The following is a 51,549-nucleotide window of genomic DNA, read 5'->3' on the forward strand; positions in this document are numbered from 1 at the left end:
CGAGGGCGAGCGTCTCGGCGAGTTCAAATCGGGGAGGCGGCATATTCTGAACCCGCGAGCGACAGCGAGCGAGCGGCGACCGCGCCCTGACGCGACGTCGCGACCCGACTATCGCCTCCCTCGGGGCGGCGACCGGTTGCCCCGGGGCGACGATCGGCTGCCGCGGGACGGGAAGCGCGCTAGCGCTTCGATCGCCGCGTCTTCGGTACAGTAGAACGCCACGAAGCTGATCGCGAACTTCTCGTCGTTCGCGGTTTCGACCGTGAGGCTCCCGTCGATCCCCTCGAAAGACTGGACTTCCAGCTCGCGGCCGCTCTTGACCAACGCGTAGAGGTCGCAGTACGCCGTGTCGAAGGAGGCGGCCATCGGCTCGAACGGCTCACCCGGCTTGCTCACGAAGGAACCGGGGGTGTACGCGACGGTGTCGGCAGCGGCTCCCTCCGGGACGAAGTCGTACGCGAGGCACTCGCCAGTGTCGGGATCGGTCTCGACGCAAGCGAACTCGTACTTCGCGAGCTGGCCGGCGGCGGAGCAGTCGACGCACTCCTCACAGACCTCGCTGATGACCGCGTCAAGCTCCGAGCCGAGGTTCGACGCGTCCTGAACCGAGACGAAGTCGTCGGCACTGCTGGCGATCTCGTCTCGGAGATAGTCATCGAAGCCGGCGACGTTCTCGCCGATACCGACCGCAATGACCCGGCGACCGGCGTCTTTGATCGCGGTCGCGATACTGGTGGTCTCGTCGATCTCACCCTGTTCACCGGCGGTCCCGTTCTCGCTGCCTGTCGATCCGCCGGTGTACGCGAACGTCCCGTACGGGAACGTCGTGTCGTCGTCGGGCGGCGCCGCGCCGTCGCCGACGACGCCGCTCTCGTAGTTCGGTCCGCCGTCCGTGATCAGGATGATGATCTCCGTTCCGCCGCGGCCCTCCTGTTCAAGAATCGCATTCGAGAAATCCAGTGCGCCGGGCATGTGCGTCGCGTTCTCCTGTTGCGGGACGCTCGCGGGGATGCCGGCTCGAATCGCCGAGACGTTGCTCGCGGTCGCGAAGTCGAGGAGGTTCCCCGGGCCGTACTCGAACGCGGACGGCGCGTCGCCGAACGTGACGAGACCCAACTGGACGTCTTCCGGTACGACGGCGAGGAAGCTGTCCACACCGCTCTGGATGTCTCCCCACGTGCCGGCGGACCGTATCGAGCCCGAGTAGTCGAGTGCGACGACGACGTCGACGTCGCCCCCGCACGTCTCGATCAACTGCTCGTCGGCCGCGGCGACGCGGGTGAAGAACGGCAGACCGGCTCCGGCGACTGCGAGCGCGCCGGCAGCACCGGTCGTGCGGAGGACGCTGCGCCGTGAGAGGGGAATAGTTCGGTTCGCTCTATCTGTGTTGGTTGTTGTCATGATATGTGGATCTACTGTACAAGCCGGATGCGTTCGTAGCGCGGAGACCGGTCGACGACGCGTTTCGCGGTCTATCCAGGTCCCCCTCCGAGGCCGGAAGACCAGTAGTCACAGCCTTCTACGCGTGGTAAGGGGATAGGTATGGTCCGACGGTCGGATCCGAGCACGGAGACGTCGGACACTCGTGGAACTGTCGTACCCGGCTCCGGTAGGGCGGAGATACCGCTCGGCGACGCGACCCGGTCTCAGTCGGTCGCCGGCCCGAGCGGCGCCGCGCACTCGCGACAGAAGGTGAACTCCCCGTCGTTCTCCGCGCCGCACTGCGGGCAGGTCGACGGGGCCGTCTCGTCGGCGTCCGGGTCCGGCGGCTCCCGGTCGTAGACGGGGTCCTCGGTGTACCGCTCGATCTCGCCCTCGCGACGCCTACGGCTGCGCTCGCGGCCCTCTCTGAAGATCGCGACGAGGGCCCGAACCCCGACTCCCAGCGCGACGAGCAGCAGCGCACCGGTCGCGACGAGGTAGATCGTGCCGACGTCGAGCATGGAGCGACTACGGGCCGGAGAGGTAGATACTGTGGGGTGGCAACACGGCTCCCGGCGGACGGACCGCGGCTCCCGGCGGACGGACAACAGTCACTCGTCGCCGACGAAGACGGTCGCGAGCCGGTCGCCGCAGTCCGGGCAGTTCAGCGTCTGCCACGCGTCGGGGTCGAGGTCGCCGAACGGTTCCGAGCGGCGGGCGTCCGCGACGGCGACGCTCGCGCCGCACGTCTCGCAGTCGTGGGTGTCCTCGGGGGCGGGCATCGCCCGAGAGTACGGGCGCGTCGCCGAAACCGACTTCGCCGCGCGGCGCCACCCACTTGTCATGAGCCGGTTCGCGGCGGTCGCGTTCGACCTCGACGACACGCTGTGCCGCCACGACGGCGACGTGGACGCCCTCTACCGACGAGCGTTCGAGCGGGCGGGCGTCGAACCGTTCGGCGAACCGGACGAGCTGTGGGCGGTACTCGACGGGCCGCCGGACCCGGACGACCGAGTCGGCTACCTCGGGACGGGGTTCGCGCGGCTGGCGGCCCAACACGACAGGGACGTCGACCCGCTCGCCCTCGCGGCGGCGTTCGAAGCGGTCGCGGACGGCTCGCAGGTGGCGTACCTCCCGGCCGCGACCGACGCGCTGGCGGCCGCCGCCGCGGTAGGGCCGGTCGGCGTCCTCACGAACGGGCCCGAACACCGGCAACGGGCGAAAGTCGAGGCGCTCGGCCTCGGTGACCGCGTCGACGCGGTCGTGTACGCCGGCGACCTGCCCCGCCGAAAGCCTCACGCGGAGCCGTTCGAACGGATGGCCGTCGCGCTGTCGGTCGAGCCGAGCGAGATGCTGTACGTCGGGAACTCGCTGGGACACGACGTCGCCGGCGCGCACAACGCGGGGCTCCGGTCGGCGTGGCTGCGGGCCGACCCCGACGACGCGCCGGCCCCGTACCGCCCGGACTACGTCTGCGACTCGCTTGCCGAGGTCGCGGCGCTGCTTTCGGACGGGACGGGTTCCGAGACGGACGAGCCAGATGCGGGGACGAATGGGGACAGGGGCGACGCGGTCGATCCCGGAATCGACGCTGGCGGCAAGGAGCCAGTGAGCGATGCGGTCCGCGCCCGGGCCCTCGCAGCGACGCGCCCGGGGGCGATCCCGGTTCGCGTCGAGCGACTGAATCGGGGCAACCGGAAGCGGACGGAGGTGGTGCGGTTCGAGACCGCCGACCCGGTCGTCGTCCAGTACGCCGAGGCGCTGGAGGCGACCGGTACCGAGGCGGCCCTACTGGCGGCGATCGACGCGCGGACGGAGGTCCCCGTGCCCCGGCCGCTCGGCGAGGGCGTCGTCGACGGGACCGGGTGGATGGTCACGCCGCTGATCGAGGGGCGTGACCTCCACGCGGCGTTCGTGGACCTCAGTCCCCGAGAGCGGCGGGGCGTCGCGGGCGCGTTCGGACGGTATCTCGCGGCACTCCACGAGGCGTTCCGGTTCGCCGACTGCGGACGGGTGACGGCCGACAGAGAAACGGGCGACGAGGCGACCGACGCCGTTGCGGCCGAATGGCGCGGGGCGTCGCTGTCCGTCCGCGACCCGACCGCGACGGCGGCTTGGGTGCGGGAGTTCGGCGAACGACACGCGGCGCGGCTTCCGGCCGAGTTCGACGACCTCCGGGAGCGGCTCCGTGAGGCGCTCCGCGGGCCGATCGAGACTGACGGCGAGCCGCGGCTGTTCCCGTGGGACTTCCGCCCGGGAAACGCCCTCGTCGCGGACGGGGCGGTGGCGGCCGTCCTCGACTGGGAGGCGCCGCTGGCCGCGCCGCGAGGCGTGTCAGTGGCCAAGGCGGAACACCTAGTCGTCGACTGGTACGTGCCGAGAGACGAGACCGAACCGCTCCGGCGGGCGTTCCGCGGCGGCTACGAGTCGGTCGCCCCGCTGCCCCCCGTCCCGCGGGCACACCGCGCGGCCGCCGTCGCGAGCGCGGTCGTCGACAGCGTGGGGGTGGTGACGAACCCGCGCTACCCGCCGGTCGACCGCGACGCGGCCGTGGCGTTTCACCGCGAGGCGCTGCGTCGGGCGCTCGACGAGGGGGCCGAGTGAGAGGCGCGCGGAGCGGACCGGCGGTCAGTACAGCGCGGTCGCGGTGAGGATGCCCGCGGTCTGCCCGGCGCCGACGAGCGCGATTCCCGCGACGGTTCCGGTCGAAGAGCCCGAGAGCGCGGCGACGAGGGCGCCCGCGACCGAGCACGCGGCGGCGACGTGATGGAGGATCGAGCGCGGGACCGCCGGGTCGCGCAGGCCCGTGTAGACGAACGCCGGCGCGGGCAGCAGCATCCAACCGTAGCAGGCGACGCCGAGGAGCGCGTCGGCCGGGACCGCGGCAGCGAGCGTCGGCGCGGCCCCGTCGCGCGCGAGGAATCCGGCGACGCCCGCGAGCGTGACCGGCGTGCCCGCGAGGATGGCCAGCTTCCACGCGCGGAGGACGCCCGTCGCCATGTCGCGCCACGAGGCGACGACGAAGGCGACGAGCAGGACGCTCATAACGACGTGCGCGACGAACAGCGCGTGCGCGGAGACGACGCCGAGGACCGCCCCCGCGGCGACGCCCCACGCCGCCGGGACCAGCAGCGCGGGACCGTTCTCGCGGAGCGTCAGGCCGGGGCCGTCCGCTCGGTGCGCGTGAGACACACGCGCGGCTTTCGCGGCCGGAAACATAAACGTCGGCGTCGGAGGGCCGTCGGAGAACTCGACGGATTGGCAGATCGAGAGCCGCGAATCCGTCGCGCGGTCAACGTCTGGCCACGAAACTGAGGATATTCGAGAACGAACGTCCACTGAGCGTCGTGGTAACTCTACACTCGCAATCCTTATCCCCCGCCGGAGACTTCCTATGAACGCAATGGCGACCGGAAAGGTTGATTTCTTCAACGACACTGGCGGCTACGGATTTATTGAGACTGACGACGCGGACGACGACGTGTTCTTCCACATGGAAGACGTCGGCGGCCCGGACCTCGAAGAGGGTCAGGAGCTCGAGTTCGACATCGAGTCCTCCGAGAAGGGCCCCCGCGCGACCAACGTCGTTCGGCAGTAAGCCGATCCGAAAGGTGGGTCGGTCCGGCTGACGCCGAACGCGACTCTGACACACGGTACCAAACGTTTTCGTCCGCGTCGCGGGCTCACGCTCGCCGCGGCCGTATTTTATTCCCGGCGAGCGCGTCGCTCGGCGCGTGCGCGTCGTTTGGGAGATTCAAAAGGGACGCGAGCGTCGCGGCCGCGCTCAGATGTGCTGGCCGAAGAGCCCGCGGCCCTTCGTCACCTCGACGTCGCCCTCGACTTTCGTCTGACACGCGAGGCGGACGTCGTGGCTCGGGTGGTGCGGCGGGAACCAGAGGCGGGCGCGCTCCTTTTTGCCCGGCTCGCTGACCTCGCCCTCGACTTGGACCGCACAGGAGCCGCACGACCCGGCGCCGCGGCAGTTGAGCTGTTCCATCTTGCCGTTGTAGACGGAGAGACCGGCCTCTTTGAGCACGTCGCGCAGGTTGGCGCCCTTCTCGCACTCGATTTCCTCGCCCTTGTAGGATACGGTAGGCATGTAGAGGCACGGTACGCGACCGATCCACAAAGAGTCTGTGTCCGCGCGGCGCGGCGAGCAAAACCGAGGGCGGCGGCCCGGTCGCCCCGCGAAACGGTCGTGTGCCGAGCGTCGGACGCCGACGGGGCGTTTTTTACCCTCGGCACCGCAGGGTGGCACAATGGGACTCAGGTGTCTGCTCGGACACGACTTCGGCGAACCCGAACTCCAGCGCGAACGCGAGGAGGAGGGCGACGAGGTCGTCACGACCGTCAAGGAGGTGAAGACCTGCGCTCGCTGCGGCGAGACGCAGATCGTCAGCGAAAACACCGAGGTGACGACGATGGAGCAACTCGCCGACGAGGCAGCCGCGAACGCGGCCGGCGGAAGTGACACGGGCGCGGCCGCGACGCCCGAGGGCGGCCCCGCTCCGGGCGCCGCCGAGGGGGGCGCCGGCCCCGGCGCGGCGGCGGGACGCGCCGAGGCCGGTGACGGCGCGAGCGCGGACGAGGGGGTGACCCTCGACGAGGAGCCCGGAGCCGGGAGCGACGACGCGGTGATCATCGACGACGGGCCCGCGGGCGACGCGGAGCCCGAAACCGCCGACACCGGACCCTCCGCGGACGAGATCGGCACGTCGCCGGACGCTGCGGATCGCCCGGAGGCCGCGAACGCGTCGGACGCGGCGGACCGACCGGACCCGACGGCCGAGGACGCGGAGCTGTTGGACGCGGACGAGGAGTCGGCGTCCGCGTCGTCGCCCGCGGGCGACGCGGCGCCGGAGTCCGCACCGAGCGACGAGGCGGACGCGGAGGGCGACGACGGCGTGATCCTCGACGAGGAGGCGGCGGACGCCGACGAGAGGGAGCGGGGCGCGTGGCCGTCGGTCGATGAATCGGACGACGACGCGGACGGCCCGACCGCCTGGCCCGACCACGGCGGGGAAGACGAGGGGTTCAGCGCGGAGGTCGGCGAGGGCGGCGACGCCGGCGTCGAGTTCGGCGGCGGACTCACCCCCGAAGCCGCGGAACAGCGGGAGGAGGGAGCGGAGACGGAGTACGTCGAGGCCCCCGACGACGCCGAGGCCGTCGCGTTCGACGCCGACGGCGAGAGCGGAACGGGGATCACCCGGGGCGAGAGCCCCGAACTGGAGACGATAGGGGACGACGAGCCGACGGAGTACTACTGTCCCGAGTGCGGGATGGTTCGGGCCGCGGACGGGAGTTCGATGCGCGCGGGAGACATCTGTCCGGAGTGCAAGCGCGGCTACGTCGACGAGCGACCGCAGTAGGCGGGGCGGACAGGAAACGGACCGCGTCGACGGCCGAACGCGCCGAGCGACCGTGACGAAACTGGTTTACGCCGGCCTGTCGAACGGTCGCGGCATGAAGGAGTACAAGATGCGCCGCGGCGAGCATCTGGACGACCGCATGCCGGACCTGAAAGGCTCCATCGAGGAGTACTTCGGCGAAGTCACGGGCACCGAGGAGTGGCAGGGCCACGAGCTGTACGTCGTCGCGGACCCCGATAACCCGGTGTTCGACCGGATCGTCGCGGGCGCCGCCGAGTACGGGAGCAAGAAGGACAAGCTGGCGGTCCACTTCGAGGAGCGACCTGCCGAGGACGTCATCGCCGAGGGGAACGCCGACGCCGCCGCGGACGCCGTCGACGCGAAAAACGAGTTCCTCCTGGAGGCGACCGGTCGCGACGCGAAGTCCCGCCGCGACTCGCTGAAGCGCGAGGTCGAGGACGACGCGCCCGACTACTGATCGAATCCCCTCGCCGTTGGAGCCGCCTTGTTATCGTCGACAGCCGTTGGGAGCGCCGGTAGCGCCTCGCTCGTGGTATCGGAAGCGCCCCGTTCGTCGTACTCGTAGCGCCCCGCTCGTGGTATCGGAAGCGTCCCGTTCGCCCGACCGAGTCCGGTCGGGACGGGGGCCTCGCGGCTGCGAGAGTGTCAGGATCGATCGGTTAAATATTTATTCGGATTTGAGTTAATACTTCGCTGCCCTTAAGCCGGTGGGGGACCAAAGGGGTGTATGAGCATCAAAACAGTCGTACTGGCGGTCGGCACGGAAGACGAGAAACGCACCGAGCGGCTCGCGGAGGAGATCATCGCGCTCGCGGGGCCGGCGGACGCCGAGGTCGTGTTGACCCACGTGTTCGGCGAGGAGGAGTTCGACGAGACCCGCGCGAAACTCGGCTTCGACCTGGACGGCGAGAACTCGACGCCCGACGCGGTCGCGGAGCGACACCGGACCACCCGGGAGCTCTCGGAGATCCTCTCCGCGGCCGGCGTGCGGCACTCGATCCGCGGCGCGGTCGGCGACCTCGCGGACGAGGTGGTTCAGACCGCCGAGGGACTCGAAGCCGACCGCGTCGTCGTCGGCGGGCGGCGCCGCTCGCCGACCGGGAAGGCCGTCTTCGGCAGCGCGGCGCAGGAGGTCATGCTCTCGGCGCCGTGCCCGGTGACGTTCGTCCGCGAGACGGCGTCGTAACGCGATTTCGGTGAAACGACTCGGTTTTTTATCCCCGCTCGACCGCGCGAAGCGTCCCGCTTAAGTGAGACGGGTCCGCGCTTACACCCGATGTACTACGTGGGCGTCGATCTCGGCGCGACGAACGTCCGAGCGGTCGTCGGCGACGAGACCGCGGCGGTCCTCGGCGCCGCGTCGCGAGGCACCCCGCGGGGACCGAACGGCATCGCCGTCACGGAGGCCGTCCTCGAGGTGGTTCGGGGGGCCTGTGCCGACGCGGGGATCGCACCGAGCGAAGCTATCGCGGCCGGGATCGGCTCTATCGGCCCGCTCGACCTAGCGGAGGGGATCGTTCAGGGGCCCGCGAACCTCCCGGACACCGTCGAGCGCATCCCGCTCGTCGGGCCGGTCGGGCGGCTGCTCGACACCGAGGAGGTGTACCTCCACAACGACACCATCGCGGGCGTCATCGGCGAGCGGTTCCACTCCGAGCGCAACCCCGACGACATGGTGTATCTCACCATCTCCTCGGGGATCGGCGCCGGCGTCGCCGTCGACGGCAACGTCCTCTCGGGATGGGACGGCAACGCCGGCGAGGTCGGCCACATGACCGTCGACCCGCACGGGTTCATGACCTGCGGGTGCGGGCTCGACGGCCACTGGGAGGGGTACTGCTCGGGGAACAACATCCCGAAGTACGCCCGGGAGCTGTACGAGGAGGACCCGATCGAGACGAGCCTCCCGATCGAGGACCCCGACTTCTCCGCGGTCGACGTGTTCGAGGCGGCGGGCGAGGACACCTTCGCCGACCACGTGATAGACCAGGTCGCCCACTGGAACGCCATGGGGATCGCCAACGTCATTCACGCGTATGCGCCGCTCGTCGTGAGCGTCGGCGGCGCGGTCGCGCTCAACAACCCCGACCGCGTCCTCGACCCGATCCGCGAGAAGCTCCCGGAGATGGTGTTCATCAACGTCCCCGAGGTGCGGCTCACCGACCTCGGCGACGACGTCGTGGTGAAAGGGGCCCTCGCGAGCGCGCTGACGGGCGGGACCGGCGACCGCTCGCGCGTCGAGAACGCGCCCTGACGGCTGGAAGCGGAAGCGAGAGCGGTCTCGTCTACTGCTCGAACTCGTCGAGCTCCGGCTTGACGTCCTCGCCCACCGCGTCGCGCGTGTCGAGGAACACGTCGCGGTACCGGCGGATCTTCCGGAGGAGGACGTAGCCGAACGCGCCCTGGAAGACGACGACGAAGCCGAACAGCGCGATGAGTCGAGGGAGGCCGAAAATCCCCGATGCGACGCCCGTCACCGGGCCGACAAGCGTGTTGTACAGCGCGTGGATCGCCGCGGCGAGGACGAGCCCCTTGACGATGATGGGGCCGCGGTTCTCGGGGTTGAACTTCGCGAGCCCGAGGTAGTAGCCGGCGAACGCCGAGTAGACGACGTGGCCCGGGCCCGCGAGCGCCCGGAGTGCGGCGATGCCGTCGCCGGCGCCGAGCGCCGCGACCCCGACCGTCAGCTCCGACATGTCGACGTTCTGGGCGATGTACACGAAGTTCTCGATGACGACGAAGCCGAGGCCCGCGATGGCACCGTAGACGGCGCCGTCGATGACGGCGTCGAAGCGGTCGTCGGTGTACGCGTACAGCCGCACCGCGAGCAGCTTCACCGACTCCTCTATCGGGCCGACGACGACGAAGAAGAAGAGGACGAGCCCGAGGAAGCCGAACGGGCGGAAGTACGGCTGGAGCACGCTGTTTAAGATCGCCGCGAACGTTGCGGTGAGAATCGAAAGCAGGAACGTCGCCACCAGGAGCGACAGCGGCTCGGCGGTCGTGACGTCTGAGACGTACACGTACGCGGCCAGTCCGAGCGCGGGGACCACAGAGAGGCCGAGGAGGACCGCGATGGCCGGGTCGAAGAGGAGCCCCAGCCCGAACGAGCCGACGATCGCGAGGAGGCCGACGAAGGCGACGAAGACGACGCCCGCCTTCGCCGAGCGCGTGAGCAGCCAGTACAGCGCGACCGACAGCCCGTCGAGGGAGGTGCGCTCCTCCCAGGTCGCGACGTCGTAGAGGTCGCGGTCGTCGTCGGCCCGAGATGCGATCGGGTCCTCCTCGGATGGCATGGCTCCCGTTTGCTTCCCGGGTGACTTAATTAGTGGGCGGCATCCAAGTGCCGGACCGCGGTAGGCGGGCGGAAGAGGCGCGGCCGACAGGATTGAAACGGCGGCGCCCGAAGGCGGGGTATGCACTTCGATCCACGGGTCCAGCGCGCCCTCCGGGAGGCCGGGCTAGACGCGGACGCCGTCGCCGACGCCTCGGACCGCGTCGCCGAACTCGTCGCCCGCGACGCCGACCGCCTCCGGGCGTTCTTCGACGCGGACGGCCCCTACTACTCGGACATGGAGATGGCCCACAGCGCGGGCGCGATCCAAGAGCACGCGACCGCCGACGTCGACCTGTTCACCCACGGGAGCGATCTCCGCGGCTACCTCTCGCTCGACGGGTGGGGCGTCCCGGTCGAGGGCGGGCGGATCCTCCGGGAGGACGACAGCGGCGACCCGGTCGTCGTCGAGCTCTCGCTCGGCGACACGGTGAACGACCGGGTGCGGTTCGCGCGCGAGCGCGAGGAGCTGTGACCGTGGCCGGAGTCCGCGTCCGCGGCATCTACGCGACGGCGCTCACCGCGCGCCTGCTCGATGCCGGCCACGAGGTCGTCGACGCCTCGCCGCCGATCCGCCGGCGCTTCGAGGCGGCGTTCGGGACCGAGCCCCCGGACGTGCGCGTCGGGACGAGTCGTGACCGGCAGGGCGTCGGCGCGCACGGCGACCACGACGCGCTCGACGCGGTCCGCGACCTCCTGACCGACGCGGGCCGGGACGCGCTCGCGTGGCCCGACCCGACGCCGCCCGGCACGATCCTCGACGGCGAGGTGACGGAGACGCTCGGCGGCGGCGCGGTGGTAGGGCTCCGAACCGACGACGACACCGCGGAGGGGTACCTCCCGTACGGCGACATCGACGCCCGAGTTGAGACGGGGGACCCGGTCAGGGTCCAGGTGCGCGAGTCGGCGGCGCCGTGGACCGACCGCCGCCCCGAACTCGCCGGGGAGCTGCGCGTGGGCGGCGACCTCGTCGTTCTCGAGCCCGGCTCCGGGACGCGCGTCGACGCCCGGGACGACGAGGCCGCCCGGGAGCTGTCGGGGATGCTCGACCTGCTCGACCTCGACCCGCCCGCGGGGTGGCGCGCGGTGTGGCAGCCCCCCGCGGTCGACGCCGACACGGAGGCGCTGACCGCGGGGCTCGACGCGGCGGTCGACGCCGCGGAGGAGCTGCGCGCGGCGGTCGATCCCGGCGAGGGGCCCGAGGCGGTCGGTGGCGACGCCGACGGAGACGGCGGCGGGCTCGGCGTCCTCGGCGACCGGAGCCGGCTCCGCGACGCGCCGGTCGCCGCGCCGAACGCCGGCGTCTGGGTCTGGTTCGGCCGCGAGAGCCGGTTCGGGCTCGACGACGCACGTCGGACCGCGACCGCGACGATGCCGGGCCACCACCGCGTGAAGGCAGGCGCCGCGGACGCCTCCGCCGGGGTCGACCTCGCGGAGGCGCTCTGTGACCCCTCCCCGGACGCCGAGTTCCCGTTCGCGGTCGTGGCCGACGCGTTCGGCCCGCGGGAGGGCGACGCGCTCCGGATCGACCACGGGAAGCCGGACGGGCGGCTGATCACCCTCGGCGAGGCGACGGTGACGGGGGTCGACCCCGACGGGACCGTCACCGTCGAGCGCGAGATGACCGGCGGGGGGACCTACGACGGGCTCGGCGTCGACCGCGTGGCCGGCGACGTCGCCGAAACGAGCCTGAAGGAGGGGCGCTGGTGGTACCCGACGACGTACCGCGGCCGCGACGGGACCGTCCGCGGGACATACGTCAACGTCTGCACGCCGGTAGAAATTTTCCCCGACGCCGCCCGGTACGTGGACCTCCACGTCGACGTGGTGAAGCGGCCGGACGGAACGGTCGAGCGCGTCGACGACGACGAACTGGACGAGGCGGTCGCGGCGGGTTACATCTCCGAACCGCTGGCGGAGAAGGCGCGGAGCGTCGCGTCGGCGCTGGAAAACGCGCTGTGAGGCCACAGCGCCTCCGGACAGCCCTCCTACGCTAACTTGCCGACTCGATTATTTCGAAATTCAATCACTTCGATTCGTTACAATAACATTATTAATCATCATATAGACAGTGAGGACAGAATGCGTGAAAAACGATCACAGCAAGCGTTAGGCGAGGCGACGCGACGGGGATTCCTCGGGAGCGTGGGGGCGCTGGTGGCGGCGGCCGCCTACTCGCGGGAGGTGTCGGCCGACGACGCCGCGCGGGTCGACAACGGCGCGGACGCCCCGGTCCAGACGGTGGAATCGCCGGACGGGTCAATCGCGGTCACGGTCGACGTCGCCGACGGAGTGCCGACCTACGAGGTCGCGCGCGACGGCGAGACGTACGTCAGCCCGTCGACGCTCGGGTTCGACTTCCGGAACCAGTCGGCGTTCGGCGCGAGCGCCGGCGGCGAGGACGGCCCGGTAACGGTGACCGGCACCGACCGCGAGTCGGCGACCGAGGCGTGGGAGCCGGTGTGGGGCGCCTACGACGCGGTGTCGGCCGACTACAACGCCCTGGACGTCGGCCTCGCGGACGCCGCGGAGAACGGCGAGGGATCCGATGCGGACGGCAAGGACAGGCCCCGGAGCGCGACCCTTCAGGTCCGTGTCTTCGATGACGGGCTCGGGTTCCGGGTCGTCCTCGGAGAGGGGTTCGCGGCCCACTCGGAGAAGGCGGTGATCGCCTCGGAGAATACCGGGGTCGACTTCGCGGACGACTACGCAGCGTGGTGGATCGAGAACGCGGTGACGAACCCGAGGTTCGAACAGGAGTACGCGGAGACGCCGCTGTCGGAGATCCCGGGCGGGACCCGCGAGACGCGGCCGACGAGCACGCAGATCCGGACCGGCGCGCACACGCCCCTGACGGTGGACGCGGGCGACGCGTATCTGAGCGTCCACGAGGCGAACCTCGACGACTACGCGGCCGCGACGCTCGCTCCCCGGAGCGACGGCGGCGGGACCGCGTTCGCGACGGAGCTCACGCCGCTGCCCGACGGGACGAGGGCCTCGCTTGATCTCCCCGCCGCGACGCCGTGGCGGACGATCCAACTCGTCGACCGACCGGGCGAGCTGATCGAGTCGCAGCTGGTCCCGCTGCTCTCCGACCCGCTCGACGAGGCGGCGCTCCCGACGGCCGGGGGCGAGCCGGACGCCGACTGGATCGAGCCCCGGAAGTACGTCGGCATCTGGTGGACGATGATCGCGGGGTCGGCGAACTGGGAGTACAAAAGCGACGACGAAATCGCGGGCGGAGGCGGGAACCCTGCCGCCTACATCCACGGCGCGCGCACCGAGCGGATGAAGCGGTACATGCGATTCGCGAGCGAGAACGGCATCGACAGCGTGCTCGTCGAGGGGTGGAACGAGGGGTGGGACACCTACCCGGGCGACGGCTCCGGGTTCGGGTTCGGCGTCGGCGACTCCTACCCCGACTTCGACGTGCCGGAGGTGACCGGCTTCGGCGCCGGCCTCCCGGAGCCCGTCGAGATGACGATCCACAACGAGACCGCCGGCAACATCCCGAACTACGAGGACGCGATCCTCGACGGGGACGCGTTCGCGGGGTACGAGGCCGAGGGTATCAACTCGATCAAGAACGGGTACGTGGCGGACTCCGGGCTCGGCATCGACGGCGACGGGACGGCGGCGACCCACAACCACCACAACCAGCTCGCGGTGAACCACCACCGGCTCGTGATCCGCGAGGCGGCCGCGAACCGCCAGCTGCTGGAGATCCACGAGGGGATCAAGCCGACCGGCGAGATCCGCACCTATCCGAACGTGGCGAACCGCGAGGTCGTCAAGGCCCAGGAGTACGACGGGTTCGGCCAGCTCGGGTCGAACGTCGGCCGCGACCACCACGTCACGCTGCCGTTCACGCGGAACCTCGCCGGCCCGGTGAGCTACCAGCCGGGCATCTTCGATATCACCTTCAACGACGACCGCGGCGACCAGATCCAGACGACGCGCGCGAAGCAGCTCGCGATGTACCCGACCTACCTCAGCGGCCTCCAGATGGCCGCGGACCGGATAGAGGGGTACGTCGACGAGACGTTCGCGGTGGGCGAGGCGCTCCAGGCCGCCGCCGGCGAGCTCGACGGGCTCGTCACCGACGACTCCTGGCGGGACGCGTTCGGCACCAACTTCGTCGCCGTCGACCCCAACCGCGCGCCGAGCGGGTCGGCGGCGGCGTTCACGGTCGAAGACGTGCCGAGCGCCGGCACCTACGACCTCCACCTCCGATACGCGAGCGACGCCGAGGAGAACGCACAGCGGGTGAAAGACGCCGGGACCCCCCGAGCGACTCTGCGCGTCAACGACGAGGCCGAGACGATCGAGCCCGACTTCACCGACTACTGGGACGACTGGCGGGTGTTCACGACCGAGGTCGAGCTCGACGCGGGCGACAACGAGGTCGCGATCGAGCTCGACTACGCGCAGGGCGAGAGCGGCTTCACCGGCGACGTGGGCGGGTTCAACCTCAACACCGTCGCCGTCACCGAGTCCGGCGAGCCGTCGCCGGTCCCGGCCGAGTACGAGGGGTACACGCCGGAGAGCGAGAACTTCGACGCCGAGCCGGAGTTCGGGTTCATCGAGTCGGTCCCGGCCGCCGGCTGGGACGAGACGCGCGTCATCGGCGCCGCGATCGGCGACTACCTCGCGATCGCCCGCCGGCACGGCGACGAGTGGTACGTCGGGGTCATGACCGACGGCGACGGCCGCGCGGTCGACGTCCCGCTCGACTTCCTCGCGCCCGGCAACTCGGGCGGGGAAGGGAACGGCGGGGGCAACGGTAACTCGGGCAACGGCAACGGCCGAAACGGGCCGAAGTACGTCGCGGAGATCTACTCGGACGCGGTCGGCGCAGGCGTCGACGCCGACCCGACCGGCGTCCGCATCGACGAGGCGGTCGTCACGCCGAGCGCGACGCTGCTCGCGTCGCTCGCGCCGAGCGGCGGGACCGCCGTCAGACTGCGCCCGGCGCGTGGCCGCGAGATCAATCGCTTGCCGGAGTACGAGCGGCCGGAACAGGAGTTCTCGGTGACGATCGACGACCGGGCGGACCTCGGCGAACCGTTTATCTCGGCGACCGGTTCCAACGACGCCGGCTTCGTCGGCGGGACGACGGTCGAGATCTTCGTGGACGGCGAGTTCGCAGCGGTCGACAACGTTCGGCTCCCGCCGAACGCGACGGACGAGACCGTCGACCTCGCCTTCCGGGTCACTCGGCGCGATGACTTCGACGTCGTCGTCCGTGAACCCGATACCGGTCGAGAACTCGCCTCGACAACTGTTGCGGGTGTCATCGGGGAATCCGTCGCCGAGTTCGCCGACCCGCGGGGCGATGACGGCGGTCCCGGAGGGTACGTCTACCCGACGGACGGTGCCTTCCAAGAGGCGGCGTTCGACCTGCGTACGTTCACGGTCTTCGAAACGGACGACAGCTGGCGGTTCGCGTTCGAGGTGGAGAACCTGTACGACGGGTTCGACAGCGGGGTGTTCTCGCCACACTACTTCGTGGTCTATCTGCGCGACCCGGAAGCCGACAGCGGGCGCACGACCGAAATCGGCGACCTGAACGTAACCACCGAGTTCGCCGAGCCGTGGCAGTACCGTGTTAGCGCGAGCGGCTTCGGCGGCGAGGTCGTCAACGCGAGCGGGACCAACCTCGGGACGCCAGAGACGTTCGTCGAACTGGAAACGAACCTCGCTACTCTCTCGGTTCCGAAGGAGTCGGTCGGGGGCGCCGACCTCTCCGACTGGGCGGTCCTGCCGGTCGTCGGGTCGGAGGACTTCGGCGCGTTCCGCGACGTCCAAGTCGAGGCCAGTGGGTTCATCTTCGGCGGCGCACGCGACGGCGCGGCCGGCAGCGCACCCCGCGTGATCGATATGATCACACCGGAGGGAACGACCCAGTCCGAGGCGCTCGACTACGGCGCGGACTCGCTCGCGTCGCTGCCGTTCACGCCGTTATAACGGACCAGAGCGTCGGGCGAGAGCCGGAAGCGTCGCAGGGCCCGGCCTTTCGATCGGCCCTTTCTGCCGATCGAGCACGGACCTCACGGATCGTCGGGATTGACATAAAAAACGTCTCGAAACGCTTGATCGTGTGTGTCGTATTAATATTATTAAAAGAGACAGATGTTTTTTGAGGGTTTTAGATCGATATCTCCACAAGTATTATCAGTTCGCTATAATGGCCACCAATGTATGAGAGAGAATAACACGCATGCTCGATCGGGTGGTCGAGAGGAAACCGACGGCCGGACCGACGAGCCGTGAGCGACGCGGCTGGTGCGGACGAGTCGGACGGCGGATCGACGGCCGACACCGGACCGATGCGGCGCAGCGTCGAGGTGGAGTACTGGGTGATCGACGAGGACGGACGGCTGACCGAGCCGGGGGGGCTCGTCGACGCGTCGGCCGGGGTCGAGCGCGAGTTCGTCGAGCCGCTCCTCGAGATCAAGACGACGCCGTGCGAGTCGACGGCGGAGCTCCGCGAGGAGCTGTTCGACCGCATGGGGCGGGTCCTCCGGCGAGCCGACGAGCTCGGCAAGGGCCTCGTGCCGCTGGCGACGCCCCTCTACGACGGCGAGATTCCCGACCTCGGCAGCGAACGGGCGCGAATTCAGGACCGCGTCGTCGGCGATCGGTTCGAGTACGTCCGTCACTGCGCGGGCACCCACGTCCACGTCGAGCAGCTGTCGGGGCGCGAGATCGACCAGCTCAACGTGCTGACGGCGCTCGATCCCGCGATCGCGCTCGTCAACTCCTCGCCGTACTTCGGCCACGAGCCGCTGGCAGCGGGCGCGCGGACGTCGCTGTACCGGTGGATGGCGTACGAGCACCTCCCGCGGCAGGGCAAACTGTGGCCGTACGCCGACGACACCGAGGAGTGGGCGAAGCGGCTGGAGCGCCGCTACGAGGCGTTCGTCACGGAGGGGGTCGTCGCCGGCTGCGACCGGGACGCCGTCGAGGCGTGTTTTACGCCGGAGAGCGCGGCCTGGACTCCTGTCAAGCTCCGAGCGGAGTTCGAGACGGTCGAGTGGCGATCCGCGGACGCCGCGCTCCCGAGTCAGGTCGTCCGGCTCGCCGACGAACTCGTCCGGATAGTCGAGCGGCTCGAGGACGCCGAACTCCGCGTCGGCGGCGAGCCCGCCGGCGTCGAGGACGAGACCGTCGTCCTCCCGACGTTCAAAACGGTGCGCAATCTCGTCGAGGAGGCGGTCCGCGACGGGCTCGCCTCGGACGCGGTCGGTTCGTATCTCGAGCGGATGGGGTTCGACGTGGACGCGTACGAGCCGCTGTCGGCCGAGCTACGGGGGTCGGGAGCACTAACCGAAGCGGAGGCGAGGCAGATGCGGATCGATTACGCGGACCGGCTCGACGGGGACGTGCGCCGTCGCGGACGGGCGCGGAGCGACCAAGCGGTCGGCCGCGATTAGAAGTGGTTCGCGGACTCGGTCTCGTGTTTCAGCTCGCCGCCGCGGCCGCCCTCGACGGTGGAGGCGCCCTGATCGCCGGAGGAGGCGGTCCGAACGGTCACGTTGTCGACCTCGTCGAAGTCCATGATGAGGTCGCGGCGGATGTTGTCGGCGGTGATGTTCGAGATGCCGCAGCCGGAGCAGGTGCCGCCGAGCTCGACGACGACCTCGCCGGTCTCGGGGTCCGCCTCGCGCACGACGCTCGTGCCGCCGTGCATCTGGATGATCGGCATCTGTCCGACCATCCACCGCTCGACCCGGTCCGCGAGGCTCTCGTCGCTCTCGTCGCTCATTGCCCGTCGTACGTCGCCGACGATATGGAAAGTTGCGGTTTAGGATCCGGATCCGGCAGTGAAAGGAACTGTGTCATCGTCGATGAGCCGGAACGGCGCCGCGAGGGCCGTTTACTTTCGCTATCGTCGAGCGACTACCGGTCGCGCTCGTCGCCCCGGTCGGCCGAGTCGCCGGACTGGCTCGGGAGTCGGGTGGGGTCGGCGCCGTCGTCGCCGTTCATCGAGTCGTCGCGTTCGAGCAGGTAGAGGAGGGGACCGAGCGCGGTCAACACGAGGACGCCAGGCAGGGGCGCGTCGGGGACCAGGATCAGGGTGACGAGGCTCGCGCCGCCGGTGAGGACGACGAGCGCGGCCCACGTCGCCGGCGAACCGAGGTCGACGCCGACCCGGGCCGCGTCGCGGTAGACGGCCGCGGCGATCAGCGCGACGGCGACGCCCCCGCCGCCGGCGACGAGCGCCGTGGTGACGGACATACGAGCTGTTGGGGCGAGACGCGAAAAAGGGTGTCGCGAGCGAACGCGGTCGGAGAGAACGGAGAGCGGGAAAGCGTGAACGCGAGAGCGGAGCTACGGCGCCTCGCCGGTCTCGATGCTGAAGGAGTCGCGCGGGTAGGCGACGCAGGTGAGCGTGTAGCCGTCGTCGATCTCGGCCTCCTCGAGCATCTGCTGGTTGTCGTGCTCGACGAAGTCCTCGCTCGGGCCGTCCGCAATTCGGCCGGCACAGGAGACGCACTGGCCCTGTCGGCAGGCGTACGGGAGGTCCCACCCCTCGTCTTCGCCCTGTTCGAGGATGGGCTGGTCGTTCGAGAGCTCGACCGTCTCGCCCTGCTTGACGAACTCGACCTCGAAGTACTCCACCTCGTCCTCCGGGATGTCGCCGGGGCCGGAGCTCACGGTGCCGCCCTCTTCGAGTTCGCCCTCCCCGCCCTCGGCGCCGCCCGCCGGGATGGCGCCGCCGCCGCCACCGCCGCCGACCGCGCGATTGCCCGGCTCCGGGAACTCCGTCTCGGGGACCGCGGACGCGCGGTGTTCGAGCACTTCGTCCGAGATGTCCGTCGTGGGTTCCCACCCCGTCCCCCTCACCGAGGTGACGAGGACCATGAGCAGCGTCGCGACCGCCGCGAGCACGATCGCGGGCGGGTTCACGATCGCCGCGAGCGCGATCGCCAGTGGGTTGAGCATACGAGGTGATATGAAGAGGTAGATTAAGACCGTTTTGATCGGTCCAACGGGACGAGACCGCGGTCGGAGGGCGAAACTGCGGGGGACCGTCCGGAGTCACGCCGGGGAGCGGTCCATTTATCGGCCGAGCGGCCGACTGGACGCCCATGGAAGTGAAATCCCGGCACCACCTCCGGAGCGACGAGATCACGGCGATCCGCGAGGCGGTCGCCGACCACCTCGGGGTCGACATCGACGGGGACACGTTCGAGTTCGTGGAGTTCGTCGACGCCGGCTACGAGCTCGTCTTAGTCGACGGCGACCCCGCCGTCTTCTACGTCGACGACGACGAGCCGTTCCTTACCGTTCGGGGCGCAAACAACTTCGACCCGGAGACGGGCGTGGTCACCGTCGACGCCGGCGCCATCTCCTTTGTCTCCGACGGCGCCGACGTGATGCGCCCCGGTATCGTCGAGGCCGACCCGGAGATCCGCGCGGGCGACCTCGTCGTCATCGCCGAGGAGACCCACGCGAAGGTGCTCGCGGTGGGCCGCGCGCTGGTCGACGGCGACGACATGGTCGGCGACAGCGGAAAGGTGGTCGAGTCGATCCACCACGTCGGCGACGACCTCTACGAGTTCTCGGTGTGAACGCGGCGGTGGCGACAGCGGACGGCTATTTATAAATAAATGAGGCGGTCGGCGCGTGCCTCCGAGTGGCCGCCGGAGGCGGCCGCGAGGAGCACGCGCGAGGGACGCCGCGAACGCCCGAAGGGCGTGAGCGGCGAGGCTGGGGAGGTGTGAGGTGCGGTCCCGCGAGCGACCGGAGGGAGCGAGCGGGAGCACGGAAGTCGCAGCCCGCGCAGCGAACGGTGCGAGGTGCGAGCGGAGCGAGCACCTCGGTAAACGAGCGGCGAAGCCGCGAGTAGTGAGCGAGCAGGAACGTCTTCCGGCGGTCGCTGTGCGGGGCGGGACTCAAAGGGGCAGCCGCGAGGACGCAGTAGGCGATGTAAGTAGCGTGGCGCGACGCGCCACGGAAAGCCGGCGGCGGAGCCGCCGGCGACACCGCAGCGAGCAACGCGAGCAAGGAGCGTGGTTCGAGACGCCAAAGGCGTCTCGTCATCGCCAGAAATCAGAGATTTCTGGCTAGCAGTCAGAATCCGAAGGATTCTGACGACATCACGAAAGGCGCTTCGCGCCTTTCGAACGACAACGAGCGTACCGCGTCCTCGCGGCTGGGGCTTTGGAGCTGTTCGCCGCCGCTCCGCTAACAGCAATTTATAAACGAGCGGCTGGAACTTTGGAAGTGTTCGCTGTCGAGCCGCAGCCAACGATTTATAAACAAACGCCGGAAGCGGCGGTAACGTCCCGATCGACTCCGTCTCGATCGCTCCGCGCCTTTTAATCGGCTCGCCCGCGAGTCCCGACGTAATGACCGCGATCCGGGTGTTAAGCTACAACGTCCGCTACGCCAACCGCGGCGACCACCACGACGCCTGGCACGACCGCCGGGACGCGGTCGGGCGCCTCGTGCGGTTTCACCGGCCCGACGTCGCCGCGTTTCAGGAGCCGCTACCGGACCAGCGCGACGACCTCCGCGAGCGGCTCCCGGCGTACGAGTTCGTCGGCCGCGGCCGCGAAGCGGGCGGCGAGGGCGAGGGCTGTCCCGTCGCCGTCCGGAGCGACCGCTGGGAGGTCGACGCGAGCGACACGTTCTGGCTCTCCGAGACCCCCGACGAGCCCTCGACCGGCTGGGACGCCGCCTACCCCAGAATCGCGACGTGGGCGCGGGTCCGCGCCGTCGAGGGGACCGCGGAGCTGCTCGTCGTCAACACGCACTTCGACCACGTGAGCGCTCGGGCGCGGCGCGGGGCCGCCCGCCTGCTCCGCGAGCGGGTACCGGAGATCGCGGCGGCGAACGAGGGCAACTCCGACGAGACGCTCCCGGTCGTCCTCGTCGGCGACCTCAACTGTACGCCGGGGTCGGACCCGCACCGGATCCTCGTCGACGGCGTGGACGCCAGAGCCGGCGGGAGCGCCGCCGAGAAGCCGACCGACCGCGACGCCCTCTCGCTCCGCGACGCCGCGGCCGACGCCGACCTCCGGCACGGCCCGGAGACGAGCCTCACCGATTTCTCGCGGCTGATCGACGGTCGGCGGATCGATCACGCGCTCGTTTCGCCCGACGTGACCGCCGAGGCGTTCGCGACGCTCGCGGACCGAGACGACCGCGGGCGGTACCCCTCCGACCACCTGCCGATCCTCGCGCGGCTGTCGCTGTAGGGGCCGGCCGTTACTCCGTGTCGGCGCCGTCGGTCTTCGCGTCGGCGTCCTCGGTCTCCGCGTCGGCGTCCTCGGTCTCCGCGTCGGCTGTCGCATCCTCCGCGTTGCCGACCTCGTCGGCGTCTTCCGCCGCGTCCTCGTCCTCTTCGGCGTACTTCTCGAGGATCGTCTCGTAGCCGCGCTTCGCGGTCTCGTACGTCTCGCGGAGGTCGGCGACCGGCGTCTCGCTCGCGTCGACCCGGAGGTCGTTGTAGTAGGGGTCGTCCGCGTCCTCCTCCGTGTTCCGGACGAGCAGCGCGGCGGACTGGACCTCAAGGTCCTCGCGCTTGTCGCCGCCCGCGGCGTGGCCCGCGGCGAGGGCGTCGATCAGCCGCTCGGCGAGCGGCGCGTCGCCGTGCGCGTCGGACTCGTAGGCGGCCGCGGTGTCCTCGATGACGTCTTCGCCCGTCAGGAGGTTACCCGCGACGGTGTAGTTTTGCCCCTCGCGGTGACCGTACCAGTCGTTGCACTCGTCGCCGGAGAAGGCGAAGGTCCCGTCGGCGTCGACGCCGTGGAGCTGGCGCTTCGCGCTCCCCTCGTCGGCGTTCAGGAGAGCTTCTAAGGCGTCGTCGACCGCGAGTCCGTCGCCGAGGTACTCGATCCCCTTCCGCCCCAACTCGACGTTGACGAGCGACTGGGTGGCCACAGCGCCGTCCGACGACGCGAACGGACACAGCGTGCCGACGCCCGGCAGCCGGGTGGTCACCGCCACGCCGAACCGGACCTGGTCGCCGCCGTCCTCGCCGGTGTACCGCTCGCGAACGCAGATGCTGAACGTCACACGCCCACTGGGGCGGCGTCCCGCAAAAGGGTGGGTTCCGGGGGCGAGCTTTCCGGTTCTCGGAGCGACGGACCGCCGCTCAGACGGCGCGGGCGGGAGACGAACCGAGCGGCGCGCGCGAGCGATCCGCGGGGGTCGCGGCGCGGACCCCGTCGTCGATCTCACGGCCCCGTGATAACGTCGGGTGACGGACCGTCGGCAAACAGACCGGATCCGGCGAGGGCGAGGGGGGAGACAGGTTCGTGACGAGTGTCAACGGCCGACATACTTATCCGTGCCAATCTCTCCCACATATATAGCCTCGGATACGGGCGAGGCGAACACCGGCACCGACGCGCATCCCGACGACGCGCCGCTCGCGGCTCGACGAGTTGCCGACACGCGCACGGCGAGCGACGGCTCCGTCCCTCGCGCCGGGTGACGCCGCCCCCGTCTTCCGAGCGAACGTGATACGATGGCAGACCGACACACGCTCGAACGGCTCAGCGAGGAGTACCGGACCGAGGTGCCGGACGATCTGCGAGCGGCGCGCCCGTTCGACTGGTACCTCGACGCGCTGTACGAGGACCCGCGGATCGCGCGGAACGCCCACCAGCGCGTCGCGGACATGTTCGACCACTACGGGACCCGATACGACGAGGAACGCGGCGTCGTCGAGTACGCGCTCGCCGCGGAGGACCCGCTCAACGACGGCGAGAACGTCTTTTACGGCCGCGAGGTCCACGAGTCGATTCACGAGTTCGTCAACAAAGTGAAGTCCGGCGCCCGCGGGCTGGGCCCCGAAAAGCGGATCAAGCTCCTGCTCGGTCCCGTCGGCTCCGGCAAGTCGCACTTCGACTGGCTCGTGCGCCGCTACTTCGAGGCGTACACCCGCGAGGACGCCGGCCGGATGTACACCTTCCGGTGGGTCGACCTCTGCTCGGTGATCGACGACCAAGATCCGGACGACGACGTCGTCCGCTCCCCGATGAGTCAGGACCCGCTCGTCCTCCTCCCGAAAGCGCAGCGGCAGGCGGTGATCGACGACCTCAACGAGCGGCTGGACGCCCCCTACACGCTCCGGAACGACCAGCACCCGGACCCGGCATCGGAGTTCTACCTGAACGAGCTGCTCGCCCACTACGACGACGACCTGGCGCGCGTCCTCGGCGAGCACGTGGAGGTGGTCCGGCTCGTCGCCGACGAGAACCGCCGGGAGTGTATCGAGACGTTCGAGCCGAAAGACAAGAAGAACCAAGACGAAACCGAACTCACCGGCGACGTCAACTACGCGAAACTCGCCGTCTACGGCGAGTCCGACCCGCGCGCGTTCGACTACGCCGGCGCGTTCTGCAACGCGAACCGCGGGCTGTTTTCCGGCGAGGAGCTGTTGAAACTCCAGCGGGAGTTCCTCTACGACTTCCTCCACGCCTCCCAGGAGTCGACGATCAAGCCGAAGAACAACCCGCGGATCGACATCGACCAGGTGATCGTCGGCCGGACGAACATGCCGGAGTACCGCGAGAAGACGGGCGACGAGAAGATGGAGGCGTTCAACGACCGCACCAAGCGGATCGACTACCCCTACGTCTTAGAGTACGAGAGCGAGGCGAAGATCTACGAGAAGATGCTCGACAACGCGGACGTGCCCACCGTCCACGTCGAGCCGCACGCCTTAGAGATGGCCGGGCTGTTCGGCGTCCTCACCCGGCTCGAGGAGCCGACCGACGAGACGGTGACACTCGTCGAGAAGGCGAAGGCGTACAACGGCGAGCTGGAAGACGAGGAGATCGACCGGCGGAAGCTCCGCGAGGACGCCGCCGAGTCCGCCGACGTCGGCGAGGGGATGGACGGGATCTCCGCGCGGTTCGTCGGCGACGAGATCGCCGAGGCGATCATGGACGCCACCCACCGGGACCGCACCCACCTCTCGCCGTTGTCCGTCTTCGACCACTTCGAGGCGAACCTCGGCGGCCACGGCTCGGTCGCGGCCGAGGACCTCGACCGCTACGAGCGCCTCTTAGAGACCGTCCGCGAGGAGTACCGCGAGCGCGCCATCGAAGACGTGCGCCACGCGTTAGCGTACGACGTCGACGAGCTCCGCCGACAGGGCGAGAAGTACATGGACCACGTGATGGCGTACATCGACGACGACACCGTCGACGACGAGCTGACCGGGCGGGAGACGGAGCCCGACGAGACGTTCATGCGCGCGGTCGAAGAGCAGCTCGACATCCCCTCGGACCGGAAAGACGACTTCAGACAGGAGGTGTCGAACTGGGTGTCGCGGCGCGCCCGCGAGGGGCGCGGGTTCGACCCGCAGGAGAACGACCGCCTCCGGCGCGCCTTGGAGCGCAAGCTGTGGGAGGACAAAAAACACAACATCAACTTCTCGGCGCTGGTGTCCGCGACCGACCTCGACGACGAGGACCGGAGCGCCTGGGTTTCGGCGTTGGTCGACCGCGGCTACTCCGAGGACGGCGCCGCCGAGGTGTTGGAGTACGCGGGCGCCGCGGTCGCGCGCTCGGAGATCGCGGACGGCGGGGACTAAAATGAGCGACCGCACCCGATCCGACGGCGAGGGGTTCGTCGCCGCGGCCGACGAGGCGCTCCGGGGGGCGTACGACCCGCCGATGAGCCTCGCGTCCTACGTCGACCGCGTGGTAGAGCGCCCGACAGCGGCGGCCTCCGGCGCTGGGTACGTCCTCACGGCCGTCGAGTCGTACGGCACCCGCGAGGTCCGCGAGCGCGGCGAGACGCTCGACCGGTACCGCTTCTTCGACGACCCGGCGAACGACGGCGAACACGCCGTCCTCGGCAACACCCGCGCGCTCAACGCGTTCGTCGACGACCTGCGCGCGGCCGCGACCGGGCGCGGTAACGACGAGACCATCGTCTGGATCGACGGCCCCACCGCAACGGGGAAATCGGAGTTCAAGCGGTGCCTGATCAACGGCCTCCGGGCGTTCTCGAAGACCGACGCCGGCAGGCGGTACACCGTCGAGTGGAACGTCGCGGGCGCCGGGTCCGGCGTCGGCGGGAGCAGCGGCGCGGGCGCCGCGTCGCTCTCGTACGGCGACGGCGGCGACGCCGGGGAGTGGTACCGCAGCCCAGTGCAGTCGCATCCGCTGTCGGTGTTCCCCGAGGCGGTCCGGGAGTCGGTCGCCGAGGCGGTCGACGGCGACGCGTACCCGATCGCCGCCGACGTGGAACTCGACCCGTTCAGCCGCGAGGCGTACGACCACTTGGAGTCGGCCTACCGCGAGCGCGGGCGCCGCGACCTGTTCTCCGCGATCACCGACCGCGACCACCTCCGGGTGACGAGCTACGTGGTCGACGTCGGGCAGGGGATCGGGGTCCTCCACGCCGAGGACGACGGGACGGCGAAAGAGCGGCTCGTCGGCTCGTGGATGGGCGGCATGCTCCGCGAGCTCGACTCGCGCGGCCGGAAGAACCCGCAGGCGTTCAGCTACGACGGCGTGCTCTCGCAGGGGAACGGCGTCGCCACCGTCGTCGAGGACGCGAGCCAGCACGCGGACCTCCTCCGGCGGCTGCTCAACGTGCCGGACGAGCGGCGCGTGAAGCTGGACAAGGGGATCGGGATGGACGTGGACACCCAGCTGATCGTCATCTCGAACCCCGACCTCGACGCGGAGCTGGACCGACACGCCGAGCGCGGCGACGCCGACCCGCTGAAGGCGCTGAAGCGCCGGCTCTCGAAACACGAGTTCCGGTACCTCACGAACCGCCGGCTGGAGGCGCGGCTGCTCCGCCGAGAGGTCGCCGGGGCGACCGCGGTCGAGGAGGGGGTCGGCGAGGCCGCCGGCCAGACCGGGGTCGGCCGCGGGAGCGCTCCCGACAGCGGCACGGCCGCCGGCAATCGGGGGCCGGGGGCGGCGCCGCTGTCGATCGAAGTCCGGGAGTCCGACGGGAGGGTCGTCGAGCGCGAGGTCGCGCCTCACGCGGTCGGGGCCGCGGCGCTGTACGCGGTCGTCACGCGGCTCGACGGCGACGATCTCCCCGGCGACCTCGACCTGATCGAGACCGCGGAGCTGTACGATACCGGCGAGGTCCGACGCGGCGACGACGCGGTCACCGTCGACGACGTCGACCTCGCGGCGGGGGACGGGCGCAACGGGATCCCGGTCACCTACGCCCGGGACGCCGTCGCCGACCTGCTCGCGACGACCGCCGACCGGAGCCACCCCGACCTCCCCGTCGAACGCGTCGTCACCCCGACGGACGTGCTCGACGCGATGGCCGACGGACTCGCGGACGCGCCGGTCTTCTCGCGGGCGGAGGTCGCGGAGTTCGAGGGGCGGCGCGGGCCGGTCGCCGAACGGATCCGCGAGCGGCAGCGCGGGGACGTGGTCGACGCGATACTCGCCGAGGAGACCGTCCCGACCGAGACGGTCGCGGAGTACGTCGAGCACGTGTACGCGTGGGACGAGGGCGATCCGACGACGCGCGACCGTGAGGGCGAGGCGCCGGACCCGCTCGCGATGAAGGTGTTCGAGACGGAGACGCTCGGTCGGTTCGACGAGGGCGACTACCGCGGGACCGACCCGAACCGGGACGTCGAGCGCTTCCGGCGCGAGCGGGTGATCCGCGGCCTCACGCGGTACGCGTGGCGCAACCGCGGGGACGCGTTCAGCGTCGACGAGGTCGACCTCGGCGAGGTGCCCGAGCTGAAGGCGGTGATCGACGCGAACGACCTGACGGACGTAAAGCGGCGGTTCCCGGACCTCGACCCCGCCGCGTGGCCCGACCCGCCGGCCGACACCGAGACCGCGCGCGTGAAGGCGGCGACGATGACCCGCCTGTGCGAGCGCGGGTACAGCCCCGCCTCCGCGGAGCTGACGAGCCGGGCCGTGATGGAGGACGTGCGCGAGGAGTGGCCCGACGTCGACGGCGGGCGCGCCGACGACGGCGGGGATCCGAGCGGCGGCGACGGCCGGAACGGAGGTGGCGACCCGTGGGACTGACCGAGGACCGCGAGCGGTTCCGCGAGGTCGGCGAGACGCGCCGCGAGGACCTCGCGGAGTTCATCAGTCACGGGGACCTCGGCGGCTCCGATCCGGACCGGATCCGGATCCCGGTGAAGATCGTCGACCTCCCCGCCTTCGAGTACGACCGGCGCGACGCCGGCGGGGTGGGGAAGGGAGGTGACGGGCAGCCGCAGCCCGGCGACCCGGTCGACCCCGAGCCGGGCGACGGCGACGAGGCGGGCGACCCGGGCGAAGAGGGCGGCGACCACGAGTACTACGAGATGGACCCCGAAGAGTTCGCCCGCGAGCTCGACGAGGCGCTCGGCCTCGACCTCGAGCCGAAGGGCAAGCAAGTGGTCGAGGAGGTCGAGGGCGACTTCACCGACACCGCCCGCGCTGGGCCTCGCGGCGCCCTCGACGTCGACGAGTTCTTCAAGCGCGGGCTGAAGCGCCACCTCGCGACCGACTTCGACGAGGCGTACGTCCGCGAGGGGCTGTTCGTCGCCGGCGCCGACGTCGACGACGTCTTCGCGTGGGCGCGCAGCGAGGGGATCCCGGTCTCGCGGGCGTGGATCGCCGACGCCGCCGCGACGCTCGCCGACGAGCGGGGCGAGCCGGTCGCCGCGCTCGACCGGTGGGAGAGCTTCGACGCGCTCGACGAGGGGGTCGACCGCGAGCCGGTCACGCACCGGATCCGGCGCGAGGGGCTCGACAGCGTCCCGTTCCGCCGAGAGGACGAGCGGTTCCGCCACCCGGAGGTGATCGAGAAGCGCGAGCGCAACGTGGTCGTCGTCAACGTCCGCGACGCCTCCGGCTCGATGCGGGAGACGAAACGCGAGCTCGTCGAGCGGGTGTTCACGCCGATGGACTGGTACCTGACCGGGAAGTACGACGCCGCGGAGTTCCGATACGTCGTCCACGACGCGGAGGCGTGGGAGGTCGACCGCGAGGAGTTCTTCGGGATTCAGTCGGGCGGCGGGACCCGGATCTCCAGCGCGTACGACCTCGTCGAGGAGCTGCTCGAAGAGTACCCATACAGCGAGTGGAACCGGTACGTGTTCGCCGCGGGCGACTCGGAGAACGCCGGCAGCGACACCAGGGACAACGTGATCCCGCAGATGGAGTCGATCGACGCGAACCTCCACGCGTACGTCGAGACCCGGCCCGGCGACGGCGCGGCGAACGCCCGCCACGCCGACGAGGTCGAGTCCGCGTTCGCCGACGCCGACGACGTCGCCGTCGCGCGCGTCTCGGAGCCCGACGACGTCACGGACGCCATCTACGAGATCCTCAGCACGGAGGCGTCGGGCGACGGGAACGCGGCTCCCGGCGGCTCCGCGGCCGCCGACGGGGGTGAACGCCGATGAGGGACGATCGCGTCGAGGCGAAACGCGAGGCCGCCGCCCTCGACGAGCCGGCCCGGGCGGCTCGGGAGCTGGCCGAGCGGCTCGGGCTGGCGCCGTACCCGGTGCGGTACTGGGTCGTCGACCACGACGAGATGAACGAGCTGATCGCGTACGGCGGCTTCCAGCGCCGGTACCCCCACTGGCGGTGGGGGATGAACTACGAGCGGCAGGCCAAGTTGGACCGCCACGGGCTCGGGAAGGCGTTCGAGATCGTCAACAACGACGACCCGGCCCACGCGTTCCTCCAGGAATCGAACTCGGCGGCCGACCAGAAGGCCGTCATCACTCACGTCGAGGCGCACGCCGACTTCTTCGCGAACAACGAGTGGTTCGGGCTGTACGCCGACCGAGGCGAGGGCGGGCCGAACGCCGCGGCGCGACTGGAGCGCAACGCCGACCGGATCGCGGCGATCGCGAAGCGGGCGGACGTCGACCGCGACGAGGTGGAGCGACTGATCGACGCCGTGAGCGCGCTCGAAGACACGATCGACCAGCACAGCCCGGTCGACGCCGCCCGGTCGGTCGCGGAGCCGGGCGTCGCCGCGGACGTGAGCGACGACGACGCGGACCCGCTCGCGGCGATCGAAGCCCGGATCGACGACCTCGACCTCTCCGAGGCGGTGCGCCGCGACGTGTTCGACGACGAGTGGCTCGAAGCCAGGGGCGAGGGCGTCGAGCCGGAGTCGCCGCGCCCGGACGTGCTGGCGTTCCTCCGCGACCACGGGAAGCGGTACGACCCGGAGAGCGGGAAGGCGGTCGACCGCGAGCCGTGGGAGACGACCGTCATCGACGCGATCCGCGAGGAGGCGTACTACTTCGCGGGACAGAAGCAGACGAAGGTGCTCAACGAGGGATGGGCAACGTATTGGGAATCTATCATGATGGGCGGCGAGGGGTTCGCCGGCCCCGACGAGTTCCTCACATACGCCGACCACATGTCGCGGGTGCTCGGCTCGCCCGGCCTCAACCCCTACAAGCTCGGCTTCGAGCTGTGGACGCACGTGGAGCTGCGGGCGGCCCGCCGCGACGTGATCGACAAGCTGCTCCGCGTCGAGGGCGTGACGCCGGAGAACTTCCACTCGCGGGTCGACCTCGACGAGGTCGCAGACCTGCTCGAACCCCACCCGGCGATAGCGGGCGCCGGCCCGGCGACGCTCGACGAGCTGGCGGACCTGGCCGCCGACGGCGACCCCCGCGTCGACGCCGAGGCGGTCGACCGGGCGCTGTCCGCGCGGGACGGGGCCGAGGACGGCCCCGATATCGAGCGACACCCGTGGAGGCTGCTCACGCGCGCGGGGCTCGCCGAGCGGCACTACGTCCTCTCGCGGCCGGAGCACCGCGGCGCGCTCCGGAACGTCTCTCGGGAGGCGCTCGCGGAGCAGGCGCGGTACCTGTTCGACGTCGATCGGTACGAGACGGTCGCGGCGGCGGTGGCGGACGTCGACCGCGCGGCCGGGTGGGACCGCATGTTCGAGGTGCGCGAGAGCCACAACGACGTGACGTTCGTCGACGCGTTCCTCACCGACGAGTTCGTCCGCGAGGGGAACTACTTCACCTACGAGTACAGCCGAGCAGCCGAGGAACACCGCGTCGCCAGCGTCGACGCCGACGACGTGCGCAGGAAGTTGCTCCTCCGGTTCACGAACTTCGGGAAGCCGACGATCGTCGTGTTGGACGGGAACTTCCGGAACCGGGGCGAGCTACTCTTGGGCCACCGATACAACGGTGTCGCGCTCGACGAGGAGCGCGCGACGGCGACGCTGAAGCGCGTCTTCGAGCTGTGGGGACGCCCGGTGAACTTGGCGACGATCCGCGTCGAGTACGACGACGGCACCGTCCGGCGCGCCAGGCGACGAGGCGAGGAGCCGGAAGGAACCGAGGTCGGCGTCCGCTTCCAGTACGACGGCGGCGAGGTCACCGAACACGACCTCGACGAGTCCATCGAGGAGCGCATCGCCGCCGACGAGGTGGATTACGACACGAAGCCCGACGACTGGCTGGCGTGAGCCGGCCCTCAGGCGAGGGCGGCGACCAGCTCCGACACCGCCTCGACCTCGTCGTCGTTGATCCCGTGGCCCATCCCCGGGTAGATCCGTTCGTCGACGTCGGCGCCGAGCGCCTCTAACACCGCGGTCGTCTCGTGGACCCGCTCCTCGGGGATGTGCGGGTCGACGTCGCTACAGCCGACGAACGCCGGCGTGCCGGCGAGGGGACCCCCGTCGGCGTCGGTCGACCCCTCCACGCCGCCCGCGGTCGCGTCCGCGAGGTAGTCGTCGACGTCGACGGCCTCGCCGATCAGCCCGCCGCTGAAGACCGCGACCCCGCCGTAGCGGGTCGGATTCCGGGCGACGAACTCGCTCGCGAGGCAGGCGCCCTGCGAGAAGCCGCCGACGAGGACGCGGTCACGGTCGATCTCCGCGTCGACCGCGCGGTCGACGGCCGCCCCGACCGCCCGGAGCCCGGAGGTCCGACCCGGTTCGTTCTCCGCGACCGGGGCGAGAAAGGAGTTCGGATACCAGGTGTTGCCGGCGGCCGCGGGCGCTAAGATCGCGACGTCGCGGTCGCCGGCGAGCTGCTCGCCGAGGTCGACGACGCTCCGGGCGTTCGCGCCGCGACCGTGAACGAGCACCAGCGCTGCGTCGGCATCGGCAAGCGGCGTCCCGGCGGTGACAAGCGGCTCGTCGCCGTGGGGGTCATCGCCCGCGTGCGGGTCCGGAGATCGTCCGGCCATCTCAGACCCCGACGCCGGCGTCGGCGTCCGGCAGGTCGTGTTTGTTCACCGGGAGGCCGAGCTCTTCTAAGGCCCCCTCCATGTGCCGGTCCTGCGCGAAGTCCGCGCCGTCCTCCTCGCGGAGACGCTGGGCGGTCGCGAGCACCTCTCCCTTCCGGCCGTCGGGGATCTCGTACTTGTCGGCCGACAGCTCGATGACGAGCCCGTTGTTGTCCTGCGTGTAAATCGAGTGGAAGATGCCGCGGTCGAACACGTTGTACCCCTTTCCCGCTTCCTCGAGCGCCGCCATGATCTCCTCGTACTCGTCGGGCTCGACGCTGAAACACAGGTGGTGGACCGCACCCGTGTTGACGCGCTGGCCGCGCGCAGACGCCCGCTCGTCGCTCACGAACACCGTGAGGATCCGGCCGTCGCCGGTGTCGAAGAAGAGGTGCGTCTGCGAGGGGTCGTCGAGGTTCGGCTGCCGCAACACGAGCGGCATCCCGAGCAGGTCACGGTAGAAGGCGAGCGTGTCCGCCTCGTTGCTGCCCCAAACCGTGATGTGGTCGGTGCCGCTGGTGTGGAACGGTGCGTCCGGGAGCTCCGACGTGACCGGAGCCGGGTTCTCGTCTGTCATACCGATCCGAAGGCGACCAAGCCGTATAAAAACGAGAGGGACGGGACGGTGACCGGCTGACGCCGGTGTTATCGGGTCGAGTCCGCTCGACCGAGTCAGCCGCCGTACTCCGCGCGGAACCGCTCGACGAGCCAGCGGGTCGCGCGCTTTCGGTCGCCGTCGGGCACGTAGACGAACGGGATCGGGCTGTCGAACGCGCGGTCGCCGTACAACCCCCAGTCGCCCGCCGACCGCGTTGTCCCGCCGTACGCGATCGGGATGTCGGCCAGCTCCGAGGGCTCGTACTCCGGGACGTACGACCGCTCGATCCACACGTCGTGAACCGGGACGCCCAGTTCCGCGGCGAGCTCCCGTTCGAGCCGGGCGTCGCCGGAGACGAGCCACTCGCCGAACGCCTCGCGGTCGACGTCGATCCGGTCCGCGTAGGCGATCCGGTGTTTCCAGCAGGTCGTCGGGAACCGCCGCGATCGATACCGGTCGTACAGCGTCGCGAACGTGGTGTCCGGTCGGTCCCGGGCGAGCCGACGCAGCCGCTCCGCGACCGTGTTGTCGCCGATCTCCTCGTCGACGACGCCGTCTATCGTCACCGGCGGGTCGCCGGTGAGGGCGGCAGCTCGCTCGGTGAGGTCGCGAAGCAGCGCGTTCGCGAACACCGACTTGTGGTGTTGGGTTACCCACATATACAGCGCGATCCGGCCTTCGAGGTAGTTCCCGAGCGTCGAGAGCGCCTTCTCGGAGAGCGCGAGCCCCTCGTCGGGATGGGCGGTGTAGGCCTCAACCATGCGGTCGGTGTCGAAGCTCAACACGTTCGCCCCCGTCATCCAGTTGTCCCGGGAGATGTAATCGAGGCGGTCGACGTCGACCGGCGAGTGGAGCAGCTGCGCGCCGAGTCCGTACTGCCACGGCCCGCCGCGCTCGTACACCAGACTGTACCCCAAGACGTACGCGCACACCTCCTCCGGGTCGACCGACAGCGCCCGGAGCGCGTCCCCGAACGAGTCGAGGATCAGCAGACAGCTCAGGAGCTCGTGTGGGCTCGCCTCGCGAATGGGCGCGTCGTCGATCCCCGCCTCGCGGAGCGACGCGACGAAGCCGCGATCGGCGAGCCGGTCCCGGAGCTCGGCCGCGTCGAGATGTCGCTCGCAGACGTGCGAAAACGGGGGATGGCCGACGTCGTGAAGCAGACACGCACACTCCAGGGTCGACTGGATCTCGTCTACGACGGCCGGCGACGTCTGCCGGGTGAAGTACGGCTCCTGCCGGAGGTTCTCGAAGACCCGCCGCCCGAGGTGGTAGACGCCGAGGCTGTGTTCGAACCGCGTGTGGTTGGCCGCGGGATAGACCAGATGGGTCGCCGAGAGCTGTTTGACATGTCGGAGCCGCTGAAACGCCGACGTGTCGATCACGCTATCGACGACCGCGTCGTCGAGCTCGATGTACCCGTGAACGGGGTCTTTGATCTGTGTCGTCATCTGCGGATCCCCGTCACCGCTGCCAGACGGGCGGTGCGACGCCGAGCGCGCGAACAACGAACGGATACGCGAAGGCGATGACCAAGACAAGCCCCAGCGACGCCGCGAGTCCGAGCCCACCGACGACACGATCGACGGCCGCCAGCGCGACGAACATCGCGACGAACATCACCGCCCAGTGCGGAGCGAGTTGCCGCACCTTCTCCGTTGCCGAAGTCATGTTCCCGGTAGCGGTTCCCACCGGTAGTGGCTGTCGGTAGAAATCGGGCATCAAGGAGAAGCCGAACGCTGCCGGTGGGCCGATCGACGATCAGTACCGCGACGGGATGAACGCCATGCCGGCGAGCATGATCGACGACAGGACCGAGAGGATGAGCACGCGCGAGAGTCCGCTGTTGTACTGGTTAAACCGTTCTACCTCGGTGGCCTGCGCCTCGTACGCCTCGATGTCGGTCGACATCCGAAGCGTCGACGTGTCGGGGAAGTGTGCGACGTACTCCGTATCGCCGATCGTCACCGTCGACTGCTGGGCGATCTCGACGGTCTCCGTGTCGGTGGTCTCCCACGCGAGCACGGCGCCGTCCGCCGTCACGTCGTCGACCGTGACGGTCTGTCCGTCGTACTCAAGCGTCTCGCCTGTCGCGTGCGTCCGCTCCTCGGGCGCGGGGAAGTACTCGCCGACGGGCACTAGCGTCCGCTCGCCGTTCTCGTCGGTCACCGCGACGTACTCGCCGTCCTCCAGCGTGACCGTCTCGTTTTCGGCGTCGTCGTCGGCCTCGAGGATCGCCCCTCGGTCGAGCACCTCGACGAGCGTGAACTCGGTGGCGTTCTCACCAGGAATCTCGACGCGCCACTCGCGGTCGTCGACCGAAACCGTCGACTCGTTCGCCCACGTTTCGGAGGTCTCCGTGGTGAACTCGCGTTCGAGCGTGCCCGAGATGATCATCTGCCCCTCGTCGTTCTCGCTTTCCGAGATGTCGGCCACGACGTACGTCTCGCCGCCGATGTCGATCGACTCGTTCTGGGAGGCGTCTATCTCCGGGTTTTCGAGCGCTATCTCCGGACTATCGGCCGTCGCGGTCAGCGCGCCCGCCACGCCCGCGATGGCGAGGAACAGCGCGACGAACACGGCCACAGCGCGTCGTTGCATAGTTCACGCATTGGTCACCCGGTGTTTAACGGTTACTAAGCGGGGCAGTCTGCGGGCCCAGTGACAGGCCGCTCTCGGGAGAAAGAACGGAAAGCCAAGAGACAGCTTAGGGGTGTCAACTTTAGCTCGTGAATTCACCGAGTCGCCATTCGAATCTTCGGGAAACGAACCCCCAAGATAGCTGACGATGAGGTGCCGGACTCACTCGCGTGGGTTCCAACAGACACAAGCAACTCCTACGATCCCTCACCCACCCGGACGGGTTCGAGGCGGAGTTCACGGACAAGCCCCATCACCAGAAGTCACAGACTTCTGGTTAGCAGCCAGAACTCTTCGAGTTCTGGCGACACCCTCTACGAGCGAAGTCGGTAGACTGAGCGAAGTAGGGTGGGGTTGTTGACGCCGTTTGTTCTATCCTTCGACGTGCCCGCGTCGACGAGCGAGGGCTGGGTAGAGGCGTCGACGGATGCCCCTGAGTCGACGCGGGTGGACGACCGGTTCGTGTGATCGGGGTGAATCTTAACATACCAACCTCGTGAGCGTGTCAGTCGCCCTCGATCGCTGCCGACCGCGTGTCACCTGTGGCTCGCGTTGATCTCTCCGATCACGGTTGGTTCCGGCTGCGCTCGACCGCGGCAAGCGCGAGCATTACGAGTGCGACGAGCGCGACTAGCGGCCCAAATCCAGGGACCGCAACATTGTCTGCCTCGATCGTCGCTGGACTATCCTCCGTCGTGGGCTCGGGTTCACCGTGTGGTTCCTTGGTGGGCGATTCGTCGGTCATCTCGGTCGCCGATTCACTCTGCGACGCTTCCAATTCGGTTTCGGCCTCCAACTGTGCGGTAGCCAGCACGAACGTCGAAAACCCGGGTGTCTCTGCAGCGACGGTGACCGTGTCGTTCGTCTCCGCTGTGACACTGACTGTGATCGGGTCGTGGACCGTGCCAGCTGTATCGACGCGGTAGACGACGATGTCTCCGGGAACTATCTCGCTCGCCTCCAAGCCGGTCGCGTTGAGCGTAAACGCCAGCGTTGCGTTCGTCTCGGTCGACTCCCTCGGCGGGGTGATCGAAACGGCGCCGACAACGGTAGCCGACGACTCGATCGTGGGCCGGTCAGGCGCTTCGACGACCGTGACCTGAACCAGCCCATCGACAGGTTCAGCGAAGTCGATCGCGATTTCGTTCAGGGCCGTGTGATCGAGTGTCTGCGTGTGGACCGTCTCCGCGAGAAGGGAGGTGGCACTGCCACTCCCGCTGCCCCCTCCGCCGCCGCTGGAGCCGCCTCCGTCATTGGAGCCGCCTTCGTCGGTGGAGTCACCTCCGTCGGTGGAACCGCCCCCATCGGTGGAGCTACCTTCGTCGTTGGAGTCGTTCTCGCCGCTGGAGCCGCCTCCGTCATTTGAGTCGTCTCCGTCGGTGGAACCGCCCCCGTCGGTGGAGCTACTCGCATCGCTGGAGTTGCTCCCGTCGTCGGAGTCGCTCTCACCGCTGGAGTCGCCTCCGTCATTGGAGTCACCTCCGTCGGTGGAACCGCCCTCGTCGGTGGATCCACTCACATCGCTGGAGTTGCTCCCGTCGTTGGAGTCGTTCTCACCGCCACCGCTTTCGGGATCCGACTCAGTCGCGCTCGCGGCCGCGCTGGTCTCACGCGTCGGAACGAGGATCTGTGGGTCCAACGGAAGCGCCGCGAGCACAGGATACCCGTCACCGCTCGACCCCGCCGTCGAGTCGTCGACGGTCGACCAGACCGTGTCGTTGAGCCCAGACATCGACTCGAGTGCGTCGCCTCCGATCATCGCTTCGGTCGAGAGGGCGGTCCCACCAGCCGACGACGACTGTGTCGTTCGGTTCGCGTCCCAGTACGTGGTCGGGGTGTCCACGGTGGCGCCATCGCTGACACCGACGAGTCCTCCAGCCCTCCCTGCGGTCGATCGTACCTCGCCTGCAGCGTACGACTGGGTAACGTTCACCCCCGCGCTCGCGTTGCTGACGAGCCCGCCGGAGACACCCTCGCTAGCGTCGTTGGCGGTGACCGATCCTGTGGCGTACGACTGGGTTACAAACGCGTTCGAGCCACTACTGTGCCCGATCAACCCGCCGACCCGATCGCTTCCGGTGACGTTGCCTGTCGCGTAGGCGGTGGTGACGGTTCCGTCGTCGATCACCCCGACTAAGCCACCGACCCACGCCGTTCCTGAGACAGTGCCTGTCGAACGGGACTCCGTGATGTCCGCACCGTTGAGCGTGCCGACGAGACCGCCGACGCTGTCCCCAGTCGCGTTCACGACCCCGGTCGCCGTCCCATTCGAAATGTCGCCGCTCTTGACGTCGCCGCTCTTGACGGAGCCGACCAATCCGCCGACTTTTTGATCCCCATTCACCCTTCCCGTTGCACGTGCGTTCGTTATCTTGTCGGTATTTCGACCGACTAGGCCGCCTATCTCGGTAGGCCCAGTGACCGCTCCTGTGGCAATTGCGCGGTCGATTGTTCCGCTGTTCCATCCAACCAGTCCACCCGCACGTGTACCTCCTAAGTAGTCACCCGTCGCAGTCACGGTAACGTTCGTAGTTAGGTTCGTCAACTCACCAATATTGTAGCCGACGCTCCCGCCAACGTCTCGAATCGCGTTGACCCTCCCAGTTGCCGTGATGTTCGACACATGACTTCCATAGTTCGCTTTCCCGGCGAGGCCGCCAACATCTTGGCTTCCTGTGATGTTGACGGCAGCCAGGGTCAGATCGGTTGCCGATCCCTCAACACTAAGATCGTTCTCTCCGAGGGCTCCGAAGAGCCCGACGTAGCTCTCTGTCGGTCGGTCGATAGTCAGGTTCGAGATGACGTGACCCGCGCCGTCAAACGAGCCGGTGAACGGAGCACTCTTGTCGCCAATCGGTTCGAAGCCATTAGCGCCCGTCACCACTGTCTCATATCCTCGCGTCGACTGACTGAGATCCGCCGCAAGTGTGAAATTTGCCCCGAGATTCTCCCGTGTCGCACTGAGGTGGTTCCACGTTTCGATCTTGTACGGAGTCGTTTCAGTGCCGTTCCCACCGGCATACAGCGGTTCATTCGGTGCTGGCGTCTGCGGATTCACAATGAGTGTCGGATAAAACCGGACGCTGTCGGTATTCGAGGTTGTCGCCCACACGCTGTCGCTGAGCGCGTCCATGTTGCCATCGTCGAATGCGTCATCGCCGGTCATCTGGACTGTAGTGAGTGAGATTCCACCGTCTGAGGCCGACTGGTTCGTCGTCTCGACGTTCCAGTAGCTGTCGTTGACGGCTCCCGGTGAGTCGGACGTAATACCACCAGACCCGCTCCCGGTAGCGCGGACGAGACCTGTCGCGAACGACCGGTTGACCTGTCCAGTGTCGGCGATGTAGCCAACGAGCCCGCCGACGGGCTCATCGCCACGGATCGCTGCCGTCGGTGCCGCATAGGTGTCCTCGACGGTACCTTCCAGGCGTCCGATGAGCCCCCCGACGTCCTCGACTCCGGTGACGCCTCCGATTGCGTACGAGGTATTGACCGCCCCCTTGTTCAATCCAACCAGTCCACCGACTTTCTCCTCACCGGAGACTGTCCCGGTCGCATTCGAGCGAGTTATCATAGAGTATTGGCCGGTACTCCCAACGAGCCCACCGACTTGGGATTCGGTTGCCTCGATATCACCCGAAGCGGTCGATCGCTCGACGGCACCATACAGGAGTCCGACGAGGCCGCCAGCAATGTACTCGCGTGCTAAGACGTTTCCTGACGCACTCGAGGAATTGATTACAGAGTCTTGGTCAACGGACCCGACGAGGCCGCCAGCAACGTACTTGGATGCTGAGACGTTTCCTGACGCACTCGAGCGATTTATCATACCGGAGGAGCCGGTCTCCCCAACGAGTCCACCGACGTCCTCACTCCCCGAGACAGCTCCCGACGCGGTCGACGCTGTGACCGTGCCTTTCAGGCCTCCGACGAGGCCGCCGACGCTGCCGTCCGCGCTGACAACTCCCGACGCATTCGAGGAATTGATTACAGAGTCTTGGTCAGCGAACCCGACGAGCCCGCCGACGTGCTGATCGCCACGGATCGCTGCCGTCGGTGCCGCATAGGTGTCCTCGACGGTACCTTCCAGGCGTCCGATGAGCCCCCCAACGAACTGGCCTCCGGTGACGCCTCCGATTGCGTACGAGGTATTGACCGTTCCAGAGGTTATTCCAACGAGTCCACCGACGGACGAACTCCCCGAGACAGCTCCCGATGCGGTCGACGCTGTGACCGTGCCGGCGTTGCGTCCAACCAACCCGCCAACTTTACGATTTCCTGTGATATTCGCGTCGTCGATCACCACTTTTTCGACAGTTGCAGCGTGGTCGAGTCTGCTGAACAGCCCGACGTAATTCTCTGCCGGTCGGTCGATAGTCAGGTTCGAGATGACGTGATCCGCGCCGTCAAACGAGCCGGTGAACGGAGCACTCTTGTCGCCAATCGGTTCGAAGCCATTAGCGCCTGTCACCACTGTCTCATATCCTCGCGTCGATCGGTTGAGGTCCCTCACGAGTGTAAAGTTCGCTCCGAGATTCTCCCGTGTCGCACTGAGGTGGGTCCACGTTTCGATCTCGTACGGAGTCGTTTCAGTGCCGTTCCCACCGGCATACAGCGGTTCATTCGGTGCTGGTTCATTCGGTGCTGGCGTCTGCGGGTTCACAATGAGTGTCGGATAAAACCGGGCGCTGTCGGTATTCGAGGTTGTCGCCCACACGCTGTCGCTGAGCGCGTCCATGTTGCCATCGTCGAGTGCGTCATTGCCGGTCATCTGGACCGTAGTGAGTGGGATTCCACCGCCTGAGGACGACTGGTCACCGCCTGAGGACGACTGGTTCGTCGTCTCGGTGTTCCAGTAGCTGTCGCTGACGTTTCCCGGTGAGGGGGGTGTAATACCACCAGACTTGCTCCCGGTGGCGTTGACGAGACCTGTCGCGAACGACCGGTTGACCTGTCCAGTTTTGCCGATGTAGCCAACGAGGCCGCCGACGCGCTTATCGCCACGGATCCCTGCCGTCGGTGCCGCATAGGTGTCCTCGACGGTACCTGACAGGCGTCCGACAAGTCCACCGACGACAAAACTTCCCGAGACAGCTCCCGACGCGGTCGACGCTGTGACCGTGCCGTTAGTGTACCCGACGAGGCCGCCGACGTAATCGTCCGCGCTGACGACTCCCGACGCATTCGAGGAATTGATTACGGAGTCTTGGTCAGCGAACCCGACGAGGCCGCCGACGTAATCGTCCGCGCTGACGACTCCCGACGCATTCGAGCGAGTTATCGAAGATTCCGACCTAGCTAGCCCAACGAGCCCACCGACACGGTTTTCGGTTGCCTCGATATCACCCGAAGCGGTCGATCGCTCGACGGTACCTTGCAGGTCTCCGACGAGTCCACCGACGGACGAACTCCCCGAGACGGTCCCCGACGCATTCGAGCGATTGATCGTAGAGGACTTGTAGGCAAATCCGACGACTCCTCCTGTGACGTTTCCACTCGCGGTGACATCGACGGTGGTGTGAGCGCGAGCGAGAGTCCCTCGACTGACACCCACGATTCCACCAACTCTCTCGTTTCCGGTCACGGTCCCACTCGCGTTCACATCAACGAGACGTCCCCCAGCGTCGTGTCGCCCGACGATGGCGCCAACGTTCGTAAACTTGCCCGGCCTCGTTCCGGTAATATTCCCCGTCACAGTGACGTTGTGGACCGTGCCGGCGTTGCGGCCAACCAACCCGCCAACTGCACCGTTTCCTGTGATGTTCGCGTCGTCGATCGCCACTTTTTCGACAGTTGCAGCTTGGTCGAGTCTGCTGAACAGCCCGACGTAATTCTCTGCCGGTCGGTCGATAATCAGGTTCGAGATGACGTTATCCGCGCCGTCAAACGAGCCGGTGAACGGAGCACTCTTGTCGCCAATCGGTTCGAATCCAGCCCCACCGTTCCACTGGTTCGTCCCACTGGCGTCGATGTCGCCGATCAAGACGTAGTCTCCGCCGAGCCCATTCGCGTTAATACACTGTAGTTGGCTCACATTTTCGACTTCGTACCATCCGGACCCGTTTTCTGTGTAGCTCACGGTCGAACACTCTGGTGCGGTCTCGGTGGCGACCGCCACACCAACGAACCCACCGCTGACTGCGAGGAGTCCGCCGACCACCGCCACCGCTACCAGCAGACCGACGCGACGACGCAGACTCACTGTGCGCCCCACATCGTTCGCTGTCCACGCCGCTCACTCTCGACTGCACCGCGTTCGTACATGTACGAGCGTGAGCGCATGGAGGCATACTTTGGGGGGTTACATATGTCACCACCCGATGCTCACCGATACATTTCAAACACCGATTATGGCAGCTTCAGCCGCTAGAAACCGCGTATTCACGTTTTGTCGTCACCTGCAAACAGGGCTGTGAACAGCTCGTGTTCGGCAGCCCGCAGGTGCTTCATCACGGTGGTCCGCGAGACGTTGACCACCTCGGCGACGTCCGCGCCCGTCGCCCGCTGTGGTCGTTCGAAGAAGCCCATCTTCGTCGCCACCGCGAGCACCTCGGCCTGCCGATCGGTGAGTCCAGCGACCGACACCGGGTCCGTTGTGTCTCGTGACCGGGAGCGCTTGGTCCGCAGTGTCGCCCCTGGCCACGCCTCCCGGAGGTCCGCGAGGACGGTCGCCGCCAGCGTTCGCCGTGGGAATTCCGCCTCGACCACGAGTCGTGATCCGTACACCGTGTACCCCGTGATGAACCCCGCGTGCGTCCGAATCGTCTCGCCTATGATCGGCGCCGTCGTCCGTACCTGCACCAGCGACCGCCCATCAACTCCTTCTCTCGTCTCTGCGGAGACGACCGTGTCGACCGCGTCCCCGGCGGCGGCGAACGACACCGCTGTCGCGGCGTCCGATGCCTCGACGAGCAGCGATGCGACGCCACCCTCGCCTCTCGCCGGTCGCGTGGTCGTTACGGCGAGTGGATCGAACGGCGTTCCGCGCAGGTCGACACACATGGCGAGCAGCGGGTGACTCGAGTCGGTTACCTCGATCGCGAGCTGGAGTACCGTCGGCGCGGTCAACACCGACCGAACCTGCTTGCGGTGCTGGACGAATCCAACAGTCTCCGCGAATTCCGCCAGCGGCTCTCGCGGGTCGGTATCCGGCTCGCTGGCGACGATGGCCCCATAGCACACGCCTTCGTACGTCGCCGGGACGGCGAGCAGGGTCACTGGCGTCGACTCGTCGCCGCCATCCGTTTCCACACGAGGGGTTCGGGCACTGATCGCCGACTGCGCCACCCCGGCGATCGTTCTTCGGCGTGCGACGCCCTCGTCTGCGGTCGCATCCCCCGATCCACCGACTGCCTCGTCCGCGGTCGCAAGCACCGTCTCGCCGTCGGCCTCGACCACCCAGACAGCCGCCGCGCCGATCCGTTCGCGCGCCTGCTCTGCGATCGTCGCTGCGATCGCCGGGACCGCAGCTGTCTCCATGAGGAGCTGCCGAAGCGTCTCCGTGCTGTCGCGCTCCCGGCGTAGCTCGTCGCGTGCCTCGACGGCGGCTAGTTCGGCCTCCTTCAGCTCTGTCACGTCGAGCATTGACCCTTCGATGAACCTGCCGTCGTCTCCGTCGACAACCACGTCGGTCGCGTGCCCCCAGAACTGCGTGCCATCGAGCCGGGCACATCGCAGCGTTTCGTCTCGGAGGCTCGACGACCTCAACTCCGGCTGCGCACCGCCATCGGCTACCTCACCGCTACTGGTGGCTACGCCCCCAGCGTCCGCGTCACCCAAGGTCCGAACCCACGGGATCGATGTAGCTTGGAGTTCCGCAAGCGACGCCGCGCCGAGCATCTCGACTAACGCCGGGTTCGCATAGCGGAGGCTCGGGTCGGCGCTCTCGTCGACGCGGTACACGCCGACTGGCAGTTGCTCGATGAGCGCGGCGTATTGGGTGAGTTCGCGCTCGCGCTCGGCGAGCTCCGTGATATCGGTCAACAACAGCGCGTAGCCACCCGTCCCTCCGACACCGGCGATCGCGGTTCGCTCGACGAACACCGTCTGATCGCCTATCACCACCCGGCGGTCAGCGGACGACAGCACCGCCTCGGGGAGATGCGCGCGGACGTCACTCGCGATCAACGCCTCGCGGTCAGGTGACCCGACGAGATCGGCCGCAGCCGCGTTGGCGTCGACGATGTGGCCGCTGTCGTGGACGAGCAGGTAGCCGGCGGCGTGTGCCTCGAGCGCTTGGCTCCGTCCCGTGTGGACCCGATCGAACACCCGGTGTCTGTAGATCATCACCATGTCGATGGCCATCGTCGCACCGATAGCCGCTGGGGTGACATCGAACCCCGACTCGCCTGGCGGATATATTTCGAGCGCGCGAAGCGTGAATACGACGACGGGGATGAGTGGGGCGATCCCGAAGATGATCCCGATGAATCGCGGCACCCGTCGGCGAACAACAGCCCACAGGATCGCGGTCGTCATCACCAGTGTCGCGCCGACAGACCACAAGATTTGCACGCCGAATAACGGGGTAACCTGTTGTTCGATCGTGACGTAGCCGTCACCCGCGTCGACGAGGAGGGTGTCGATAAACACCCCGTCCGGCGTCCCCACCGCCAGCGCAATCGTCGCCACCGGAATCACGAGTAGAATGCTCCACAGCCGACGCGTGATTCGCTCGGGCGCGACGTAATCTAACACGAGCACGACGAACAGCGACGGCAGCCAGGCGTGTCCGACGAACTCGAGGCGATACCAGAGTATCTTCATCGCCGGGTCAGTGCTCGCTACTTTAATCGCCGCCGTCCCGACCCAAACTGCGATCGAGATAGTAATTGCGGCGACCACGACAACCCGCCGGCGCCGCTCTCGATACAGCGTGTACCAGACGGCGTACAGACCGATGAGAAACGAGCTCAGGCTGGCGACCACAAACAGCCAGAGCACAGGAGGATACTGCCAGCTACTCATACACTACCTGATACCTCCCCAGAACACTGCCAGTTGCACATACATATCCCGCATGGGTTGCTATTAACGATGTTGCTCGGCGACGCTCTAGGGTCACCTGTACCGGTTTTGAGCCGTCTGTGCGTCTCTACTTCGATACGTAGGACACATATCAAAGACTACGCTCCCGCACCCGGTGTGTGCCCCATGGGCACTCACGCCTCTCCGAACGTGTTGCTCGTCGTGCTCGACTCCGTGCGGGCGGCGAACTGTTCACTGTACGGTGCGGCACGCGAAACGATGCCGTACCTCTCACGCTCACCGACGAGTCGACCATCTACACCCAGGCTCAGACCCCCTCGAACTGGTCGCTGCCGAGTCACGTGAGCCTCTTCACCGGATCCGGCGCACACGTCCACCGAGTGACCGTCCACAACCGACTCCAACCCGGACATACGGTCTTCGAGTCACTCGCCGACAATGGCTATGCGACGAGAGTCTCCAGCGAGAACGGCTTCCTAACCGGTCGTGACGCGGGCTTCGCCGATCCCTTCGAGACGACGGTCGGGATACCCGACGACTACGGTGACCGCTATGACACGACTACGCTCTATCCCGGTCCCGACAGCTTCTACTACGCCGACTAATTCCTGGCGTTGAGTGCCGAGGTCGACGGTCCGTGGGCCGCGTGTCTAAACCTAATGGGCGCTCACCGGACCTTCGAGCCCGTGAGGCGTACGACTGCTGGGGCGACGGCCGTGTACGGACACTTCAAGCCGACCTCCCGATCCGCTATGAGTGGGCGTTCTACGGCGGCGATCGTCCGTACTGGCAGCTCGGCGCGCTCGAATCGCTGTACAACGGGGGTATCCGGCAGGCCGACGCGGTCCTTGAACACGCGCTCAAGTCGCTCCGGTCTCGAGGCGAGCTCGACGAGACGCTCGTGGTCGTCTGTGGGGACCACGGCGACGGCTTCGGTGAACCCGGGCGCGTCCCCAATGAGCCCCCTGCCGTGTCACACGTCCTGCCGAGACACGAGGAGCTGTTACACGTCCACCTCGTCGTCCGGCCACCCGGCGGGGCGACCGGTGAACGAGTCGATGAGCTCGCCGCACTCACCCGATTCCCGGCCGTGGCTCGTGCACACGCCCGTGGTGATTCGCCATTATGCGGCTTCACCGTCGACCGCGCACTCGCGCTCAAGCAACCCGTCACCGCCGACCTTCGCAAGCGGTTCGAACGGCGCTGTGACCCGGTCGAGGCGTATCTCGAACCGAGCCGTGCCGGCTACGAGAACGCGCCGAACACCTCTGGCGCCGTCCGAAAGCACTCCTACTGGGGCGACAGGAGAGTAACGACGCTCGTCCACGCTCCCGGTGTCGTCGAACACCACGAGCCGGTCGAGCCGGAGACGGTCGACCGATCCTTCCGTGACGGCGACGACGGCCGCGACTCCGTCCGCGAGCCGCTCGCGGGTCGACAACCCGACGCCGACGTCGAGGCACAGCTCGCCGCTCTCGGGTACTACTAACCGACGGGCCGGGTGAAAAGCCCCTTGTTGTGGGACGTCACTACCTCGCGCGGTCACCGCGCGAGGCGATCCGGTCGGCGACGACGACGCCGATTGCGAGTACGCCGCCGGCGGCGAGATCGGTGACCCAGTGGACACCGAGGTACAGCATCGAGAGCAGGATACTCGCGACGAGAACGCCGACGACACCCGTCCACCGGGGGAACTCGTCGTGCGTCGACACTGCGACGAGGAACACGGTGATCGACAACGCGACCTACATCGACGGGAAAACGTTCGTTTCGACTTGATTCGGAGTAGACGGATGTCTACAGTACCATCCGAATAGTGGACTTACATGACATGGGTACTCTCCTATGTACCTACGTATGTACGCGAGTACGTACACAAGCACGTACCCGAAGCAGGAGTAGATATTAGCAGGGATACTACTTTGTCGACGGCATGTTTCGACGGGCGTTCCTCAGAACTCTCTCAGCAGTGTCGACACTCCCACTGATCCCTGACCGACTTCTTCTGGAACAGCGGCCACCTGTTCTATCCGAGGATAGTCTCATGTTTTGGTTCCATTTCTACGGGACAGTTCAGCGCGACCGGCCGATGAGTACCGAACGAGCGCGCAAGAAGACTGTGGAGGAGTTGGATCTTCAGAACCTCAACGACGACGAAGTCGTCCAGCTCCTGAAGTTGGCGAACGAAGGAGTGTACGACACCGATGATATGCCTGAGTGGTGGCAGAGCGTCTTCGGAAAGATGGGGGAAAACCACCACCCGTAGCGCTGCGCCAGGATGAAGAATCAAGAGGATAGATAAGAATCAGTCATGAGAGGTCAATCAAACACCGATCGCCGGACGCTATTTGGTTCTATCAGTATCTATAGATGTGACTGTGGAAAAGCGGGTAGGCCCAAGACAAAGTCGTCTTGGGATTTATAATAAACGTGTGAGAGCCAAGGGCCGGATTTGAACCGGCGTTGGGCGGCTCTGCAGGCCGCTGCGTCTGACCAGACTCTGCCACCTTGGCGCCAGTCGAACGTACCGCTGTCGAGCGTTTAAGCCTAGCGGTCGCACGTGAAGGCCGAGCCTTGGGGCTCGGCGTACATGAAAAAAAGCCCACGGACGCGCTGTCCGTGGGCTGGATGGGAGTTGGCTCCCGTATGAGTGGGCAGGCGGCGACTCGTGGTTCCCAGAGGATCGCTCACTCCAGTACTTCACGATACGCTGGTGGGCTTAACTTCCGTGTTCGGAATGGGTACGGGTGTTCCCCCACCGCTCTGGCCGCCTTTACGCCGACTCTCGGAGTCGAACCGAGACTCTCTCCGAACCGTCACTCGTGACGGACGAAGCGAGATGCCTGTGTCGGTCTGGTTCGATACCAACCGTGTAAATCGTGCGATCCAGATACCGCCTGAACTCATGCGAGTCGTGGCGCGTCAGCGCCAATGAATGTGGCTCGGTCTGTTAGTGCTCGTGGGCTTAACACCTCGTTGCCTCGGTGCGTACACCCCGAGTCTATCGAACTCGTCTTCTACGAGTGACCTCTGTGGTACCTCTTTTCCATGTGGGTTTCGAGCTTAGATGCGTTCAGCTCTTACCCCGTGTCGCGTGGCTACTCGGCATCTGCCCTCTCGGACAACCGATACACCAGTGGCGACCAAACGTAGTTCCTCTCGTACTATACGTTCGTTCACGTCAGGTACCTCACACCCCCAATAGATAGCAGCCGACCTGTCTCACGACGGTCTAAACCCAGCTCACGACCTCCTTTAATAGGCGAACAACCTCACCCTTGCCCGCGTCTGCACGGGCAGGATGGAGGGAACCGACATCGAGGTAGCAAGCCACTCGGTCGATATGTGCTCTTGCGAGTGACGACTCTGTTATCCCTAAGGTAGCTTTTCTGTCATCTACGGGTCCCATTCCGGAACCTCGTAGGTTCGCTAGACCACGCTTTCGCGTCAGCGTTCCTCGTTGGGAAGAACACTGTCAGACCATCTTTTGCTCTTGCGCTCTTCGCCGGATTCCCGACCCGGCTGAGATGATCTTCGGGCGCGCTCGATATCTTTTCGAGCGCGTACCGCCCCAGTCAAACTGCCCGGCTACCGGTGTACTCCTCCCGGAGTGAGAGTCGCAGTCACCGACGGGTAGTATTTCAATGCTGTCTCGGTGGCGTGCTGGCGCACGTACCTGTGTAACGACTCCTACCTATGCTGCACATCGGCGACCACGTCTCAGCGACAGCCTGCAGTAAAGCTCTATAGGGTCTTCGCTTCCCCTTGGGGGTCTCCAGACTCCGCACTGGAACGTACAGTTCACCGGGTCCAACGTTGGGACAGTGGCGCTCTCGTTTATCCATTCATGCAAGCCGCTACTGAAGCGGCAAGGTACTACGCTACCTTAAGAGGGTCATAGTTACCCCCGCCGTTGACGGGTCCTTCGTCCTCTTGTACGAGGTGTTCAGATACCCGCACTGGGCAGGATTCAGTGACCGTACGAGTCCTTGCGGATTTGCGGTCACCTGTGTTGTTACTAGACAGTCGGAGCGCCCGAGTCACTGCGACCTGCTCCGTCGAGAGCAGGCATCCCTTCTTCCGAAGGTACGGGACTAACTTGCCGAATTCCCTAACGTCGGTTCTCCCGACAGGCCTTGCCTTGCGCTGGCAGAGCACCTGTGTCGGATCTCGGTACGGACATCATGCTTGCCTTTTCACGGGCCCTATGTACGGCTGACTTTCGCTATTTCGCGTTTCGCTCGCTTCGTGCCGTGACGGCGTCCACGAGTTTCCACGATTTGACCGGGCGAGTGCCCGGCTCAGCGTTCCACACGGCGTCGGCGTTTACTGCATAATGGCGCTGGAATATTAACCAGCTTCCCGTCGGTGTAGTCAAGTTGTGGTACACCTTAGGACCGGCTAACCCTCGGCTGAACGGCAGTGCCGAGGAACCCTTGCTCTTCAGGCCGTCGAGGTTCTCACCCGACTATCGCTGCTACTGTGACCAGGATTGTCGTTACTGGACGGTCCACACGAGCTCTCGCCCGGGCTTCCGTCCGACCAGTACGCCAACCTACGCGGTTGCCCTTTCACGGGCACGGCCAGGTCTCGGTGGTAGATTTGAGCCCCGATCATTTTGGGCGCCTCAAACCTCGGCCGGTAAGCTGTTACGCTTTTCTTAGCGGGTAGCTGCTTCTAAGCTCACCTCCCGGCTGTTTAGGGCTTGAGACCACCTTCGAATCGCACTTAATCTACACTTTGGGACCTTAACCCGGCTCTGGGTTGTTCCCCTCACGGTACACAGGCTTACCCCGCGCACCGGACTCCCTTCGTCTGCGGCGCCTGCGGGTTTGGAGTTCGACAGGATGGCCGACTCCTCTCGGAGGCGGGTCATCCAATCGGTAGCTCTACCCCGCGGGCTACCTCGGAAGAGGTCATGCTTCGACATGTTTCGGTTGGAACCAGCTGTTGCCAGGCTCGATGGGCCTTTCACCCCTACACACGAGTCACGAGAGGATATTGTAGAATACCAACTCTAACAGGCCTCCACGTGGCTTTCGCCACGCTTCACCTTGCTCGCGCGTAGATCGCCTGGTTTCGGGTCGCACCCAATTGACTCCCCGCGCTTGAACACGGTGGCCCTCGCAATGCTGCGGCCGTATCGGTTTCCCTGCGCCTTCCCCGGTTCACGGGTTAGACTCGCCAATCAAGTGCACTCCCTGGGTCGTTTTTCAAAACGCACGACACGACGCCGGCTCGTCTCTCTTCCTACTAGAGAATCGCTTCTCGGTCGTTTTGAGAGACGCCTTGTACGCCCTGTCGCTCGATCGCCAGCTGATTTCAGGCCCTATTGCACCGCCCTTTTCGGGGTGCTTTTCAGCGTTCGCTCACGCTACTTGTTCGCTATCGGTCTCGAGGAGTGTTTAGCCTTCTCAGGGGATGCCTGAGATGTTCACAGAGGATATCCGACCCCTGCTACTCTGGATTTGACGCCAACGGTACTGTTCTCTCATACGGGGTTGTCACCCTGTTTCACGCTCCGTTCCAGGAGACTTCTGAGAGAGTGTCGCGTTTTGATTGTCAACCCGAACACCACATTGGTCCGAAGACCTTCGGTTTGGGCTGTGTCGCGTTTACTCGCGGTTACTGACGACATCGCGTTTGCGTTCTTTTCCTGCCCTTACTGAGATGTTTCAATTCAGGGCGTTCCCTATTGCGCGTGGCAATTGTTGAACGGATTCCGATTGGGAGATCTCGTGTTCTTTCCCTCCATGCGGGTCCCACGAGCTTTTCGCAGCTTGGCACGTCCGTCGTCGGCTCTCGAGCCGAGCCATTCACCAGCTGGCACAGTAGCCAGTAGTGTGTCAGCCAACTCTCCGAAGAGAGTGCTGACGGTGTCAAGTGACATAGTGTCACCCGACTGTATATGGTTCACTGACGTTCCACGAACTCGGATGAGTTCAGTGGACGTCTGGATCGCACGTATACACGGTTGTCATTGAATCGCCCCGGGTGTGACGGGGCGTTCGTCGAACCCTTCCCATCCGCGGTTTCCCGGGATGGTGCATCGGTCGTCGTGTTCGAACCGAGTCGCGTCTCCCACTTAAGGGGACGGATTCGGTCCGAACGGACATGGACTCACTGGGATTCGAACCCAGGGCATCCTCCTTGCAAGGGAGGCACTCTACCGCTGAGCTATGAGCCCACCTTCCCTAGCGGGAAGGTCTGGTGTGTGATGTGTGTGAGCCGTGGTCGTTCTAAAGTGTCCAAGCCGGTGGGTGGCGGACGACACAGTCCAATGCGAATGAGTAGTGACCGTCGTGGTGACGGTCGTAAGGTGAGCCTCCCAAAGGGAGGTCTCGGGTCGGTGGAGGTGATCCAGCCGCAGATTCCCCTACGGCTACCTTGTTACGACTTAAGCCCCCTTGCGAAGCCCAGATTCGACGTACGAGGTACGCCTCATCCGGACCTCACTCGGGTGCTTTGACGGGCGGTGTGTGCAAGGAGCAGGGACGTATTCACCGCGCGCTTGTGACACGCGATTACTACCGAATCCAGCTTCATGTGGGCGAGTTGCAGCCCACAATCCGAACTACGATCAGGTTTCTGAGATTACCGTCTCCTTTCGGAGTAGGAACCCTTTGTCCTGACCATTGTAGCCCGCGTGTTGCCCAGCACATTCGGGGCATACTGACCTACCGTTGCCCGTTCCTTCCTCCGTGTTAGCCACGGCGGTCTCCCTACTGTCCCCAGCTACCTCGCGGTACTGCTGGCAAGTAAGGATGCGGGTCTCGCTCGTTGCCTGACTTAACAGGACGCCTCACGGTACGAGCTGACGGCGGCCATGCACCTCCTCTCTGAAACTCGGACAAGGTCATCAACCTGGTCGTCATTATTACAGTCGATGCTGGTGAGATGTCCGGCGTTGAGTCCAATTAAACCGCAGGCTCCTCCGGTTGTAGTGCTCCCCCGCCAATTCCTTTAAGTTTCATCCTTGCGGACGTACTTCCCAGGCGGCCTGCTTAGCGGCTTCCCTACGGCACAGCACCCACTCGTAGTGGGAGCCACACCTAGCAGGCATTGTTTACGGCCAGGACTACCCGGGTATCTAATCCGGTTCGAGACCCTGGCTTTCGTCCCTCACTGTCGGATCCGTTCTCGCGACGTGCTTTCGCCATCGGCGGTCCGTCCAGGATTACGGGATTTCACTCCTACCCCGGACGTACCCGTCGCGCCTTCCGGTCCCAAGCCACGCAGTTTCTACCGGGCGCCCACCTGTTGAGCAGGTGGATTTCCCGATGGACTTGCGCGGCCAGCTACGGACGCTTTAGGCCCAATAAGATCGGCCATCACTTGGGCTGCCGGTATTACCGCGGCGGCTGGCACCGGTCTTGCCCAGCCCTTATTCTGGTACCACCTTACGGTACCGAAAAGCACAGGCGCTATGCCTGTGCACTTGGGATCCCCCTATCGCACTGTCGTGCAGTGTAAAGGTTTCGCGCCTGCTGCGCCCCGTAGGGCCCGGAATCTTGTCTCAGATTCCGTCTCCGGGTTCTCACTCTCATGACCCGTACCGATTATTGGCACGGTGGGCCGTTACCCCACCGTCTACCTAATCGGCCGCAGCCACATCCTTCGGCGCCGGAGCGTTTGGCATACCACTCATTCCAGTGGTGGTATGGTATACACTATTAGCCTCAGTTTCCCGAGGGTATTGTGTTCCGAAGGGTAGTTTGGCCACGTGTTACTGAGCTATTCGCCACGAGTCTGAACTCGTGCGACTAGCATGGCTAAATCGGATCCCAATAGCAATGGCCTCCGGCAGGATCAACCGGAATGAATATCCTTCAGGCCTGATTCCCGGCCTGAAGGGGGTGTTGGCGGGTGTCAACGATGCTGTTGACACACCATTGCATTGGTCTGTGTGGTGTCCGGGCACCCAACGGCTTGGATGGCACCGAACGACCACGGCTCACATCAGATCACCGCTTACGCCGGAGCGCAGGGGGCGTGATCCTCATC

General features: G+C 67.1%; 36 protein-coding genes, 2 tRNA genes, 3 rRNA genes and 1 pseudogene. 19 read left to right on the top strand and 23 right to left on the bottom strand.

Translation table 11 applies throughout. The annotated features are described in order from the left end of the window. Positions 1 to 108: 108 nt before the first annotated feature. The 3 genes from F3H13_RS13520 to F3H13_RS16290 form a co-directional block, all read right to left on the bottom strand. The gene (locus F3H13_RS13520; protein ID WP_149799542.1) at positions 109 to 1,401 is read right to left on the bottom strand and encodes a vWA domain-containing protein; all 1,293 of its coding nucleotides are present in this window, start codon (positions 1,399 to 1,401) and stop codon (positions 109 to 111) included. Positions 1,402 to 1,646: 245 nt separating this feature from the next. Next, positions 1,647 to 1,943: a zinc ribbon domain-containing protein gene (locus F3H13_RS13525; protein ID WP_149799543.1), complete on the bottom strand. Its 297-nt coding sequence runs from the start codon at positions 1,941 to 1,943 to the stop codon at positions 1,647 to 1,649. Between the two features lie 90 nt (positions 1,944 to 2,033). Beyond that, the gene (locus F3H13_RS16290) at positions 2,034 to 2,204 is read right to left on the bottom strand and encodes a hypothetical protein (RefSeq protein WP_188128073.1); all 171 of its coding nucleotides are present in this window, start codon (positions 2,202 to 2,204) and stop codon (positions 2,034 to 2,036) included. A 61-nt stretch (positions 2,205 to 2,265) separates the two neighbouring features. Between F3H13_RS16290 and F3H13_RS13530 the strand changes: the two are divergent. After that, positions 2,266 to 2,949, top strand: a pseudogene (locus F3H13_RS13530) (HAD family hydrolase); the annotation flags it as partial. A gap of 1,101 nt (positions 2,950 to 4,050) precedes the next feature. On the opposite strand, the gene F3H13_RS13540 reads toward F3H13_RS13530, so the two are convergent. After that, a complete protein-coding gene (locus F3H13_RS13540; RefSeq protein WP_149799544.1) occupies positions 4,051 to 4,641 on the bottom strand; it encodes a hypothetical protein in 591 nt (196 codons plus the stop codon). 184 nt (positions 4,642 to 4,825) lie between these two features. Between F3H13_RS13540 and F3H13_RS13545 the strand changes: the two genes are divergently transcribed. Beyond that, the gene (locus tag F3H13_RS13545) at positions 4,826 to 5,020 is read left to right on the top strand and encodes a cold-shock protein (protein ID WP_004599158.1); all 195 of its coding nucleotides are present in this window, start codon (positions 4,826 to 4,828) and stop codon (positions 5,018 to 5,020) included. A gap of 186 nt (positions 5,021 to 5,206) precedes the next feature. On the opposite strand, the gene F3H13_RS13550 is transcribed toward F3H13_RS13545, so the two are convergent. Continuing rightward, a complete protein-coding gene (locus F3H13_RS13550; protein WP_149799545.1) occupies positions 5,207 to 5,521 on the bottom strand; it encodes a 2Fe-2S iron-sulfur cluster-binding protein in 315 nt (104 codons plus the stop codon). 160 nt (positions 5,522 to 5,681) lie between these two features. Between F3H13_RS13550 and F3H13_RS13555 the strand changes: the two genes are divergently transcribed. From F3H13_RS13555 to F3H13_RS13570, 4 genes are all read left to right on the top strand, one after another. Then, positions 5,682 to 6,791 carry a DUF7093 family protein gene (locus F3H13_RS13555; RefSeq protein ID WP_149799546.1) on the top strand — a complete coding sequence of 370 codons (1,110 nt, stop codon included), beginning with the start codon at positions 5,682 to 5,684 and terminating at the stop codon, positions 6,789 to 6,791. A 94-nt stretch (positions 6,792 to 6,885) separates the two neighbouring features. Then, positions 6,886 to 7,269: a DUF5611 family protein gene (locus tag F3H13_RS13560; protein WP_149799575.1), complete on the top strand. Its 384-nt coding sequence runs from the start codon at positions 6,886 to 6,888 to the stop codon at positions 7,267 to 7,269. Positions 7,270 to 7,539: 270 nt separating this feature from the next. Then, a complete protein-coding gene (locus tag F3H13_RS13565; RefSeq protein ID WP_149799547.1) occupies positions 7,540 to 7,998 on the top strand; it encodes a universal stress protein in 459 nt (152 codons plus the stop codon). 90 nt (positions 7,999 to 8,088) lie between these two features. Beyond that, complete coding sequence (locus F3H13_RS13570) at positions 8,089 to 9,066, top strand: ROK family protein (protein ID WP_149799548.1); 978 nt, start codon at positions 8,089 to 8,091, stop codon at positions 9,064 to 9,066. A 31-nt stretch (positions 9,067 to 9,097) separates the two neighbouring features. Here the strand turns inward: F3H13_RS13570 and F3H13_RS13575 are convergent, their stop codons facing one another. Then, positions 9,098 to 10,108, bottom strand: a complete 1,011-nt coding sequence (locus F3H13_RS13575; RefSeq protein WP_149799549.1) for a PrsW family intramembrane metalloprotease — start codon at positions 10,106 to 10,108, stop codon at positions 9,098 to 9,100. A gap of 120 nt (positions 10,109 to 10,228) precedes the next feature. Here F3H13_RS13575 and F3H13_RS13580 point away from each other — a divergent pair, with 120 nt between their 5' ends. The 4 genes from F3H13_RS13580 (at position 10,229) to F3H13_RS13595 (ending at position 17,582) form a co-directional block, all read left to right on the top strand. Beyond that, positions 10,229 to 10,621 carry a DUF7532 family protein gene (locus F3H13_RS13580; RefSeq protein WP_149799550.1) on the top strand — a complete coding sequence of 131 codons (393 nt, stop codon included), beginning with the start codon at positions 10,229 to 10,231 and terminating at the stop codon, positions 10,619 to 10,621. A gap of 2 nt (positions 10,622 to 10,623) precedes the next feature. Next, entirely contained in the window at positions 10,624 to 12,108 is a 1,485-nt protein-coding gene (locus F3H13_RS13585) for a DUF402 domain-containing protein (protein WP_149799576.1), read from the top strand. A gap of 183 nt (positions 12,109 to 12,291) precedes the next feature. Then, positions 12,292 to 16,113, top strand: a complete 3,822-nt coding sequence (locus tag F3H13_RS13590; RefSeq protein ID WP_149799577.1) for a glycoside hydrolase family 97 catalytic domain-containing protein — start codon at positions 12,292 to 12,294, stop codon at positions 16,111 to 16,113. Positions 16,114 to 16,415: 302 nt separating this feature from the next. After that, on the top strand, positions 16,416 to 17,582 hold the full coding sequence (locus tag F3H13_RS13595) for a glutamate-cysteine ligase family protein (RefSeq protein WP_223174427.1): 1,167 nt from the start codon (positions 16,416 to 16,418) through the stop codon (positions 17,580 to 17,582). Here the strand turns inward: F3H13_RS13595 and F3H13_RS13600 are convergent. The 3 genes from F3H13_RS13600 to F3H13_RS13610 all read right to left on the bottom strand — a co-directional run bounded on the left by F3H13_RS13600 (position 17,579) and on the right by F3H13_RS13610 (position 19,095). Further along, positions 17,579 to 17,914, bottom strand: a complete 336-nt coding sequence (locus tag F3H13_RS13600; protein WP_149799551.1) for a NifU family protein — start codon at positions 17,912 to 17,914, stop codon at positions 17,579 to 17,581. The genes F3H13_RS13595 and F3H13_RS13600 overlap by 4 nt on opposite strands. Before the next feature lie 134 nt (positions 17,915 to 18,048). Next, complete coding sequence (locus F3H13_RS13605) at positions 18,049 to 18,387, bottom strand: hypothetical protein (RefSeq protein WP_149799552.1); 339 nt, start codon at positions 18,385 to 18,387, stop codon at positions 18,049 to 18,051. Between the two features lie 93 nt (positions 18,388 to 18,480). Further along, positions 18,481 to 19,095: a 2Fe-2S iron-sulfur cluster-binding protein gene (locus tag F3H13_RS13610; protein ID WP_149799553.1), complete on the bottom strand. Its 615-nt coding sequence runs from the start codon at positions 19,093 to 19,095 to the stop codon at positions 18,481 to 18,483. Positions 19,096 to 19,241: 146 nt separating this feature from the next. Between F3H13_RS13610 and F3H13_RS13615 the strand changes: the two genes are divergently transcribed. Next, entirely contained in the window at positions 19,242 to 19,724 is a 483-nt protein-coding gene (locus F3H13_RS13615; protein WP_149799554.1) for an RNA-binding protein, read from the top strand. A gap of 780 nt (positions 19,725 to 20,504) precedes the next feature. Next, positions 20,505 to 21,356, top strand: coding sequence for an endonuclease/exonuclease/phosphatase family protein (locus F3H13_RS13620; RefSeq protein ID WP_149799555.1), 852 nt, complete (start codon positions 20,505 to 20,507; stop codon positions 21,354 to 21,356). A gap of 10 nt (positions 21,357 to 21,366) precedes the next feature. Here F3H13_RS13620 and F3H13_RS13625 read toward each other — a convergent pair whose 3' ends face one another. Next, the gene (locus F3H13_RS13625) at positions 21,367 to 22,176 is read right to left on the bottom strand and encodes a DUF1028 domain-containing protein (protein ID WP_149799556.1); all 810 of its coding nucleotides are present in this window, start codon (positions 22,174 to 22,176) and stop codon (positions 21,367 to 21,369) included. A gap of 454 nt (positions 22,177 to 22,630) precedes the next feature. Between F3H13_RS13625 and F3H13_RS13630 the strand changes: the two genes are divergently transcribed. Genes F3H13_RS13630 through F3H13_RS13645 form a run of 4 tightly spaced genes read left to right on the top strand, consistent with a single transcriptional unit; the run spans position 22,631 to position 30,555 of the window. Further along, entirely contained in the window at positions 22,631 to 24,706 is a 2,076-nt protein-coding gene (locus tag F3H13_RS13630) for a PrkA family serine protein kinase (protein WP_149799557.1), read from the top strand. 1 nt (position 24,707) lies between these two features. Beyond that, positions 24,708 to 27,140 carry a kinase anchor protein gene (locus F3H13_RS13635; protein WP_149799558.1) on the top strand — a complete coding sequence of 811 codons (2,433 nt, stop codon included), beginning with the start codon at positions 24,708 to 24,710 and terminating at the stop codon, positions 27,138 to 27,140. Beyond that, a complete protein-coding gene (locus tag F3H13_RS13640; RefSeq protein WP_149799559.1) occupies positions 27,131 to 28,510 on the top strand; it encodes a DUF444 family protein in 1,380 nt (459 codons plus the stop codon). The genes F3H13_RS13635 and F3H13_RS13640 overlap by 10 nt, the downstream gene beginning before the upstream one ends. Next, complete coding sequence (locus F3H13_RS13645; RefSeq protein WP_149799560.1) at positions 28,507 to 30,555, top strand: SpoVR family protein; 2,049 nt, start codon at positions 28,507 to 28,509, stop codon at positions 30,553 to 30,555. The genes F3H13_RS13640 and F3H13_RS13645 overlap by 4 nt, the downstream gene beginning before the upstream one ends. 8 nt (positions 30,556 to 30,563) lie before the next feature. On the opposite strand, the gene F3H13_RS13650 is transcribed toward F3H13_RS13645, so the two are convergent. From F3H13_RS13650 to F3H13_RS13685, 7 genes are all read right to left on the bottom strand, one after another. Then, the gene (locus tag F3H13_RS13650) at positions 30,564 to 31,280 is read right to left on the bottom strand and encodes an alpha/beta hydrolase (RefSeq protein WP_149799561.1); all 717 of its coding nucleotides are present in this window, start codon (positions 31,278 to 31,280) and stop codon (positions 30,564 to 30,566) included. A gap of 1 nt (position 31,281) precedes the next feature. Beyond that, positions 31,282 to 31,896, bottom strand: coding sequence for a VOC family protein (locus F3H13_RS13655; protein ID WP_149799562.1), 615 nt, complete (start codon positions 31,894 to 31,896; stop codon positions 31,282 to 31,284). 95 nt (positions 31,897 to 31,991) lie between these two features. Beyond that, entirely contained in the window at positions 31,992 to 33,368 is a 1,377-nt protein-coding gene (locus F3H13_RS13660) for an HD domain-containing protein (RefSeq protein WP_149799563.1), read from the bottom strand. 13 nt (positions 33,369 to 33,381) lie between these two features. Then, on the bottom strand, positions 33,382 to 33,588 hold the full coding sequence (locus F3H13_RS13665; protein WP_149799564.1) for a hypothetical protein: 207 nt from the start codon (positions 33,586 to 33,588) through the stop codon (positions 33,382 to 33,384). A gap of 90 nt (positions 33,589 to 33,678) precedes the next feature. Further along, entirely contained in the window at positions 33,679 to 34,503 is an 825-nt protein-coding gene (locus tag F3H13_RS13670; protein WP_149799579.1) for a hypothetical protein, read from the bottom strand. Positions 34,504 to 35,122: 619 nt separating this feature from the next. Beyond that, on the bottom strand, positions 35,123 to 40,636 hold the full coding sequence (locus F3H13_RS13680; protein ID WP_188128075.1) for a GLUG motif-containing protein: 5,514 nt from the start codon (positions 40,634 to 40,636) through the stop codon (positions 35,123 to 35,125). Between the two features lie 302 nt (positions 40,637 to 40,938). Further along, complete coding sequence (locus F3H13_RS13685; protein WP_149799567.1) at positions 40,939 to 43,524, bottom strand: histidine kinase N-terminal 7TM domain-containing protein; 2,586 nt, start codon at positions 43,522 to 43,524, stop codon at positions 40,939 to 40,941. A gap of 362 nt (positions 43,525 to 43,886) precedes the next feature. Here F3H13_RS13685 and F3H13_RS13690 point away from each other — a divergent pair, with 362 nt between their 5' ends. Next, positions 43,887 to 44,150 (top strand): hypothetical protein, encoded by a 264-nt coding sequence (locus F3H13_RS13690; protein ID WP_149799568.1) that lies wholly within the window; start codon positions 43,887 to 43,889, stop codon positions 44,148 to 44,150. A 32-nt stretch (positions 44,151 to 44,182) separates the two neighbouring features. Continuing rightward, complete coding sequence (locus F3H13_RS13695; protein ID WP_188128076.1) at positions 44,183 to 45,034, top strand: sulfatase-like hydrolase/transferase; 852 nt, start codon at positions 44,183 to 44,185, stop codon at positions 45,032 to 45,034. A gap of 40 nt (positions 45,035 to 45,074) precedes the next feature. On the opposite strand, the gene F3H13_RS13700 is transcribed toward F3H13_RS13695, so the two are convergent. Further along, a complete protein-coding gene (locus tag F3H13_RS13700) occupies positions 45,075 to 45,272 on the bottom strand; it encodes a phosphatase PAP2 family protein (protein ID WP_149799570.1) in 198 nt (65 codons plus the stop codon). Positions 45,273 to 45,634: 362 nt separating this feature from the next. On the opposite strand from F3H13_RS13700, the gene F3H13_RS16295 reads away from it, so the two are divergent. Continuing rightward, positions 45,635 to 45,811 (top strand): hypothetical protein, encoded by a 177-nt coding sequence (locus F3H13_RS16295; protein ID WP_188128077.1) that lies wholly within the window; start codon positions 45,635 to 45,637, stop codon positions 45,809 to 45,811. Between the two features lie 171 nt (positions 45,812 to 45,982). Here F3H13_RS16295 and F3H13_RS13705 read toward each other — a convergent pair. The 5 genes from F3H13_RS13705 to F3H13_RS13725 form a co-directional block, all read right to left on the bottom strand. After that, a tRNA-Cys gene (locus F3H13_RS13705) sits at positions 45,983 to 46,058 on the bottom strand. Between the two features lie 140 nt (positions 46,059 to 46,198). After that, positions 46,199 to 46,320 (bottom strand): 5S ribosomal RNA (gene rrf / locus F3H13_RS13710). Positions 46,321 to 46,477: 157 nt separating this feature from the next. Then, a 23S ribosomal RNA gene (locus tag F3H13_RS13715) occupies positions 46,478 to 49,389 on the bottom strand. Between the two features lie 271 nt (positions 49,390 to 49,660). Then, positions 49,661 to 49,732: transfer RNA gene (locus F3H13_RS13720), tRNA-Ala, on the bottom strand. Between the two features lie 163 nt (positions 49,733 to 49,895). Beyond that, positions 49,896 to 51,365, bottom strand: a 16S ribosomal RNA gene (locus F3H13_RS13725). The 16S, 23S and 5S rRNA genes sit together here with 2 tRNA genes alongside, the layout of an rRNA operon. Positions 51,366 to 51,549 lie beyond the last annotated feature (184 nt).

It is taken from the genome of Halorubrum xinjiangense (genome assembly GCF_900102375.1).
Taxonomy (GTDB): Archaea; Halobacteriota; Halobacteria; order Halobacteriales; family Haloferacaceae; genus Halorubrum; species Halorubrum xinjiangense.

Coding starts and splice junctions, on each gene's coding strand:
- F3H13_RS13615 (WP_149799554.1), top strand. CDS start 19,242: ATGGAAGTGAAATCCCGGCACCACCTCCGGAGCGACGAGATCACGGCG.
- F3H13_RS13635 (WP_149799558.1), top strand. CDS start 24,708: ATGAGCGACCGCACCCGATCCGACGGCGAGGGGTTCGTCGCCGCGGCC.
- F3H13_RS13620 (WP_149799555.1), top strand. CDS start 20,505: ATGACCGCGATCCGGGTGTTAAGCTACAACGTCCGCTACGCCAACCGC.
- F3H13_RS13550 (WP_149799545.1), bottom strand. CDS start 5,521: ATGCCTACCGTATCCTACAAGGGCGAGGAAATCGAGTGCGAGAAGGGC.
- F3H13_RS13685 (WP_149799567.1), bottom strand. CDS start 43,524: ATGAGTAGCTGGCAGTATCCTCCTGTGCTCTGGCTGTTTGTGGTCGCC.
- F3H13_RS13600 (WP_149799551.1), bottom strand. CDS start 17,914: ATGAGCGACGAGAGCGACGAGAGCCTCGCGGACCGGGTCGAGCGGTGG.
- F3H13_RS13565 (WP_149799547.1), top strand. CDS start 7,540: ATGAGCATCAAAACAGTCGTACTGGCGGTCGGCACGGAAGACGAGAAA.
- F3H13_RS13570 (WP_149799548.1), top strand. CDS start 8,089: ATGTACTACGTGGGCGTCGATCTCGGCGCGACGAACGTCCGAGCGGTC.
- F3H13_RS13545 (WP_004599158.1), top strand. CDS start 4,826: ATGGCGACCGGAAAGGTTGATTTCTTCAACGACACTGGCGGCTACGGA.
- F3H13_RS13605 (WP_149799552.1), bottom strand. CDS start 18,387: ATGTCCGTCACCACGGCGCTCGTCGCCGGCGGCGGGGGCGTCGCCGTC.
- F3H13_RS13655 (WP_149799562.1), bottom strand. CDS start 31,896: ATGACAGACGAGAACCCGGCTCCGGTCACGTCGGAGCTCCCGGACGCA.
- F3H13_RS13645 (WP_149799560.1), top strand. CDS start 28,507: ATGAGGGACGATCGCGTCGAGGCGAAACGCGAGGCCGCCGCCCTCGAC.
- F3H13_RS13555 (WP_149799546.1), top strand. CDS start 5,682: ATGGGACTCAGGTGTCTGCTCGGACACGACTTCGGCGAACCCGAACTC.
- F3H13_RS13660 (WP_149799563.1), bottom strand. CDS start 33,368: ATGACGACACAGATCAAAGACCCCGTTCACGGGTACATCGAGCTCGAC.
- F3H13_RS16295 (WP_188128077.1), top strand. CDS start 45,635: ATGAGTACCGAACGAGCGCGCAAGAAGACTGTGGAGGAGTTGGATCTT.
- F3H13_RS13560 (WP_149799575.1), top strand. CDS start 6,886: ATGAAGGAGTACAAGATGCGCCGCGGCGAGCATCTGGACGACCGCATG.
- F3H13_RS13630 (WP_149799557.1), top strand. CDS start 22,631: ATGGCAGACCGACACACGCTCGAACGGCTCAGCGAGGAGTACCGGACC.
- F3H13_RS13575 (WP_149799549.1), bottom strand. CDS start 10,108: ATGCCATCCGAGGAGGACCCGATCGCATCTCGGGCCGACGACGACCGC.
- F3H13_RS13610 (WP_149799553.1), bottom strand. CDS start 19,095: ATGCTCAACCCACTGGCGATCGCGCTCGCGGCGATCGTGAACCCGCCC.
- F3H13_RS16290 (WP_188128073.1), bottom strand. CDS start 2,204: ATGCCCGCCCCCGAGGACACCCACGACTGCGAGACGTGCGGCGCGAGC.
- F3H13_RS13525 (WP_149799543.1), bottom strand. CDS start 1,943: ATGCTCGACGTCGGCACGATCTACCTCGTCGCGACCGGTGCGCTGCTG.
- F3H13_RS13540 (WP_149799544.1), bottom strand. CDS start 4,641: ATGTTTCCGGCCGCGAAAGCCGCGCGTGTGTCTCACGCGCACCGAGCG.
- F3H13_RS13580 (WP_149799550.1), top strand. CDS start 10,229: ATGCACTTCGATCCACGGGTCCAGCGCGCCCTCCGGGAGGCCGGGCTA.
- F3H13_RS13520 (WP_149799542.1), bottom strand. CDS start 1,401: ATGACAACAACCAACACAGATAGAGCGAACCGAACTATTCCCCTCTCA.
- F3H13_RS13665 (WP_149799564.1), bottom strand. CDS start 33,588: ATGACTTCGGCAACGGAGAAGGTGCGGCAACTCGCTCCGCACTGGGCG.
- F3H13_RS13650 (WP_149799561.1), bottom strand. CDS start 31,280: ATGGCCGGACGATCTCCGGACCCGCACGCGGGCGATGACCCCCACGGC.